This is a genomic window from Neisseria dumasiana, from assembly GCF_022870885.1.
Taxonomy (GTDB): Bacteria; Pseudomonadota; Gammaproteobacteria; order Burkholderiales; family Neisseriaceae; genus Neisseria; species Neisseria dumasiana.
Window position 1 is genome coordinate 2,011,124 of the sequence record NZ_CP091509.1, and the last position, 57,671, is coordinate 2,068,794.

44 protein-coding genes, 2 tRNA genes, 3 rRNA genes and 1 pseudogene (1 of these 50 cut by a window edge) are annotated in these 57,671 nt (G+C 51.3%); 20 read left to right on the forward strand and 30 right to left on the reverse strand.

The genetic code is table 11. The features are described 5' to 3' along the window. Nucleotides 1-67: 67 nt before the first annotated feature. The 8 genes from LVJ88_RS09430 (at nt 68) to acnD (ending at nt 11,036) form a co-directional block, all read left to right on the forward strand. Nucleotides 68-913 carry a DUF817 domain-containing protein gene (locus tag LVJ88_RS09430; RefSeq protein ID WP_085418877.1) on the forward strand — a complete coding sequence of 282 codons (846 nt, stop codon included), beginning with the start codon at nt 68-70 and terminating at the stop codon, nt 911-913. Between the two features lie 204 nt (nt 914-1,117). After that, nucleotides 1,118-3,295 carry a malate synthase G gene (locus LVJ88_RS09435; RefSeq protein WP_085418878.1) on the forward strand — a complete coding sequence of 726 codons (2,178 nt, stop codon included), beginning with the start codon at nt 1,118-1,120 and terminating at the stop codon, nt 3,293-3,295. A gap of 371 nt (nt 3,296-3,666) precedes the next feature. Beyond that, the gene (gene prpB, locus LVJ88_RS09440) at nt 3,667-4,548 is read left to right on the forward strand and encodes a methylisocitrate lyase (protein WP_085417216.1); all 882 of its coding nucleotides are present in this window, start codon (nt 3,667-3,669) and stop codon (nt 4,546-4,548) included. Between the two features lie 83 nt (nt 4,549-4,631). Then, nucleotides 4,632-5,228, forward strand: coding sequence for a DJ-1/PfpI family protein (locus LVJ88_RS09445; protein ID WP_085418879.1), 597 nt, complete (start codon nt 4,632-4,634; stop codon nt 5,226-5,228). A gap of 127 nt (nt 5,229-5,355) precedes the next feature. Beyond that, nucleotides 5,356-6,510: a bifunctional 2-methylcitrate synthase/citrate synthase gene (gene prpC, locus LVJ88_RS09450; protein WP_054600235.1), complete on the forward strand. Its 1,155-nt coding sequence runs from the start codon at nt 5,356-5,358 to the stop codon at nt 6,508-6,510. A 141-nt stretch (nt 6,511-6,651) separates the two neighbouring features. Beyond that, nucleotides 6,652-7,260: an RICIN domain-containing protein gene (locus tag LVJ88_RS09455; RefSeq protein ID WP_085418880.1), complete on the forward strand. Its 609-nt coding sequence runs from the start codon at nt 6,652-6,654 to the stop codon at nt 7,258-7,260. Between the two features lie 142 nt (nt 7,261-7,402). Continuing rightward, the gene (locus LVJ88_RS09460) at nt 7,403-8,284 is read left to right on the forward strand and encodes an EamA family transporter (protein ID WP_085418881.1); all 882 of its coding nucleotides are present in this window, start codon (nt 7,403-7,405) and stop codon (nt 8,282-8,284) included. A 145-nt stretch (nt 8,285-8,429) separates the two neighbouring features. After that, entirely contained in the window at nt 8,430-11,036 is a 2,607-nt protein-coding gene (acnD, locus tag LVJ88_RS09465; protein WP_085418882.1) for a Fe/S-dependent 2-methylisocitrate dehydratase AcnD, read from the forward strand. 82 nt (nt 11,037-11,118) lie between these two features. Here acnD and LVJ88_RS09470 read toward each other — a convergent pair whose 3' ends face one another. Both LVJ88_RS09470 and LVJ88_RS09475 read right to left on the reverse strand, forming a co-directional pair. Then, on the reverse strand, nt 11,119-11,442 hold the full coding sequence (locus LVJ88_RS09470) for a cupin domain-containing protein (protein ID WP_085418883.1): 324 nt from the start codon (nt 11,440-11,442) through the stop codon (nt 11,119-11,121). Between the two features lie 61 nt (nt 11,443-11,503). Beyond that, nucleotides 11,504-12,298 (reverse strand): Cof-type HAD-IIB family hydrolase, encoded by a 795-nt coding sequence (locus LVJ88_RS09475; protein WP_085357024.1) that lies wholly within the window; start codon nt 12,296-12,298, stop codon nt 11,504-11,506. 841 nt (nt 12,299-13,139) lie between these two features. Between LVJ88_RS09475 and adhE the strand changes: the two genes are divergently transcribed. Together adhE and LVJ88_RS09485 are read left to right on the forward strand one after the other, a co-directional pair. Next, nucleotides 13,140-15,755 (forward strand): bifunctional acetaldehyde-CoA/alcohol dehydrogenase, encoded by a 2,616-nt coding sequence (adhE, locus tag LVJ88_RS09480; RefSeq protein ID WP_085418884.1) that lies wholly within the window; start codon nt 13,140-13,142, stop codon nt 15,753-15,755. A 123-nt stretch (nt 15,756-15,878) separates the two neighbouring features. Beyond that, on the forward strand, nt 15,879-16,856 hold the full coding sequence (locus LVJ88_RS09485; protein ID WP_244694145.1) for an IS30 family transposase: 978 nt from the start codon (nt 15,879-15,881) through the stop codon (nt 16,854-16,856). A gap of 70 nt (nt 16,857-16,926) precedes the next feature. On the opposite strand, the gene LVJ88_RS09490 is transcribed toward LVJ88_RS09485, so the two are convergent. From LVJ88_RS09490 to LVJ88_RS09530, 9 genes and pseudogenes are all read right to left on the reverse strand, one after another. Then, the gene (locus LVJ88_RS09490) at nt 16,927-17,616 is read right to left on the reverse strand and encodes an IS3 family transposase (RefSeq protein ID WP_085419048.1); all 690 of its coding nucleotides are present in this window, start codon (nt 17,614-17,616) and stop codon (nt 16,927-16,929) included. Between the two features lie 106 nt (nt 17,617-17,722). Then, complete coding sequence (locus LVJ88_RS09495; RefSeq protein ID WP_085419041.1) at nt 17,723-18,076, reverse strand: helix-turn-helix domain-containing protein; 354 nt, start codon at nt 18,074-18,076, stop codon at nt 17,723-17,725. A 207-nt stretch (nt 18,077-18,283) separates the two neighbouring features. Continuing rightward, nucleotides 18,284-19,292: pseudogene (locus tag LVJ88_RS09500) on the reverse strand (IS5 family transposase). A gap of 200 nt (nt 19,293-19,492) precedes the next feature. Continuing rightward, a complete protein-coding gene (locus LVJ88_RS09505; RefSeq protein ID WP_085419017.1) occupies nt 19,493-19,792 on the reverse strand; it encodes a ComEA family DNA-binding protein in 300 nt (99 codons plus the stop codon). A gap of 324 nt (nt 19,793-20,116) precedes the next feature. Continuing rightward, a 5S ribosomal RNA gene (gene rrf / locus LVJ88_RS09510) occupies nt 20,117-20,229 on the reverse strand. Nucleotides 20,230-20,367: 138 nt separating this feature from the next. After that, nucleotides 20,368-23,254, reverse strand: a 23S ribosomal RNA gene (locus LVJ88_RS09515). Nucleotides 23,255-23,582: 328 nt separating this feature from the next. After that, nucleotides 23,583-23,658 (reverse strand) — tRNA-Ala (locus tag LVJ88_RS09520). Between the two features lie 49 nt (nt 23,659-23,707). Further along, a tRNA-Ile gene (locus LVJ88_RS09525) sits at nt 23,708-23,784 on the reverse strand. Between the two features lie 111 nt (nt 23,785-23,895). Next, a 16S ribosomal RNA gene (locus LVJ88_RS09530) occupies nt 23,896-25,436 on the reverse strand. The 16S, 23S and 5S rRNA genes sit together here with 2 tRNA genes alongside, the layout of an rRNA operon. Nucleotides 25,437-25,907: 471 nt before the next feature. Here LVJ88_RS09530 and hemB point away from each other — a divergent pair. Further along, nucleotides 25,908-26,915: a porphobilinogen synthase gene (gene hemB, locus LVJ88_RS09535; protein WP_085418918.1), complete on the forward strand. Its 1,008-nt coding sequence runs from the start codon at nt 25,908-25,910 to the stop codon at nt 26,913-26,915. Between the two features lie 88 nt (nt 26,916-27,003). Here the strand turns inward: hemB and LVJ88_RS09540 are convergent, their stop codons facing one another. The 7 genes from LVJ88_RS09540 to surE all read right to left on the reverse strand — a co-directional run bounded on the left by LVJ88_RS09540 (nt 27,004) and on the right by surE (nt 34,328). Next, nucleotides 27,004-27,612 carry a sigma-E factor negative regulatory protein gene (locus LVJ88_RS09540; RefSeq protein ID WP_085418919.1) on the reverse strand — a complete coding sequence of 203 codons (609 nt, stop codon included), beginning with the start codon at nt 27,610-27,612 and terminating at the stop codon, nt 27,004-27,006. A 4-nt stretch (nt 27,613-27,616) separates the two neighbouring features. Continuing rightward, nucleotides 27,617-28,216, reverse strand: a complete 600-nt coding sequence (gene rpoE, locus LVJ88_RS09545; protein WP_054600531.1) for an RNA polymerase sigma factor RpoE — start codon at nt 28,214-28,216, stop codon at nt 27,617-27,619. A gap of 68 nt (nt 28,217-28,284) precedes the next feature. After that, the gene (gene tilS / locus LVJ88_RS09550; protein ID WP_085418920.1) at nt 28,285-29,664 is read right to left on the reverse strand and encodes a tRNA lysidine(34) synthetase TilS; all 1,380 of its coding nucleotides are present in this window, start codon (nt 29,662-29,664) and stop codon (nt 28,285-28,287) included. A 210-nt stretch (nt 29,665-29,874) separates the two neighbouring features. Continuing rightward, nucleotides 29,875-31,674, reverse strand: coding sequence for a Na/Pi cotransporter family protein (locus tag LVJ88_RS09555; RefSeq protein WP_416171760.1), 1,800 nt, complete (start codon nt 31,672-31,674; stop codon nt 29,875-29,877). 234 nt (nt 31,675-31,908) lie between these two features. Next, nucleotides 31,909-32,838, reverse strand: coding sequence for a peptidoglycan DD-metalloendopeptidase family protein (locus LVJ88_RS09560; RefSeq protein WP_085357004.1), 930 nt, complete (start codon nt 32,836-32,838; stop codon nt 31,909-31,911). A gap of 78 nt (nt 32,839-32,916) precedes the next feature. Then, nucleotides 32,917-33,576 (reverse strand): protein-L-isoaspartate(D-aspartate) O-methyltransferase, encoded by a 660-nt coding sequence (locus LVJ88_RS09565; protein ID WP_085418921.1) that lies wholly within the window; start codon nt 33,574-33,576, stop codon nt 32,917-32,919. Continuing rightward, nucleotides 33,576-34,328, reverse strand: a complete 753-nt coding sequence (surE, locus tag LVJ88_RS09570) for a 5'/3'-nucleotidase SurE (RefSeq protein WP_054600522.1) — start codon at nt 34,326-34,328, stop codon at nt 33,576-33,578. Before surE ends, LVJ88_RS09565 begins: the two co-directional genes overlap by 1 nt. Before the next feature lie 259 nt (nt 34,329-34,587). Here surE and LVJ88_RS09575 point away from each other — a divergent pair, with 259 nt between their 5' ends. Next, nucleotides 34,588-35,736 carry an FAD-dependent monooxygenase gene (locus LVJ88_RS09575; RefSeq protein WP_085418922.1) on the forward strand — a complete coding sequence of 383 codons (1,149 nt, stop codon included), beginning with the start codon at nt 34,588-34,590 and terminating at the stop codon, nt 35,734-35,736. An 80-nt stretch (nt 35,737-35,816) separates the two neighbouring features. Here LVJ88_RS09575 and LVJ88_RS09580 read toward each other — a convergent pair whose 3' ends face one another. The 8 genes from LVJ88_RS09580 to LVJ88_RS09615 all read right to left on the reverse strand — a co-directional run bounded on the left by LVJ88_RS09580 (nt 35,817) and on the right by LVJ88_RS09615 (nt 40,378). After that, nucleotides 35,817-36,227 (reverse strand): tetratricopeptide repeat protein, encoded by a 411-nt coding sequence (locus LVJ88_RS09580; protein ID WP_085418923.1) that lies wholly within the window; start codon nt 36,225-36,227, stop codon nt 35,817-35,819. A gap of 217 nt (nt 36,228-36,444) precedes the next feature. After that, nucleotides 36,445-38,010 carry a glutamine-hydrolyzing GMP synthase gene (gene guaA, locus LVJ88_RS09585; protein WP_085418926.1) on the reverse strand — a complete coding sequence of 522 codons (1,566 nt, stop codon included), beginning with the start codon at nt 38,008-38,010 and terminating at the stop codon, nt 36,445-36,447. Nucleotides 38,011-38,130: 120 nt separating this feature from the next. Beyond that, nucleotides 38,131-38,469: a hypothetical protein gene (locus tag LVJ88_RS09590; protein WP_054600518.1), complete on the reverse strand. Its 339-nt coding sequence runs from the start codon at nt 38,467-38,469 to the stop codon at nt 38,131-38,133. Between the two features lie 75 nt (nt 38,470-38,544). Continuing rightward, a complete protein-coding gene (locus LVJ88_RS09595) occupies nt 38,545-38,994 on the reverse strand; it encodes a hypothetical protein (protein ID WP_054600517.1) in 450 nt (149 codons plus the stop codon). A gap of 79 nt (nt 38,995-39,073) precedes the next feature. Then, nucleotides 39,074-39,520 (reverse strand): SsrA-binding protein SmpB, encoded by a 447-nt coding sequence (gene smpB / locus LVJ88_RS09600; protein ID WP_085356999.1) that lies wholly within the window; start codon nt 39,518-39,520, stop codon nt 39,074-39,076. A gap of 97 nt (nt 39,521-39,617) precedes the next feature. Next, nucleotides 39,618-39,839 (reverse strand): DUF1653 domain-containing protein, encoded by a 222-nt coding sequence (locus LVJ88_RS09605; protein WP_085418924.1) that lies wholly within the window; start codon nt 39,837-39,839, stop codon nt 39,618-39,620. After that, nucleotides 39,836-40,063, reverse strand: coding sequence for a hypothetical protein (locus tag LVJ88_RS09610; RefSeq protein WP_085418927.1), 228 nt, complete (start codon nt 40,061-40,063; stop codon nt 39,836-39,838). The genes LVJ88_RS09605 and LVJ88_RS09610 overlap by 4 nt, the downstream gene beginning before the upstream one ends. A gap of 111 nt (nt 40,064-40,174) precedes the next feature. Beyond that, nucleotides 40,175-40,378 carry a cold-shock protein gene (locus LVJ88_RS09615; protein ID WP_002217533.1) on the reverse strand — a complete coding sequence of 68 codons (204 nt, stop codon included), beginning with the start codon at nt 40,376-40,378 and terminating at the stop codon, nt 40,175-40,177. Nucleotides 40,379-40,621: 243 nt separating this feature from the next. Here LVJ88_RS09615 and clpS point away from each other — a divergent pair, with 243 nt between their 5' ends. After that, nucleotides 40,622-40,936, forward strand: coding sequence for an ATP-dependent Clp protease adapter ClpS (clpS, locus tag LVJ88_RS09620; RefSeq protein WP_054600514.1), 315 nt, complete (start codon nt 40,622-40,624; stop codon nt 40,934-40,936). Continuing rightward, a complete protein-coding gene (gene clpA / locus LVJ88_RS09625; RefSeq protein WP_085356996.1) occupies nt 40,937-43,216 on the forward strand; it encodes an ATP-dependent Clp protease ATP-binding subunit ClpA in 2,280 nt (759 codons plus the stop codon). It abuts the gene before it with no gap. Nucleotides 43,217-43,443: 227 nt separating this feature from the next. On the opposite strand, the gene LVJ88_RS09630 is transcribed toward clpA, so the two are convergent. Together LVJ88_RS09630 and LVJ88_RS09635 are read right to left on the reverse strand one after the other, a co-directional pair. Continuing rightward, nucleotides 43,444-44,421, reverse strand: a complete 978-nt coding sequence (locus LVJ88_RS09630) for an IS30 family transposase (protein WP_244694145.1) — start codon at nt 44,419-44,421, stop codon at nt 43,444-43,446. Between the two features lie 117 nt (nt 44,422-44,538). Next, nucleotides 44,539-45,666: an aminotransferase class V-fold PLP-dependent enzyme gene (locus tag LVJ88_RS09635; RefSeq protein ID WP_198941588.1), complete on the reverse strand. Its 1,128-nt coding sequence runs from the start codon at nt 45,664-45,666 to the stop codon at nt 44,539-44,541. Nucleotides 45,667-46,024: 358 nt separating this feature from the next. On the opposite strand from LVJ88_RS09635, the gene LVJ88_RS09640 reads away from it, so the two are divergent. From LVJ88_RS09640 to LVJ88_RS09655, 4 genes are all read left to right on the forward strand, one after another. Next, nucleotides 46,025-48,673, forward strand: coding sequence for a type VI secretion system Vgr family protein (locus LVJ88_RS09640; RefSeq protein ID WP_085418872.1), 2,649 nt, complete (start codon nt 46,025-46,027; stop codon nt 48,671-48,673). After that, the gene (locus LVJ88_RS09645) at nt 48,666-50,624 is read left to right on the forward strand and encodes a phospholipase D-like domain-containing protein (RefSeq protein WP_085418871.1); all 1,959 of its coding nucleotides are present in this window, start codon (nt 48,666-48,668) and stop codon (nt 50,622-50,624) included. Before LVJ88_RS09640 ends, LVJ88_RS09645 begins: the two co-directional genes overlap by 8 nt. Before the next feature lie 3 nt (nt 50,625-50,627). After that, nucleotides 50,628-51,869: an SEL1-like repeat protein gene (locus LVJ88_RS09650; protein ID WP_198941587.1), complete on the forward strand. Its 1,242-nt coding sequence runs from the start codon at nt 50,628-50,630 to the stop codon at nt 51,867-51,869. A 155-nt stretch (nt 51,870-52,024) separates the two neighbouring features. Then, a complete protein-coding gene (locus LVJ88_RS09655) occupies nt 52,025-53,263 on the forward strand; it encodes an SEL1-like repeat protein (protein WP_198941586.1) in 1,239 nt (412 codons plus the stop codon). Nucleotides 53,264-53,365: 102 nt separating this feature from the next. On the opposite strand, the gene LVJ88_RS09660 is transcribed toward LVJ88_RS09655, so the two are convergent. After that, the gene (locus LVJ88_RS09660; RefSeq protein ID WP_085418870.1) at nt 53,366-54,265 is read right to left on the reverse strand and encodes a Dyp-type peroxidase; all 900 of its coding nucleotides are present in this window, start codon (nt 54,263-54,265) and stop codon (nt 53,366-53,368) included. 210 nt (nt 54,266-54,475) lie between these two features. Here LVJ88_RS09660 and LVJ88_RS09665 point away from each other — a divergent pair, with 210 nt between their 5' ends. Next, a complete protein-coding gene (locus LVJ88_RS09665; RefSeq protein WP_085418869.1) occupies nt 54,476-55,564 on the forward strand; it encodes a metallophosphoesterase in 1,089 nt (362 codons plus the stop codon). Nucleotides 55,565-55,640: 76 nt separating this feature from the next. Here LVJ88_RS09665 and LVJ88_RS09670 read toward each other — a convergent pair whose 3' ends face one another. Next, the gene (locus LVJ88_RS09670; protein ID WP_085418868.1) at nt 55,641-56,960 is read right to left on the reverse strand and encodes an MFS transporter; all 1,320 of its coding nucleotides are present in this window, start codon (nt 56,958-56,960) and stop codon (nt 55,641-55,643) included. Between the two features lie 324 nt (nt 56,961-57,284). Between LVJ88_RS09670 and recB the strand changes: the two genes are divergently transcribed. Then, nucleotides 57,285-57,671, forward strand: partial view of an exodeoxyribonuclease V subunit beta gene (gene recB / locus LVJ88_RS09675; protein ID WP_244694196.1) — the beginning only. It continues 3,237 nt past the right edge of the window; only the first 387 of its 3,624 coding nucleotides appear in the window; its start codon is at nt 57,285-57,287; its stop codon lies off the right edge, out of view.

Below are 57,671 nucleotides of genomic sequence, written 5' to 3' on the forward strand. Positions count from 1 at the left end.
TTGCGGATACCGTTTCAGACGGCATCGGCAAAGGTCTCAGGCCGTCTGAAACAATAAATTAACCATAATGTTGAGCAAACTTGATGATTGGCTGATCCGCCACCCTTACCGTGCAGATTTAAAAGGTTGGCGGCGGTTCGTAACGGAATTTTGGTTTTTCGGTTTGAAAGAAGCCCGTGCATGTTTGTTTGCAGGGCTGTTTTTTGTAGCGATGTTTGCCATTCCGCGCAGCGGCTGGCTGGGCATCAGCCGTTATGATTTGCTGCTGGTGTTCGCCTTAACGGTGCAGGCGGCGATGGTGTATTTCAAACTGGAAACGTGGGACGAAGTCAAATCCATCACCTTGTTTCACATCGTCGGATTCGCTTTGGAAGTGTTTAAAACCTCGGGCAGCATCCAATCATGGTCGTACCCCGACGACGGCTATACCAAGCTCTTCGGTGTGCCGCTGTTTGCCGGATTTATGTATGCCGCCGTGGGCAGCTACATCATTCAGGCTTGGCGGCTGCTGGATTTGAGAATCACCAGCCACCCGCCTTACTGGCTGGCAACGTTGGCAGCCTCGGCGATTTACATCAATTTCTTCACCCACCACTATATCGGCGACTACCGTTGGTATTTAGCGGCGTTTGTGTTGGGCTTGTATGCCCGCACCACCGTGTATTTCAAACCTTACGACACCTACCGCAAAATGCCTTTGCTGCTGTCGTTCGTATTAATCGGTTTCTTTATCTGGCTGGCGGAAAACATCGGCACGCTGGCGGGCGTTTGGCGTTATCCCAACCAAATCGGCGCCTGGTCGATGGTGCATGTAAGCAAATGGAGCTCTTGGGCATTGCTGGTGATTATGACCTTTACCATCGTAGCCAATTTAAAGCACATCAAACACACGATTGCCGTTTCTAAAGATTGATGCCGTCTGAAAAAGCATCTACCGAACCGGCTTTATGTAGTTCAATGAAACCGATTGTGAATAAAAAGCTTTTTCAGACGGCCTCTTGCCGAAAAAGACAGTTTCGGGCTATGGATTATTCCTGCGATTAGTGGTATTTTCGGTGTGGCTTTGCCGTTCAGCGCAACCAAAGCCCCATCAGAAAAATATCTCAGGAGAACCATCATGGCATACAACTACACCCAAGCCGCCGGTTTGCAGGTGGACAACCATCTCTATCAATTCATCGAAAACGAAGTATTGGCCAAACACCCCAACGTGAAATCCGCCGAATTCTGGCAAGGCTTCACCGAGCTGGTGCAAAAGTTCGCCCCGCGCAACCGCGCGCTGCTTGAAAAGCGCGACGCAATCCAAGCCAAAATCGACGCATGGCACAAGCAGAACGCCGGTGCGGTTAAAGATGAAGCCGCTTATCAGGCGTTTTTGAAAGAGCTGGGTTATTTGGTTGATGTGCCGTCTGAATTCAAAATCTCCACCGAAAACGTCGATCGCGAACTTTCCGAACAAGCCGGCCCGCAATTGGTGGTGCCGATCAACAACGCCCGCTATGCCCTGAACGCCGCCAACGCCCGCTGGGGCAGCCTGTATGATGCGCTTTACGGCACCGATGCCGTTGACCAAAGCGGCGACTTGGCACCCGGCAAAGGCTACAACCCCAAACGCGGCGATGCCGTAATTGCCTTCGCACGCGAATTTCTCGACAACAGCATTCCCCTTGCCAACGGCAGCCATAAAAACGTTACCGCCTACCAAGTGGCCGAAGGCCGTCTGAAAGCCAAATTGAAAGACGGCAGCGAAAGCGGCTTGGTTTCCCCCGAATTATTCGTCGGCTACAACGGCAGCGCCGAAGCCCCGACTTCCCTACTGTTCCTGCACAACGGCCTGCACATCGACATCTTGATTGATAAAAACAGCCCCATCGGCAGCCAAGACCCGGCAGGCGTGAAAGACATCATTTTAGAAGCCGCTCTCAGCACCATTATGGACTGCGAAGACTCCGTAGCCGCCGTCGACGGCGAAGACAAAGCATTGGTATATGCCAACTGGCTCGGTCTGATGACCGGCACGCTCACCGAAGAAGTGGAAAAAGGCGGTAAAACCTTCACCCGCAAACTCAATGCGGACCGCGAATACACCAAACCCGACGGCAGTGGCCAATTCAAACTGCCCGGCCGCTCGCTGCTGTTTATCCGCAACGTCGGCCACTTGATGACCACGCCCGCCGTGCTCGATTCAGACGGCAACGAAATCCCAGAAGGCATTCTCGACGGCGTGATGACCGCCTTAATCGCCCCGTTCGACCTCAACCGCAGCGAAAACAAAAACAGCCGCTCCGGTTCCGTGTATATCGTAAAACCGAAAATGCACGGCCCTGAAGAAGTTGCGTTTGCCAACGAACTGTTCGCCGCATTTGAAGACTTAACCAAACTGCCGCGTAACACCCTCAAAATGGGTATTATGGACGAAGAACGCCGCACTTCCGCCAACCTCGCCGCCTGTATCCAAGCCGCCAAAGACCGCGTCGTGTTCATCAACACCGGCTTCCTCGACCGCACCGGCGATGAAATGCACACCTCCATGCACGGCGGCGCGTTTATCCGCAAGGGCGACATGAAAGCCAGCAAGTGGATCAACGCTTACGAGCTGAACAACGTCCAAACCGGCCTGCAATGCGGCTTGCGCGGCAAAGCCCAAATCGGCAAAGGCATGTGGGCGATGCCCGATCTGATGGCAGAAATGCTCAAGCAGAAAATCGGCCACCCCAAATCAGGTGCTACCACCGCGTGGGTGCCGTCGCCCACCGCCGCCACCCTGCACGCCACGCACTATCATCAAGTGAACGTGTTTGACGTGCAGCAGGGTTTATTGGCGCAAGAGCCGAAAAACTACACCGACGACCTGCTCACCATTCCGTTCGCCGCCGAGCGCAACTGGTCTGCCGCCGACATCCAGCAAGAACTCGACAACAACTGCCAAGGCATTCTCGGCTATGTGGTGCGTTGGGTGGAACAAGGCGTAGGCTGCTCGAAAGTGCCCGACATCCACAACGTCGGCCTGATGGAAGACCGCGCCACCCTGCGTATCTCCAGCCAACACATCGCCAACTGGCTGCTGCACGGCGTAGTCAGCGAAGCGCAAGTGCGCGAAACGCTGGAGCGCATGGCCGGCGTAGTAGATAAACAGAACGAAGGCGATGCGGCATACACGCCGATGGTCGGCCGTTTCGACACCTCTCCCGCCTTCCTCGCCGCCTGCGACTTGGTGTTTAAAGGCACGGAACAGCCGAACGGCTACACCGAACCGCTGCTGCATCACTGGCGTCGTGTAGCAAAAGGTAATTAATTGTTTTTATATCAAATAAAATAAACTCAGGCCGTCTGAAAATATATTCAGACGGCCTTTTGTTTCTCAAACTGTGTTTTAATCGGATTTTTTAATTGTTGATTATGACGATAAAATCCGCAACAGCGATTATCGTTTTGATATATTTGATTGAAACCATGTTGATTTTACACTCTTTTTTATTCAAAAATAAATAAATCAAACATATATTATCAAATTACTGCTTACAGTTAGCCATACGCAGCAAAGGTTTATACTTCAGCCATCAATAATCTTGATGGCATCCATCAAAATTTACAGTTTTACAGTAATTTTAAAAATTACTACATTTGCCTACACAAGAAAAAAACATACAAAAGGAGCATCTAAAAATGAGTATCCACTCTGCCGGCCTGCGGTTCCGCGAGGCTGTTCAAGAATCCAATCCTTTGGCCGTTGTCGGCTGTATCAACGCTTATTTTGCCCGTCTTGCCACCCAAAGCGGCTTTAAAGCCATTTACCTTTCCGGCGGCGGTGTGGCGGCCTGCTCTTGCGGCATCCCCGACTTGGGCATTACCACGATGGAAGACGTGCTGATTGATGCACGGCGCATTACCGATAATGTCGATACCCCGTTGCTGGTCGATATCGATGTAGGCTGGGGCGGCGCATTCAATATCGCCCGTACCATCCGCAATTTCGAGCGTGCAGGCGTAGCCGCCGTGCATATCGAAGACCAAGTGGCACAAAAACGCTGCGGACACCGCCCGAACAAAGCCATTGTGCCGCAAAGCGAAATGGTAGACCGCATCAAAGCGGCGGTAGATGCCCGCGTAGACGAAAACTTCGTCATCATGGCGCGCACCGATGCTTTGGCCGTTGAAGGCTTGGATGCGGCGATTGAGCGTGCCCAAGCGTGCGTAGAGGCCGGCGCCGATATGATTTTCCCCGAAGCGATGACCGAACTGGGTATGTATAAAAAGTTTGCCGAAGCCGTGAAAGTGCCGGTGTTGGCCAACATTACCGAATTCGGTGCCACACCGCTTTATACGCAAAAAGAGCTGGCAGAAAACGGCGTGAAGCTGGTGCTGTATCCGCTTTCCACCTTCCGTGCCGCCAGCAAAGCCGCGCTGAATGTGTACGAAGCAATTATGCGCGACGGGACTCAAGCCAATGTGGTCGACACCATGCAAACCCGTGCCGAGCTTTATGAATATCTCAACTATCACGATTTCGAGCAGAAGCTGGATAAGCTGTTCAGCTCGAACAGTTAAAGCCTGAATGCGGTAACAGGCCGTCTGAAAATGCTCGTCTGAAAACGCCGCAGCAAAACCAACTGCCGGCAGAAAGGTTCGCCGTGGATATTTACTGCCTGTTGTTTGAAGATTACGAAACGCTCGATTTGATGGGGCCGGTTGAGTTTTTATACCGTATTCCCGAAGCGCGGCTGCATTATGTTTCTTTTAGCGGCGGTATGGTAAAGAGCAGGCAGGGCTTTCGGCTTGAAACCCGCCCGCTTTCTGAGCTTGAGCCTTGCAGCCTGCTGCTGGTGCCGGGCGGACAGGGAACGCGGCAGTTGGTTGGAAACAAACCGTTTCTAACCGCTTTAGCAGCATGGTCGGCGCAGGCGCAAACCTGTTTGGCGGTGTGTACCGGCTCTGCGCTGCTGGCGGCGGCGGGGTGTTTAAATGCTCTTCGCGCCACTTCCAATAAAAAGGCGTTTGAGTGGGTGAAAAGCGTATCGCCCGAAGTGGATTGGCAGCCTGTTGCCCGCTGGGTGAAAGACGGCAAGTTTTATACTTCTTCGGGCGTGTCGGCCGGCATGGACATGACTTTGGGCTTTATTGCCGATGCTTACGGCACCGCGCTTGCCGAAGAAACCGCCCTGCATACCGAATATGTGTGGCAGCGCAATCCGGAGGTAGACCTGTTTGCGGCACACTACGGTTACTGATTGTGCGGCAGGCATTTGCAACAAGTATTTATTTAAAAACGCAAGCCCTGTTTTCAGACGGCAGCAGGCTTGAGCGTGCATACAGGCCGTCTGAAAACAACATTTAATCTACACAGGAGAACCCCTAATGACTACCGAAAAAACACCGGCAGCCCCGAAACCCAAAAAATCCGTTGCCCTTTCAGGCGTACCCGCAGGCAACACCGCTTTATGTACCGTAGGCCGCAGCGGCAACGATTTGAGCTACCGCGGCTACGATATTCTCGATTTGGCCAAACACTGCGAATTTGAAGAAGTGGCACACCTGCTGATTCACGGCCATCTGCCCAACAAATTCGAGCTGTCTGCCTATAAGAAAAAACTCAAGTCCCTGCGCGGTTTGCCCATCCGCGTGATTCAAGTGCTGGAAAGCCTGCCCGCGCACACCCACCCGATGGATGTCTTGCGCACCGGCGTTTCTATGCTCGGCTGCGTACATCCCGAACGCGAAAGCCAACCGGCCAGCGAAGCACGCGATATTGCCGACAAACTGATCGCCAGCCTCGGCAGCATGCTGCTTTACTGGTATCAATATTCGCACAACGGCAAGCGCATTAAGGTTGAAAGCAAAGAAGACAGCATCGGCGGCCATTTCCTGCACATGCTGCACGGCAAGCGTCCTACCAAGTCGCAAATCAAAGCCATGCACATTTCGCTGATTCTGTATGCGGAGCATGAATTCAACGCTTCCACCTTCACTTCGCGCGTGATTGCCGGCACAGGCTCCGACATTTATTCCTGCATCACCGGTGCCATCGGCGCATTGAAAGGCCCGAAACACGGCGGTGCCAACGAAGTGGCTTACGACATTCAAAAACGCTACCGCAATGCCGATGAAGCCGAAGCCGACATCCGCGAGCGCATCGGCCGCAAAGAAATCGTTATCGGTTTCGGCCACCCCGTTTATACCGTGTCCGACCCGCGCAACGTCGTGATTAAAGAAGTGGCGCGCGAATTGAGCGAAGAAGCGGGTGATATGCGTTTGTTCGACGTTGCCGAGCGTTTGGAAACCCTGATGTGGAACGAGAAAAAAATGTTCCCGAACTTAGACTGGTTCTCTGCCGTTTCCTATCAAAAACTGGGCGTGCCCACCGCCATGTTCACGCCGCTGTTTGTGATTTCGCGCACCACCGGCTGGTCTGCCCATGTGCTCGAGCAACGTCAAGACGGCAAAATCATCCGCCCGAGCGCGAACTACACCGGCCCCGATGATTTGGCTTTCGTGCCGATGGAAGAACGCTAAACCGAATCAAGGTACGGCCGGCGCAAGCCTACCGTACCTTTTTTGATGGTTCAGACAGGCATAAGGCCGTCTGAAAAACTTTTCCCTAAAAACCCAATATAATGCCGGTACTGCTTGACAAACGAAAGAGTACGACACCGCATGAAAACGATTAAATTCAACAACTGTTTGAACACTTTAGCCGGCGTGACGGCCTGTATTGCCCTAGCCGCCTGCTCCGAAACCGGAAATGCCGCGCCCGGCCAGCCTGCCGCCGCTCCCGGACAAATCGGGCATTTACGGCTGGCCGACAATCTCGACCGCCCGCAAGACGGCTATTGTTTGGACATTTTGGGTTCGGGGCAGCATATCCGCTTCGATATGCCGATGACCGCACACAACTGCAAACCCGGCTTATATGAAGACGAAGCCGTGGTAATGGAAAAAGACGGCAAGATACATTTTCCCGCTTACGGCGTGTGTGCAACCGTGGCCGGCATCAACAATACCGTGCTGGCAGGTGCGGCGGTGATGCCGAGATTATGCGGCGAACGCAGCCCGTTTCTCGAATCGCAGCATTTGCAGCATTTCGTACACCGTTCAGACGGCCGCATCGAGCTGGCCGGATCGGGCTTGTGCCTGACCGTGGGCACGGAATCGGCCTCTACCTTTGATGCCACCCACCGTTGGCGCGCTTTGTTTATGCAGAAGTGTGAAAAAGCACCGCTGCCGTTGTCGAAATGGCGTTTCAGCGTGCCGAAAACGCATTAGCCGCGTGCCTGTATCGCTGCACGGCAAACCGAACCGCCGGCACAATATATATATGGGCATTGTTGTCGCAGCAGATGCGGTTTGCACTCCTCAAAGTGCCGCCGCAATGCCGGCTGACAACACGCCTTAAGAAAGGTTGTTCATGAACCTGAAAGATTATCTGCTGATATTGCTGGTGATTGGTATATGGGGCGTGAATTTCCTGTTTATGAAGTTTGCCCTCAACGAAATACCGCCGATGGTATTGGGTATGCTGCGTTTTTTCTGCGTGGTGTTTCCCGCAGTATTTTTACTCAAACGCCCGCCCGTGCCGTGGCATTTGTTGGCGGCCTACGGTTTAACCATCAGCTTCGGTCAATTCGCCCTGATGTTTACCGCTTTGGATTGGGGGCTGCCTACCGGTTTGGCGGCGTTAATGCTGCAAGTGCAGGTGTTTTTTACCGTGTTGATTGCCGGAATCGTGCTGCGCGAGCCGGTGCTGGCGCATCATTTGCTGGGCATGTTTACCGCCGCCGTCGGGCTGGTTTTTATCGGTATCGGCCATTATCAAGGCCAACTGCCGATTACGGCCATGCTGCCGGTGTTCGGTGCGGCAGCTTCTTGGGCATGCGGCAATATTATTGTGAAACGCATCGGCTCTGTGAACGCTTTGTCGCTGGTTGTGTGGGGCGGCATTCCGGCATTTTGCGCATTTACGCTGGCTTCGCTGATGCTGTACGGCACCGACGGTTTGGCACAACATATCTCCAACCTGACTTGGAAAGGCATCGTCGGCATTCTGTTTTTGGCTTATGTGGCGAGCTTGGTCGGCTATACCGGCTGGGGCGCGTTGCTGGCCAAGCATCCGGCCGGCAGGGTAACGCCATTTGCTTTATTGGTGCCGGTGATTGCTTTGCTGGCAGGCTATCTGGTTTTAAACGAACGCTTGGCAGCATGGCATTGGCTGGGCATTGTTGTGGTGATGGCCGGCCTGACGCTGCATATTTTCGGCGGCAAATGGCGCAGGGCAATGCCTGATATTTAATGATATATGGCCGTCTGAAAAAGCTTTCAGGCAGGCATACCAATATCGAATCAATCGGTTATCAATTATGATTATCGGCTTTCAGACGGCCTGATGCCGTCTGAAAAAACACACTAAAAGAAAAACATTGAAAAAGGACTTAACCATGAAAACCAACCAAATCTACCGCAAACCCCTACCCGATTCCGATTTGGAATACTACGATGCCCGCGCGGCGTGTGAAGATATCCAACCCGGCTCTTACGACACGCTGCCCTACACTTCGCGCATTTTGGCCGAAAACCTGGTTAACCGTGCCGACAAGGTGGACTTGCCCACGCTGCAAAGCTGGTTGCGCCAACTGATTGAGCGCAAGCAGGAAATCGACTTTCCGTGGTTCCCCGCGCGCGTAGTGTGCCACGATATTTTGGGGCAAACCGCGCTGGTGGATTTGGCCGGTTTGCGTGATGCGATTGCCGAAAAAGGCGGCGATCCTTCCAAAGTCAACCCCGTGGTGCAAACCCAGCTGATTGTCGACCACTCGCTTGCCGTGGAATGCGGCGGCTATGATCCCGATGCGTTCGCCAAAAACCGTGCCATCGAAGACCGCCGCAACGAAGACCGCTTCCACTTTATCAACTGGACGAAAACCGCTTTTGAAAATGTGGACGTTATCCCCGCTGGCAACGGCATCATGCACCAAATCAACTTGGAAAAAATGTCGCCCGTAATTCAGGTAAAAGACGGCGTGGCCTTCCCCGACACCTGCGTCGGCACCGACAGCCACACGCCGCATGTGGACGCACTGGGCGTGATTTCCGTAGGCGTGGGCGGATTGGAGGCCGAAACCGTGATGCTCGGCCGCGCTTCGATGATGCGCCTGCCCGATATTGTAGGCGTTAAACTCACCGGCAAACGCCAGCCCGGCATTACCGCCACCGATATCGTGTTGGCCTTAACCGAATTTTTGCGTAAAGAGCGCGTGGTCGGTGCATTTGTCGAATTCTTCGGCGAAGGGGCGGAAAGCCTTTCCATCGGCGACCGCGCAACCATTTCCAACATGACACCCGAGTACGGCGCAACAGCGGCCATGTTCGCTATCGACCAACAAACCATTGATTATTTGAAACTGACCGGCCGCGACGACGAACAGGTCAAACTGGTAGAAAACTATGCCAAAACCGCCGGCTTGTGGGCGGATGCGCTCAAAACAGCGGAATATCCGCGCGTATTAACCTTCGATCTTTCTACCGTTACCCGCAACATGGCCGGCCCGTCCAACCCGCACGCCCGCGTAGCCACCGCCGATTTGGCCAAAAAAGGCATTGCCGCACCCTACGAAGAGCCTTCAGACGGCCTGATGCCCGACGGTGCCGTGATTATCGCGGCGATTACGTCGTGTACCAACACCTCCAACCCGCGCAACGTCGTGGCCGCCGCCCTGCTGGCACGCAAAGCCAACGAATTGGGTTTAACCCGCAAACCGTGGGTGAAATCTTCGTTTGCACCCGGCTCCAAAGTGGCGGAAATCTATCTGAAAGAAGCAGGCTTGCTGCCCGAGCTGGAAAAACTCGGCTTTGGCATCGTAGCCTTTGCCTGCACCACCTGCAACGGCATGTCCGGCGCGCTCGATCCGAAAATCCAGCAGGAAATCATCGACCGCGATTTGTATGCCACTGCCGTATTGTCCGGTAACCGCAACTTCGACGGCCGTATCCACCCCTACGCCAAACAAGCCTTCCTCGCTTCGCCTCCGCTGGTGGTGGCCTACGCCATTGCAGGCAGCATCCGTTTCGACATTGAAAACGACGTATTGGGCGTTTCAGACGGCCGCGAAATCCGCCTGAAAGACATTTGGCCGACCGACGAGGAAATCGACGCCATCGTAGCCGAATATGTGAAACCGCAGCAGTTCCGCGACGTGTACATCCCCATGTTCGACACCGGAGCCGCCGAAAAAGCCGAAAGCCCGCTGTACGACTGGCGCCCCATGTCCACCTATATCCGCCGTCCGCCATACTGGGAAGGCGCGTTGGCAGGCGAGCGCACCTTAAAAGGCATGCGCCCGCTGGCGATTCTGCCCGACAACATCACCACCGACCACTTGTCGCCCTCCAACGCCATTCTGCCGACCAGCGCGGCAGGCGAATACCTCGCCAAAATGGGCCTGCCTGAAGAGGACTTCAACTCTTACGCCACCCACCGCGGCGACCACCTGACCGCCCAACGCGCCACCTTCGCCAACCCCAAGCTCTTCAACGAAATGGTAAAAAACGAAGACGGCACCACCAAACAAGGCTCGCTCGCCCGCGTAGAGCCCGAAGGCCAAGTGATGCGCATGTGGGAAGCGATTGAAACCTATATGAACCGCAAACAGCCGCTGATTATTGTAGCCGGCGCCGACTACGGCCAAGGCTCCAGCCGCGACTGGGCCGCCAAAGGCGTGCGCCTCGCCGGCGTGGAAGCCATTGTGGCCGAAGGCTTCGAGCGCATCCACCGCACCAACCTCATCGGTATGGGCGTACTGCCGTTGCAATTCAAAGAAGGTGTTAACCGCCACACCTTAGAATTGGACGGCACCGAAACCTACGATGTGATCGGTAAACGCGAACCGCGCTGCGACTTAACGCTGGTTATCCACCGTAAAAACGGCGAAACGGTTGAAGTGCCCGTAACCTGCCGTTTGGACACCGCAGAAGAAGTGCTGATCTACGAAGCCGGCGGCGTGCTGCAACGCTTCGCGCAAGACTTCTTAGAAGGTAACGCGGCTTGAGTGTTTGGGTAGTTTGAACGTTTAAGCTAGAAAAATTCAGACGGCCTCGAAAGGATTCGAGGCCGTCTGAATTTTTTATACTTCAATTGCAGTAAAACACCGCCAACCAAACGGTTGCTTTCTCTTGATCCGTCATCACTACCCTATGCCTGCAATGCACCGGAATATGTACATAATCCCCGGCTTTCAGGCTGATTTCTTTGCCGTTTTCAAAACCCAACACCGCGCTGCCCTGCAATAAAATCACCCATTCGGCTTCGGCTTGGTCGTACCAACCTTCTTCGGGCGAAGATTGTCCGTGGGAAACGATGCGCTCGATGCGGATATTCGGTGTGCGCAGGATGTCTTCAAAAATTTCGCTATCGCTACATTGGGGCAACGGGCGGAAAATATTGTGTTTCTGCATGGCGGCTTCCTGTTTTCAGACGGCCTCTAATGCCTATATAACAGAGATTGATGAGCAAGCCTTATTCAATCACGCCTAATGCTTTCAACCCGTTATACACACCGTCTTCCTCTACTGTCGGGCAAACATAGTCGGCAACGGCTTTTAAGTCCGGATGGCCGTTACCCATCGCAACGCCGAAACCCACGGCTTTCATCATTTCGATGTCGTTCAAACCGTCGCCGAATGCCATTACGTCTTTCATCTCAATGCCCAGCTTGGCAACAGCTTTGCCGATGCCGCGGGCTTTCGAGCCTCCTGCGTTCAAAATATCGACGGCTTGTTCGTGCCAGCGAACGGTTTTGTAGCCGTAGCCGGCGGCTATATCGGCCATTTCCTGTTCGCGGGCAGCATCATAAAATGCCAGCATTTGAAAAATTTCATGTTTGCGAAAAAAGAACGGATCAACTACCGGTGCGGCAAATATATGCTTCATGGTCTCTTCCACCACAGGAGTCAGAGCAGATACCGCTATGTTATCGTTGGCCACAAAAGCATAAGCAATGCCGTGCCGGTCAAAATATCGGCAAAGCTGCTCGACAATATCGGTATCCAGAGGACATTTATCGATAACTTCGCCACGGTAGCGTATAAACTGGCCATTAATGGTCAGCAATAAATCCATTCCGGCATCTTCGGCAAGCCGGCGAACCTTAGCCGGAATCGCAGCATAAGGGCGGCCTGTTGCAATAGCCGTTAAAATACCGCGTTTTTTCAATGCAATAACGGCTTCCCGCACGGAAACTCTAAGGGTATCGGTGTATTTACGGTATAGGGTGTCATCTATATCAAAAAATACGATTTTAGGCTGATTCATCATTATTTAAGCTTTCAATTGCTGTTACCACACTATAGTTTATTTGAATATCGGCATGCGCATTTTGGGAAACCGCTACGTTTCACTTCATTTCGGCAGTCCGATACAATCTCTAGTCAATCAACTCAATTTTAATACAAGGCAGCAAGCCGCAGACGGTACAGGTATTACGAAGCCGATTCTGTCGCCGCTTAAGCGGCTTACACAATCGTTCTCTTTGAGCTAAGGTGCAGGAGCACCGTAGTAAAAGTTAAGTGGATTAACTATATACCATCATACTTTGGCACCATCTCAATCTCTTCTTAAATTATCGAAGTTTCAGACGGCCCAAATCAAAATCTGCGCGACAAATTTATTATCTTTTAACTTGCTCACTATCAACAACAATGGCTTTTACAGCAAGTATAAATTGAATCCAACTGCCCCATAAATGTAATTTAGTTTCTTTAAATTTCACCAAACAATCTGAAAGTCATTTCAATTTCAAGAAAATATAATTGATTTAAATAAATATTTATTAAAAATACAAACAATTTTCGCATCAGCTTTTTTATGTAATTTTACAAACATAAATACACACCAATCGAACACGTTCTTTTTAAAAATCTCTTTCACAGTTAACCGGAATCAATTTAGCAACCAATAAAAATCAATGGCTTTGATAAAAACACAAATATATATTAATGAGTATTTTTAATACGTTATATCTAACGGAATGTGATTTTTAGAGCAACATATCCAACGAAATAGTTTCTTTATGACTTGGGTCAAAAATTAATGTAATAAAACTACCTATAATCAACTCATAGAAAATTTATTACTTGTCTGTCTGGAGAAGCACATGAACGTATCTGCCGAGAACAATGTCAGCCCTGCTGTTGCCGAGGTAAACAGCCTGGTTGAAAAAGGATTGGTTGCATTAGATGCATTTCGTGCATTAAATCAAGAACAAATCGATTATATCGTTGCCAAAGCATCGATTGCGGCGTTGGCCAAACACGGCGAGCTTGCCAGGCATGCGGTGGAAGAAACCGGCCGCGGAATATTTGAAGACAAAGCCACTAAAAACCTGTTTGCCTGCGAAAACGTAGTGCGCCGCCTGCGCGATTTGAAAACCGTGGGAGTCATCAGCGAAGACGATGTAACGGGTATTACCGAAATCGCCGATCCGGTTGGTGTGGTGTGCGGTATCGTGCCGACGACCAATCCTACTTCCACCACTATTTTCAAAGCCTTGATTGCGTTGAAAACCCGCAATCCGGTCGTATTCTCTTTCCACCCTTCCGCCCAACAATGTTCCGCACATGCGGCGCAAATCGTGCGTGATGCGGCGGTGGCGGCGGGCGCGCCTGAAAACTGTATCCAATGGATTGAAAAACCGTCGATGGAAGGCACCAGCGCCTTGATGAAGCACCCCGGTATCGCCACCATTTTGGCCACCGGCGGCAATGCGATGGTGGAAGCGGCTTATTCGTGCGGCAAACCCGCACTCGGCGTGGGGGCGGGCAATGTGCCGGCTTATGTGGAAAAATCCGCCGATATCAAGCAGGCGGCGCACGATATCGTGATGTCGAAAGCGTTTGATCACGGCATGATTTGTGCCAGCGAACAGGCGGTAATCGCAGATAAGGAAATTTACGACGAGCTGGTTGCCGAGATGAAGTCTTACGGCGTTTATGTTGTCAACAAAAAAGAAAAAGCGCTGTTGGAAGACTTTATTTTCGGTGTGAAAGCCGACAGTAAAAATTGCAGCTTGGCCAAATTGAACTCCGCCGTGGTAGGCAAATCCGCCGCATGGATTGCCGAGCAAGCCGGTTTCAGCGTGCCTGAAAAAACCAATATCCTGATGGCGGAATGCCGCGAAGTGGGCCCCAAAGAACCGCTCACCCGCGAAAAACTTTCTCCCGTGCTGGCTCTTTTGAAAGCAACCAGTAGCGAAGAAGGCTTGAAACTTTCCGAACAAATGGTGGAATTCGACGGTTTGGGCCACTCCGCCGCCATTCACACGGCCGACAGGGATTTGGTTAAAGAATTCGGCGCGCGCGTGAAAGCCATCCGCGTTATTTGGAATTCTCCTTCGACTTTCGGTGGCATCGGCGACGTGTACAACGCTTTCCTGCCCTCTCTGACGCTCGGTTGCGGCTCTTACGGCAAAAACTCGGTCGGCAACAACGTCAGCGCCGTCAATCTGTTGAACATCAAAAAAATAGGCCGTCGGAGAAACAACATGCAATGGTTTAAAGTGCCCGCCAAAATTTATTTTGAACGCGACTCCATCCAATATCTGCAAGATATGAAAGAGTGCGAAAAAGTGATGATTGTTACCGACCGCTCTATGGTGGATTTGGGTTTTGTCGATAAAGTAACCCATCAATTGCACTTACGTAAAAATAAAGTAACCGTACAGTTGTTTACCGATGTCGAGCCGGATCCCAGCGTACAAACCGTATACAAAGGCACCGATCTGATGCGCAGTTTCCAGCCCGATACCATTATCGCGCTGGGCGGCGGTTCGGCTATGGACGCGGCCAAAGCCATGTGGCTCTTTTACGAGCAACCCCAAGTCGAATTTGAAGATTTGGTGCAAAAATTCATGGACATCCGCAAACGCGCCTTCCGCTTCCCCGAATTGGGCCGTAAAGCCAAGTTTATCGGTATTCCGACAACTTCGGGCACCGGTTCGGAAGTTACTCCGTTTACCGTAATCAGCGACGGCGACAAAAAATACCCGATTGCCGACTACTCGCTCACTCCGACCATTGCCATCGTAGACCCCGCGTTTACCATGACCGTGCCCGCGCACGTTACTGCCGACACCGGTTTGGACGTATTGACCCACGCCGTAGAAGCCTATGTTTCCGTGTTGGCTAACGACTTTACCGACGGTTTGGCATTGCAAGCCATCAAGCTGGTGTTCGAATTCTTGGAGCGTTCCTACAAATACGGTGCCAAAGACCCCGAAGCCCGCGAGCGCATGCACAATGCCTCGACCATTGCGGGTATGGCTTTTGCCAACGCGTTCTTGGGTATGAACCACTCATTGGCACACAAAATCGGCGGCAAATTCCACACGCCGCACGGCCGTACCAACGCGATTCTGATGCCGCATGTGATCCGTTACAACGGTACGCGTCCGCAAAAAACCGCCACTTGGCCGAAATACAACCACTATAAAGCCGACGTGAAATACCAAGAAATCGCCCGTACCCTCGGCTTTCCTTGCAGCACTCCGGCCGAAGGCGTGGAATCTTTCGCCAAAGCCTGCGATGAGTTGGCACGCAAAGTGGGCATCAATATGTCGTTTAAAGAACAAGGTATTGATGAGAAAGCCTTTATGGCTGCCCGCAAAGAGTTGGCGATGATGGCTTACGAAGACCAATGTTCTCCGGCCAATCCGCGCCTGCCGATGGTGGCCGATATGGAAGAAATCTTGACTAAGGCTTATTACGGGGAATAGTCAGAACAATATTGATACATGTTAAACAGAAGCCAGCGGATTCAAATTTGAAGTGCAACTTTCCACAACAGAAAAAGGCCAGTATGCGGTAGCATACGGCCTTTCCTGCAAGAAAGATTGCATATGAGCTACACACAACTGACCCAAGACGAACGATACCACATCCAATACCTGTCCCGCCACCACAGCATCAGCGAAATCGCCAAACGGCTTAACCGCCATAAAAGCACCATCAGCCGCGAAATCAAACGGCACTGCCCGCAAGGGCAGCAATACAGTGCCAAAAAAGCCCAACAGCAAAGCCGGCTTACCAAGCAGCGCAAAAGAAAGCCCTATAAGCTCCATTCGCAGCTGATCCAACACATCGCTACCCTCATCCGCCGCAAACTCAGCCCCGAGCAAGTGTGCGCCTATTTGCACAAACACCACCAAATCACACTCCACCACAGCACCGTCTATAACTATCTGCGCGACGACAAAAGCAACGGCGGCACTTTGTGGCAGCATCTCAGAATATGCAGCAAATCCTACCGTAAACGCTACGGCAGCACATGGAGCAGAGGCAAAGTACCCGACCGCATAGGCATTGAAAACCGACCCGCCATCGTCGACGAAAAATCCCGTATAGGCGACTGGGAAGCCGACACCATCGTCGGCAAAGATCAGAAAAGCGCATTATTGACACTGGTCGAACGGGTTACCCGCTACACCATTATCTGCAAATTGAAGAACTTCAAAGCCCAAGATACGGCCAATGCCGTCATTCGGGCGCTGAGGGCGCATAAAGACAGGGTGCACACCATCACCATGGATAACGGCAAGGAATTCTACCGCCACACCCGGATAGCCAAAGCATTGGCAGCGGAAACTTATTTCTGCCGCCCTTACCGTTCTTGGGAAAAGGCGCTGAATGAAAACACCAACGGACTCATCCGCCAATACTTCCCCAAACAAACGGATTTCCGCAACATTAGTGAGCGGGAAATACGCAGGGTTCAGGATGAGCTGAACCACCGGCCAAGAAAAACACTTGGCTATGAAACGCCAAGTGTTTTATTCTTGAATCTGTTCCAACCACTACTACCTGAGTGTTGCACTTGAAATTAGAATCTAAGGCCGTCTGAAAAAAAGTGAACTGTCCCCCAATCCTTGGACAAGTTAAGAATGTTTCTCAAACAGCCTCTTCAAGCTGAGTTCTGTAGGCCACAGGGCTCAGCTTTTTTAAGTTTAAACTAATACGTTCATGATTGTAGTAATGGATGTAATCATTGATCACCGTTGTCAGCTCTGCCACCGATAGCCCACCTTCTTCATAGAAGCTTTCCGTTTTCAATGTGCCGAAGAAACTCTCCATCGGCGCATTGTCCCGGCAGTTGCCTTTGCGCGACATGCTTTGCACAATCCCGTTCTCAGCCAATTTCGCCCGATAAGCACCGGTGCGATACAGTACGCCTTGGTCGGAATGCGGCAGCGGTGTTGCCCCTTTCAGACGGCCGAATGCGTTATCCAGCATTTGCGTTACCATGTCACCGTTTGCTCTGCGGCTTAAAGAATGGGCCACAATCTCGCGATTGAACACATCCAATATCGGCGATAAGTACAGTTTGCCGTCTGTGCATTTAAACTCGGTCACATCGGTCAACCACTTATCTCGCGATTTGACGGCACTGAATTCACGATTGAGAATGTTTGCCGCAGCCTCCCCTATGGCCTGCGGGCGGCAGGTTCTTTTGCTGCGGACTTTGGCTTTCAACCCCAATAAACCCATAATGCGCCCGGCTTTCTTTTTGTTCCACGACAATACGGCGGCAATCCGCCGTTGGCCGTAGCGGCCTTTGTGTTGACGGTATACTTCGCTCACTGCGGTTTTGGCCGCAGCATCGGGGTCGGGTTTGCCGATATGGTAATGGAACTGCTTTTGGGGATGCCGGCACTGTGCAGTAGATATTTCAGCGGGTGTTTCGCCCTCAATTTTTGAACGGTTTCGCAGCTTTGGCGGCGTTCTCTTCCTTTTCGTTGAAGGCTTTCATGTGCTTTAGGTAGTCGTTCTCCGCACGCATATAGCGCAGTTCTTCAATCAGCTCTGCCTGGGTTTTTTCATGGTCGGGCTTGTCGACGATAAACGGGTTTTTGCGTTTGGTTTTCATGGAGTGCGCCTGAGGGTGTTGCAGTGCGGCGATGCCGCCTTGCCGATAGGCGGCTATCCAACGGCGCAGGTGTGTGCGCGAGACGTTGAGGTGCTCTGCGGTGCGCTGTTGGCTGCGCACTTGGTGATAATGGAGTACGGCTCGGTATTTGAAGTCTGGTGTATATTTGGACATAAGAAAACTGCACCTTTTTAAGTTGGAGGGGTGTCCAACTTTTGGAGTGCAGTTCAATATCAGACGGCCTGAGACCTTTGCAAAACCCCACGCCAACAAACAGCCGGAACATTCTTCATCATGTTCCGGCTGTTTTTGCGTAAAAAGCAGGCAAACCACTCCTAAAGTCCCCTTAAAGTGCCTCATTATGAGGCACTGCCTGCCTGTTCAGGCAGCAACAGGCACACCTATCCTGTTGGCCGCCTTCAACAGGTTCACACACATCGCCTTCAGGTGGCTTTGCGCCCTCACTTTGCCCAACCCAAAATTAGGCTGCCCGGCCATAGCGGAATTTGCGGTGCAACGTACCAAAGCTTTGTTCCACCACATAGCGCACTTTCGCCAGCCGGCCGTTGCGGATTTTCTGCTCTTGACTTAACGGGCAGCCACGGTGTGCTTTTTGCATGATGCCGTCTTTCAAGCCGCACGCTGCCAAATGTTGTCGGTTCTCCCGGCTGTCGTAGCCTTTATCCGCATAGACGGTGCTGCCTTCTGCGATGTCCGCCGGTAATGGCAGCAGGTGTTTGCACTCATGAGCATTGGCCGGGGTGATGTGCAGTTTCTCGATATAGCCGTCCGCATCGGTGCGGGTGTGTTGTTTGTAGCCCGGATGGAAGCGGCCGTATTTTTTGATCCACCCAGCATCCGGGTCTTTGCCGGGAGTGGTTTCGCCACAGACAACGCCTTCGTCATCCACTTCTATGGCCTGACGCTGTTTGCCGCCGGCCGTCTGAATAATGGTGGCGTCAACGATGGCGGCGGATGCTTTCTCTACTTTTAAGCCCTTGTCAGTCAGTTGGCGGTTAATCAGATCCAGTAGTTCGGCCAAGGTGTTGTCTTGTGCCAGCCGGTTGCGGAAACGGCAAAGGGTGCTGTGGTCGGGAATGCGGAAGTCGTCGAAGCGGCAGAAGAGTTGGAAATCGATGCGGGTGATGAGGCTGTATTCGAGTTCGGGGTCGGAGAGGCTGTGCCATTGGCCGAGCAGGACGGCTTTGAACATAGATAACAGGGGATAAGCGGGACGGCCGCCGTTGTCGCGCACGTAGCGGGTTTTGCGGCCGGCGAGGTATTGTTCAATGGGTGTCCGGTCAAGAATACGGTCGAGTTTGATGAGTGGGAAGCGGTCGAGATGTTTTTCGATGTGGTGGAGGGCGTCGGTGTGTAAAAAGCTGCTCATGAACAAAATCCTCTAAATTCCCGGAGTTTGATGTGAGTGGGAATTTAAAGGATTTTTGAGGGTTTTGCAAAGGTCTCAGGGTGCACACCATCACCATATTCCCCAAACAAAAGGATTTCCGCTACCGTCTTCATCCGCAAGACCGCCCTATCGTCCGTTTGGGTGAAGACGGGTTTTCAGAGCTTCACCGTCCCCGGTGCTTATTTACCCTTAATTGCCGGAACGGCTTTGTCGGTTTTCTTCTTGGCTCCACCGTTCACCGTCGCCTCATCGCGCAGCTTCGCTAAAACACCCTCGCCGATACCCTTCACGTTCTTCAAATCGTCCACACTCTTGAACTGGCCATTATGCTGACGGTAGGCCACAATCGCCGCCGCCTTCGACGGGCCGATACCCGGCAAAGCCTTCAACTCCTCCTCCGTTGCCGTATTGATATTCACCGCCGCCAGCGACAGCGCCGACAACAACATAGCCGATACCCCTGCGTAAAATCGTTTCATATATGTTTTCACAATAATGCTCCTTATTCCGAATGTGTTTGAAACGCCCCGTCCGTTGCCGCAGATTTTGCAGCACCTTTGTGGGCGGCCAACCATCATAAACAGATTAGCCCGACCCTTCAAATACTAATAACCAAAGTAACAATACAGATGCCGGATATTGTCGCAACCGGGCAACATCCCCTTTCATCACGAGACGGAACACTACCGCAAATAAACCTTTTTTTGCCCTATGCCTGTAAAACCATATGTGCGGCAAACAAGCCTTCCCCCGAGCCAGCAAAAAACCCCTGATATATGCAATATCAGGGGTTCGGAATAAGTGTCTGGCAGTGACCTACTTTCACATGGGTATCCACACTATCATCGGCGCTGAGTCGTTTCACGGTCCTGTTCGGGATGGGAAGGCGTGGGACCAACTCGCTATGGCCGCCAGACGTAAACTGTACAAATCGGGAAAGCCGTTAGGGAAGAACTCTTCCGCTTATTATTCAATCAACTGTGATGTGTATCGTCTTCAAGACTGATGTAAGCTTTATTTTTGAGAACACGTCTTTCAAAGTTCTTCAAATGATAGAGTCAAGCCTCACGAGCAATTAGTATCGGTTAGCTTCACGCATTGCTGCGCTTCCACACCCGACCTATCAACGTCCTGGTCTCGAACGACTCTTTAGTGCGGTTAAACCGCAAGGGAAGTCTCATCTTCAGGCGAGTTTCGCGCTTAGATGCTTTCAGCGCTTATCTCTTCCGAACTTAGCTACCCGGCGATGCGACTGGCGTCACAACCGGTACACCAGAGGTTCGTCCACTCCGGTCCTCTCGTACTAGGAGCAGCCCCCGTCAAACTTCCAACGCCCACTGCAGATAGGGACCAAACTGTCTCACGACGTTTTAAACCCAGCTCACGTACCACTTTAAATGGCGAACAGCCATACCCTTGGGACCGACTACAGCCCCAGGATGTGATGAGCCGACATCGAGGTGCCAAACTCCGCCGTCGATATGAACTCTTGGGCGGAATCAGCCTGTTATCCCCGGAGTACCTTTTATCCGTTGAGCGATGGCCCTTCCATACAGAACCACCGGATCACTATGTCCTGCTTTCGCACCTGCTCGACTTGTCGGTCTCGCAGTTAAGCTACCTTTTGCCATTGCACTATCAGTCCGATTTCCGACCGGACCTAGGTAACCTTCGAACTCCTCCGTTACTCTTTGGGAGGAGACCGCCCCAGTCAAACTGCCTACCATGCACGGTCCCCGATCCGGATAACGGACCTGGGTTAGAACCTCAAAGCCACCAGGGTGGTATTTCAAGGACGGCTCCACAGAAACTGGCGTCTCTGCTTCTAAGCCTCCCACCTATCCTACACAAGTGACTTCAAAGTCCAATGCAAAGCTACAGTAAAGGTTCACGGGGTCTTTCCGTCTAGCAGCGGGGAGATTGCATCTTCACAACCATTTCAACTTCGCTGAGTCTCGGGAGGAGACAGTGTGGCCATCGTTACGCCATTCGTGCGGGTCGGAACTTACCCGACAAGGAATTTCGCTACCTTAGGACCGTTATAGTTACGGCCGCCGTTTACTGGGGCTTCGATCCGATGCTTGCACATCTTCAATTAACCTTCCAGCACCGGGCAGGCGTCACACCCTATACGTCCACTTTCGTGTTAGCAGAGTGCTGTGTTTTTAATAAACAGTCGCAGCCACCGATTCTCTGCGACCCTCCAATGCTTACAGAGCAAGTCTTTCACATCAAAGGGCATACCTTCTCCCGAAGTTACGGTATCAATTTGCCGAGTTCCTTCTCCCGAGTTCTCTCAAGCGCCTTAGAATTCTCATCCTGCCCACCTGTGTCGGTTTGCGGTACGGTTCGATTCAAACTGAAGCTTAGTGGCTTTTCCTGGAAGCGTGGTATCGGTTACTTCTTGTCCGTAGACAATCGTCATCACTTCTCGGTGTTAAAAAAGACCCGGATTTGCCTAAGTCTTCCACCTACCGGCTTAAACAAGCTATTCCAACAGCTTGCTAACCTAACCTTCTCCGTCCCCACATCGCATTTGAATCAAGTACGGGAATATTAACCCGTTTCCCATCGACTACGCATTTCTGCCTCGCCTTAGGGGCCGACTCACCCTACGCCGATGAACGTTGCGTAGGAAACCTTGGGCTTTCGGCGAGCGGGCTTTTCACCCGCTTTATCGCTACTCATGTCAACATTCGCACTTCTGATACCTCCAGCAACCTTCTCAAGTCACCTTCATCGGCCTACAGAACGCTCCCCTACCATGCACTAAGTGCATCCGCAGCTTCGGTTACAGATTTGAGCCCCGTTACATCTTCCGCGCAGGACGACTCGACCAGTGAGCTATTACGCTTTCTTTAAATGATGGCTGCTTCTAAGCCAACATCCTGGCTGTCTGGGCCTTCCCACTTCGTTTACCACTTAATCTGTCATTTGGGACCTTAGCTGGCGGTCTGGGTTGTTTCCCTCTCGACAACGGACGTTAGCACCCGCTGTCTGTCTCCCATGATTGCACTTTCCGGTATTCTTAGTTTGCCATGGGTTGGTAAGTCGCAATGACCCCCTAGCCATAACAGTGCTTTACCCCCGGAAGTGATACATGAGGCACTACCTAAATAGTTTTCGGGGAGAACCAGCTATCTCCGAGTTTGTTTAGCCTTTCACCCCTATCCACAGCTCATCCCCGCATTTTGCAACATGCGTGGGTTCGGACCTCCAGTACCTGTTACGGCACCTTCATCCTGGCCATGGATAGATCACTCGGTTTCGGGTCTACACCCAGCAACTCATCGCCCTATTAAGACTCGGTTTCCCTACGCCTCCCCTATCCGGTTAAGCTCGCTACTGAATGTAAGTCGTTGACCCATTATACAAAAGGTACGCAGTCACCCAATTAATAGGCTCCCACTGTTTGTATGCATCAGGTTTCAGGTTCTATTTCACTCCCCTCCCGGGGTTCTTTTCGCCTTTCCCTCACGGTACTGGTTCACTATCGGTCGATGATGAGTATTTAGCCTTGGAGGATGGTCCCCCCATATTCAGACAGGATTCCACGTGTCCCGCCCTACTTGTCGTATACCTAGTACCACTGATGAAATTTCGAATACGGGGCTGTCACCCACTATGGCCAAGCTTCCCAGCTTGTTCTTCTATCTCAACAGCTATCATATACAGGCTCCTCCGCGTTCGCTCGCCACTACTTACGGAATCTCGGTTGATTTCTTTTCCTCCGGGTACTTAGATGGTTCAGTTCTCCGGGTTCGCTTCTCTAAACCTATGTATTCAGTTTAGGATACCGTATTAATACGGTGGGTTTCCCCATTCGGACATCACCGGATCATAGCTTTATTGCCAGCTCCCCGATGCTTTTCGCAGGCTTACACGTCCTTCGTCGCCTATCATCGCCAAGGCATCCACCTGATGCACTTATTCACTTGACTCTATCATTTCAAGAACCTCTCTGACTTCGTTGTTTCGGCGTTGACTACCTACGCAACTTGAAGACTCTACTCTGACAAAGCTTACTGCTTGTTGTGTACCGAACTGTGCCTTTTGTGTTTCACAGTCCGGTCGATACAATCATCACCCAAATACTGTGGCTTACCTGTTACGGTAAGCCGACATTGTCTTTGTTTGTTGATTTCGGCTTTCCAATTTGTTAAAGATCAATGCGTCTGTTTATCCGCTTACGGTTAAACTTTGCAAATTAAAACGAGCTGCGCATTCTAGCAGCTTACTTTAATTTGTAAAGTCCTTTTGGCGTAGTTTTGGTGGAGGCAAACGGGATCGAACCGATGACCCCCTGCTTGCAAAGCAGGTGCTCTACCAACTGAGCTATGCCCCCATACTCTTAACCAAGTATCGATACCGATTACTTTCGCTTTGAGAATGTCTGGTGGGTCTGGGAGGACTTGAACCTCCGACCCCACGCTTATCAAGCGTGTGCTCTAACCAGCTGAGCTACAAACCCAAGGCCTCTTGTCTTTGCACACCCAAACTTCAAGCATGCAAAAATTCTAACGCATCTTTAATTTCACAGTTTACCGATAAGTGTGAGTGCCCGCGACCTCTTCTTCTCTAGAAAGGAGGTGATCCAGCCGCAGGTTCCCCTACGGCTACCTTGTTACGACTTCACCCCAGTCATGAAGCATACCGTGGTAAGCGGGCTCCTTGCGGTTACCCTACCTACTTCTGGTATCCCCCACTCCCATGGTGTGACGGGCGGTGTGTACAAGACCCGGGAACGTATTCACCGCAGTATGCTGACCTGCGATTACTAGCGATTCCGACTTCATGCACTCGAGTTGCAGAGTGCAATCCGGACTACGATCGGTTTTGTGGGATTGGCTCCACCTCGCGGCTTGGCTACCCTCTGTACCGACCATTGTATGACGTGTGAAGCCCTGGTCATAAGGGCCATGAGGACTTGACGTCATCCCCACCTTCCTCCGGCTTGTCACCGGCAGTCTCATTAGAGTGCCCAACTTAATGATGGCAACTAATGACAAGGGTTGCGCTCGTTGCGGGACTTAACCCAACATCTCACGACACGAGCTGACGACAGCCATGCAGCACCTGTGTTACGGCTCCCGAAGGCACTCCTCCGTCTCTGGAGGATTCCGTACATGTCAAGACCAGGTAAGGTTCTTCGCGTTGCATCGAATTAATCCACATCATCCACCGCTTGTGCGGGTCCCCGTCAATTCCTTTGAGTTTTAATCTTGCGACCGTACTCCCCAGGCGGTCAATTTCACGCGTTAGCTACGCTACTAAGGCATCAAGTGCCCCAACAGCTAATTGACATCGTTTAGGGCGTGGACTACCAGGGTATCTAATCCTGTTTGCTACCCACGCTTTCGGGCATGAACGTCAGTATTATCCCAGGGGGCTGCCTTCGCCATCGGTATTCCTCCACATCTCTACGCATTTCACTGCTACACGTGGAATTCTACCCCCCTCTGACATACTCTAGCTACCCAGTTTCAAACGCAGTTCCCAGGTTGAGCCCGGGGATTTCACATCTGACTTAAGTAACCGTCTGCGCCCGCTTTACGCCCAGTAATTCCGATTAACGCTCGCACCCTACGTATTACCGCGGCTGCTGGCACGTAGTTAGCCGGTGCTTATTCTTCAGGTACCGTCATCACTCAAGGGTATTAGCCTCAAGCTTTTCTTCCCTGACAAAAGTCCTTTACAACCCGAAGGCCTTCTTCAGACACGCGGCATGGCTGGATCAGGCTTGCGCCCATTGTCCAAAATTCCCCACTGCTGCCTCCCGTAGGAGTCTGGGCCGTGTCTCAGTCCCAGTGTGGCGGATCATCCTCTCAGACCCGCTACTGATCGTCGCCTTGGTAGGCCTTTACCCCACCAACTAGCTAATCAGACATCGGCCGCTCGAATAGCGCGAGGTCCGAAGATCCCCCGCTTTCCTTCTCAAAGCGTATGCGGTATTAGCCATCCTTTCGGACAGTTATCCCCCACTACTCGGTACGTTCCGATGCGTTACTCACCCGTTCGCCACTCGCCACCCAAGAAGCAAGCTTCTCTGTGCTGCCGTCCGACTTGCATGTGTAAAGCATGCCGCCAGCGTTCAATCTGAGCCAGGATCAAACTCTTATGTTCAATCTCTAACTTTTAACTTCTGGTCTGCTTCAAAGAAACCGACTGACAATGATATAATCTTGTCTCGTCTGTTTTTGTCGCAGTGTGAGGCCTAAGACACTCACACTTATCGGTAATCTGTGTTGTTAAAGAACTTAAATCCGCCGTCTCAGCAGCGAAGAAACCGAACTATACACACCCCAAACCCAACCCGTCAACACCAAAAATGCAATTATTCGCACCAAATCACCCATCCCGATGTTTCTTATCGGTTTTTATTTTGTAATTTATACAAAGTTTGTTACCTGAATTAATAACCAACCAGAAATATTCGATTTCATATTTATAAAAAATCTTTACCTGACCATCATTTCCGTTTACTAACTATTGTTCCTATAATTTTGAGTAATTTAATATTGACGATCAGCCGTTCGTTCATTCATCTATTTCTCAATTAAAATAAAGTATCAAATAAATCAAAGGTATAAAATTATGAATTTTTCCAACAGAACTACTCCTTCTATTAGAATGCGACGTATGCGCAAAGACGAATTCTCGCGAAAACTGATGCGGGAACACTCTTTAACTGCCCATGATTTAATTTATCCGGTTTTTATTTTAGAAGGGGTGAACCAAGAGGAAAATGTTGTATCAATGCCGGGCGTAAGAAGGCAAAGCATAGATAAACTGCTATATACAGCGGAAGAGGCTGTTCGGCTGGACATCCCCATGCTCGCACTTTTCCCGGTTGTAACGAACAATAAAACAGAAACAGCTGAAGAGGCCTACAACCCGGAAGGTTTAGTACCCACCGCCGTCAGAAAACTACGCGAAACTTTTCCCGAATTAGGCATCATGACCGATGTAGCGCTTGATCCTTACACCATTCACGGTCAAGACGGATTAATTGACAAAGAAGGTTATGTGCTTAACGATGAAACGATAGAAGTGTTGATTAAACAGGCGCTTTGCCATGCCGATGCAGGGGCTCAAGTTGTGGCTCCTTCGGACATGATGGACGGCCGCATTGGTGCGATCCGCGAAGCTTTGGAAGATGCCGGTCATATACATACACGCATTATGACCTATTCGGCCAAATATGCTTCTGCGTTCTATGGCCCTTTTCGGGATGCCGTCGGCAGTTCTGCCAACTTAGGAAAAGCCGACAAGTCAACTTATCAAATGGATCCGGCAAATTCTAACGAGGCATTGCATGAAGTTTTTTTGGATATTGAAGAAGGTGCCGATATGGTTATGGTAAAACCCGGTCTTCCTTATCTGGATATCATCAGAAGGGTTAAGGATGAATTTGGCGTGCCTACTTTCGCGTATCAAGTTTCCGGGGAATATGCCATGCTGCAAGCGGCTATTCAAAATGGCTGGCTTGACGGCAACAAAGTTATTTTAGAAAGTTTGCTGGCTTTCAAACGTGCCGGTGCCGACGGCATCTTGACTTATTATGCAATTGAAGCGGCCAAACAGCTACATTCAAACAAATAAGCTGAGATCAATACAAAGGCCGTCTGATTTTTTCAGACGGCCTCTTCTTTAATATAAAGAAAAAATCTAACTTGAGAATATTGCAAGTTTACTTCACTTCGCTGGCTGTATGCTCCTGTTGGATTTTTTCTACTCTTACCGCCTTACTTTCAACGGCTTCAATTTGGTTAGAGCGGGCTGCATTCGGAACCACGGCACCCTGCGCTTCTGCATTGGCAACCGCATCGGTGTTGGATTGTTTCACATTCCCGCCAACCGAAACGATATCAGCCTGCTCCGGCTTGGGAGCCACTTGCTCGGTAGCCATACCTGAGCCTTCTTCATTTCCCGAAGGAAAGAACTGCCATACTCCCACGGCTACGGCCAGCACACTCGCCGCTACTGCAAAGCCACCAAACATACAGTTTGCCGCTCTGCGGCGTTCCTGACTGCCTGTAATCTGTACGGTAGTTTGAGCTTGTGTTTGTTGTTTTGCAGCAGCCAATTGTTTGATTGCCGCAGAACATTCCTCTTTAATGAATTGTGCATCTGTCTCCAAGCTTGGCTGGGCACGTTGCATGCAGTCGCGAATGATGTGAAATTCACGCCACTTTTGCCGTGCTTCGTCATCTGACAGCAGTTTGTCAAGCATTTCATCTGACAAACTGTCATCATCCATGGCGGCAGAGACAAATTCATAGTCTTTGTTTTGGTTCATTTTATTACCACCTTTGGTCCTCAGACGTATCCAACAACGGCCTTAAATCTTTAGCGATTACCTCGCGTGCTCTGAATATCCGCGAGCGAACGGTACCGATGGGACAGTCCATAATCTGAGCAATTTCCTCGTAAGACAAGCCGTCCATTTCTCTGAGAGAAATGGCTCTCCGTAAATCGTCCGGCAACTTGGTAATTGCTGCTTCTACAGTTTCTAATATTTCCCGATTCATCATCTCGGCTTCAGGTGTGTGATCATCAGCGAGCTGATTGGCTAAATCGAGAACATCCCCTTCATCATTGGCAACATCCGTGCTGACGAAAGGCCGCTTTCCGGAAGTTGCCAAAAAGTTTTTGGCTGTATTGATGCCGATGCGGTAAAGCCATGTATAAAATGCACTTTCTCCGCGAAAGTTCGGCAATGCCCTGTAGGCTTTTATGAGGGCTTCTTGTGCAACGTCGTTGACTTCGTGCTCGTCTTTGATGAAACGTGAGAGCAGTCTGTTCAAACGGCGTTGGTATTTAGACACCAGCAGCTCAAACGCCCGGTGTTCGCCTTTTTGCGCCCGCTCTACCAGTGCCTGATCGATTTTCCGATCATTCATACTTAAACCCTTATAATCAAATAACCAACACAGAAAAGGCAAAGCGTGCATTGCAATACTGTGACACTTTACCTTTGCTTTGGTTCCAAAACGAACTGATTAAATTTGCTAAAGACGACCATAGAGCCGTTTCGGCAGCCATAATGAACGCTTACCAGAATATTGGCAATAGCTATGCAACGGTTTTGACTGTCGGTAACAATCGGCCAATACCTTCTTACAAATGGCGGCACTTTGTATTCTTGTAAAATTTTCCAAACATTTTTACGACCAACGGCAAGCTCGATAACATCATCGGTATTTGCAGCGCGAATCACACAACTCTCTTCCAACATTTCTTCACATATTCCAAACAAACGGCTATCAAGAGTAAAACCGTTTTTTAAGAGAATATCTTTCAGATGGCCTTTATCGGATTCTTCGTTTCTCAGCCAAGGAAACGCTTGCTCCCACCCGTTTGGGCAGGCAAACAAGCGTTGCCGGTAGGCATACATTTTTCCTTTAGGTAACGACCACTCGCCTACGGGATTTTCTGCGGCTTCCAATATACGGGAGAAGTTTTCTACACTTTCCGAACGCGGAATCCCCAAATCATTGAGCTTTGCATGGTGAAGCAGTTGCTGGAAACGCCGCGGCTTGCTCAACAGTTTCCAGCGTTCGATATCAAACAAGCCGTTCTCGCAAACAGCGGCATAATCTTGTTCTACAATTTCGTTTAATACTGCCAATTCGTTCTGCAAAGATTGAATGCTGCCGATGATATGCCTGTCGATATTCGGTATTCTCTGCCGCCACACAGGTAAAGCTTCATTCCGCAGCCAGTTTCTCAAAAACGCAGAATCTTCATTGCTGCCGTCTTCTATATGGTTCAAGCCGTTTTCTAAAGCATATTGTTCTAATGCGGCACGCGGGATAGCCAACAAAGGCCGCCAGATGTGCACATCGGCACTTAACGCCCGCAAAGCAGGCATTGCCGATAACGCCCGCAAACCGCCCCCGCGCAAGGCCGCCAGCATGAAGGTTTCCACTTGGTCGTTTTGATGATGAGCCAATGCCACCACTTTATTGAGGCCGTCTGAAAACACGCGGTAACGCTGTTTACGCGCTTCGCCTTCAATCCCTAAACGGCTGTTGGGTTTGACTGTTACATGCTCCACTCGAAGCGGCACGCCTAAAGAGATGCAGTATGTGCGGCAGAAATCTGCCCACTCGTCGGCTTGTTCGTTTAAGCCGTGGTGAACATGAACGGCTTTCAAAACAATGCCCCGTTGTTCGCGCAAGGCATTCAAAACATGCAGCAGCACTACGGAATCTACGCCGCCGCTCAAAGCCACTTCGATAATTGTTCCTGCTTTGAAAGATTCGGGCCAAACCGCATTGACATGCTGCACCAGCTTATTTGACGGTGCAGCCGCTTGCGAAGAAAAAGCAAAATCAGAAAAATCCATAGGAATCTATATTTTCAGACGGCCTTTATGCTAAGCCGTATTGTCGGCTAGCCCGCAAAGGGATTATTTGCAAGCTATAAAGCCAAACCACTTATTTGGATAACGGTTTCGTCATACTCAGGTCAAGCCCGAGTATGACAAGCGTACTATTTTTAAGTTGACCGGCTATACATGAAAACGCGCGGCTCGTCCTACCCATCGGCAACGGCGTTAAGCCGCCGCTCGTGCGGTTGCTTTATGAGAGAAATCCAAGTCTGCGGTATTGATGATTTCCTGAACGCCCCAACCGATGCGCCGTGCATAATTGATATCGTTCATAAGGGAAGAGGCTTCCCAACCGCTGATCTGTTTGTTGCGCAGTTTAACCAATGTTCTTCCCCTGAATGTTTCGAGCGAATCGATATGTTTGGCCAACGACGCCACTTGTTCGAACCATTTTTCACTCTGCACGGGTAAGGCGGTAATTTGGCGGAACAGAACCAAAGTTTTGAACACATGTTTTCGCAAGCGCACATAGTCTCGGGCTGCGGCAGAATCCGGCTCTTGCAGATAACGCTGCATATTTTTTTGCAGGTGCTTGCTTTCTTTAACGATTTCTACCATTTGAAACGCTGCCATATGCGCGGTAGCCAACTCTTGGTTTTGCTCTTCGCCCTCGATGTCGATTTTACTGGTGAAATCCAGCAATTCGCTGTAAAGCGGTTTGATTTGGGATTCGTAATAAGCTTGAGCATCCAAATGAAGGGGTCCGCGGGGAATGGCAAGGTCTTGCTCGGCATCCCAATCTTCTTCATACAATTTGCTTACCGGCACAAATAAAGCATGGCAGATAACCTCCAAGCTCACCGCATTCAGATGGCCTATTTCTTTAAATACCGCACGCAATGCCGTATCGCCCGAGCGCAGCATGTTGTGGCCCAAATAAAGCGCACGCACCGGCGTACGGTTATCTTCCGGTAAGAAATAAGACGAAGTTTCGGCTTTTTCCGGCAGCCATTTCATCAATTGGTCTGCCAAACGGTTTTGCACCTTCCAAAATACCGCCAAGCCTAAGCCGTTAAACAATGTATGAAACAAAGCCAATTGAAGCAGGCTGCCCATGCCTGTCCATTCTGCCAGCAAGGTAACGAATTTGGTTAGCGGCAGCCACAGCAACAACGACAACACCGCCGTTACCACGTTAAACAACAAATGCGCCAATGCCAGCCGCTGACCGCTGCGGTCGCTGCCGAGCATACCCACAAAAGCAGTAGAAACGCTGCTGCCCACATTAGAACCGATGGCAATGGCGAAACCTTGTGCCACTGTGATTTGACCTGCCGACAATGCCGCCAAAGTAAGAATCAGCGTTGCATGGGAAGACTGCAACACAATGGTCAACAACAAACCGATGGCACTGAATACCGCGATTTCCATCACTCCGCCGGCTTTGATGGCCGACAAATCAACTTGCCCCCCCAATGCGTTAAAGCCGTCTTTAATGGCATCGATACCCAAAAATATCAACGCAATGCCCACCAAAACCCGACCGATGGTTTTGGTTTTTGCATTTAAAAACCCTGCGAGAATACCGAATACCAGCATAGGCACAGCAACCGGACTCAAACTGATACTCTGCCCTGCCAAAGCCAACAGCCAGATACCGCTCGTTGCCCCCAAGTTGGTACCCAAAATAACGGCTATACCGCCCGTCAAGGTAATCAAACCCGTGCTTAAAAACGCAATCGTCAGCAACGACACCAGCGTGCTCGACTGAAGAATAAAGGTGGCACCGATACCGAAAAACAAACCCTTAGCCGGAGTGGAAGTGCTTTTAGCCATCAGCTTTTCCAACGTTCCTCCTGCCGCATTGCGCAAGCCTTCTTCAATACACTGCATACCGAAAAGAAAGAGAGCCAACCCGTAACACAATTTCAGCCACGGCCCGCTATACCAAAAACTGTATGCCAAAACCAAAACCACTAAAACGGCCAGCACCGGCTTCCACAGGCTGCGGATATTGTGAGGCATCTTTAGATGTTTGTTGATATTTTTGATATTTGCTATATCCATGTTGCTTCTCTGCTCTCTTTTATGTTTTTCTGTTTTTTGCGTTTTTTCCCCACGGATACGGTTGGGGTTGGTTCAGTATTATAGTGATTATTTTAAAAATACCGGAAAAATATAGCGGCACAGACAATATAGGCAAAGGCCGTCTGAAAATGTTCAGACGGCCTTGAATGTCAAATCTGACTCAGCTCAACCTTAAAACGCCACAAACTGAGTAGGATTCACAGGCTTGCCGTTTTGACGGACTTCAAAATGCAGCTTGGTGCGGTCTGCATCGCTGCTACCCATACGGGCAATGGTTTGACCGCGTTTGACGGTTTGTCCTTCTTTAACCAGCAGGTTTTGGTTGTGGCCGTAAGCCGTCAAGAAAGTCTGATTGTGCTGAACGATAACCAAGTTACCGTAACCGCGCAAACCCGAGCCGGCATAAACCACTTTACCGTCGGCGGCAGATACCACCGCCTGCCCCGCAGAACCTGCGATGTCCACACCTTTGCTGCTGCCGCCGAACTGGGTGATGATGTTTCCGGCGGTCGGACGCTGCCATGTAACGCCTGATACAGTGCGGATGCTGCCGGTGGAAACGGTGGGCGTTCTGGCCGGCTCTGAAATTTGCGGACGCGGAGAAGAGGTGCTGGATACAACGGGAGCGGGTGTTTGAGGTTTGGCCGATGCCGTTGCCGCCGGAGCCGTGTAGCCTGCCGGTTTAACACGCAAAACTTGGCCTACGCTGATGGTGTTGTCGGCCAAATTGTTCCATGCACGCAGATTGTCTTGGGTGATTTGGTAACGCTTGGAGATATTGTAAACCGTATCCCCGCGCACAACCGTGTGGGTGGCGGCGTTAATATCAACAGGCGCATTGGAAGGTATGTATGCACCGCCGCCCGCAGCTTGGGTTTGTACTGCTGCGGGCGGTGTGTAAGGAGCGGGAGCTGCGCCCGTTCCTGCCGCATTCGGGTCGTAAGGTGTTGCACCGTATGGATTGGTCTGCCCTGCTCCGGCGGAAGCGGAACCCGCAGTACCCGATACTACGGGTGCTGCGGGCTGTTGGAGCCATGAACAAGCACCCAACATTAAAATTAAAGCTGCCGAACCGGTGCGGAATGCGGTTTTTTTCAACATATCTTCTACCTTCTGTCTGTATTTTGAATCGCGGCATATCATAAAACAAATTATGCCCTGCTCTCAAGTCTTTACGATTTAAGTATCCATACCGCTGACCAGCGGTACAAAGTTGGCTTCTTGTACGCAGGTTTCACGGTATCCCTGCGGCGTTTTTTCAATCAGCCACAAATACTGCACGCCGCCCTCGTCGAGCGGCAATACCATACGCCCGCCGACGGCAAGCTGCTGCAAAAGCGCCAGCGGGATTTCTGCGGGCGCGGCCGTAACCAATATGCCGTCGAACGGGGCGACTTCGGGCAAACCCAAGTAACCGTCGCCGCACACTGTACGGGCTTTGGCCAACAATCCGGCCGCGCGCAAATGCTGCTTGGCACGTTCGTGCAAGGGGCGGAGACGCTCCACCGAATAGATTTCCGGCAGGTCTAACGCCAGCAAAACAGCCGTCTGATAGCCGCACCCCGTGCCGATTTCGAGTACGCGCCGCATATTTTGCGATGAACCGCCCAACAGCAGCTCCGTCATCTTGGCCACGGTATAAGGCTGGGAAATGGTCTGCCCCAAACCTAAGGGCAGCGACATTTCATCATAAGCGCGGGTTTGCAGGGCTTCTTCAACAAAAAGATGGCGCGGCACACTATCCATTGCCTGTAAAACCCGCGTGCCTATGCCCATTCTCGCCAAACGCTCTATCATACGGCGGCGGCGGTTTTCAAAGCCTGTCCAGTTTCCCTGCATTACGGCATCACTCCCTGCCAGAAATCTGCCACTTGGTCCATTTTTTCGTAATCGGTCAAATCAATCTGCAACGGCGTAACGGTAATGTAGCCGGCTTCGCTTTCGGCAAAATCGGTGCCTCCGTTGCGGTCGGAAATGTCGCCTATCGGGCCGATCCAGTAAACCGATTCTCCGCGAGGGTTGCGTGCCGGCACGATGCTTTGCACATGATGCCGCTTGCCCAAACGGGTGATTTTGCAGCCTTGGATATCTTCGGGTGCAACGGCAGGAATGTTCACATTCCATAAAATCGGCTGTTTGGGCGGATTTTTCAGCAAGTGTTCCAACATAATCCAAGCGGCTCTTTCGGCGGTTTCCCAATAGCGTCCGCTGAAATCGTTTAAAGAAAATGCAACCGCAGGAATACCCAACAAATAAGCCTCGGTTGCTGCGGCCACCGTGCCGGAATATAACGTGTCGTCGCCCATGTTGGCTCCGTTGTTGATGCCGGAAAGCACCAAATCGGGCTGAAACTCAGGCAAAGCATGCAAAGCCAGATGAATGCAGTCGGTCGGCGTGCCGCTCACATAATAAAAGCCGTTGTCGGCCTCTCGGATACGCAAGGGGCGGTCGAGCGTAAGCGAATTGCTGACCCCGCTGCGGTCGCGCTCCGGCGCAACCACGCGCACGTTGGCAAATTCTGCGGCCACACGCGCAAGTATGGCGATGCCCGGAGAAAGATAGCCGTCGTCATTACAAATCAGAATATTCATGGTTTCCCTTATTTTCAGACGGCATCAATTCTACCGACTGCGGTTATCGGTGTCTATTTAGTCCTGCCGGAGTAAAAAGCAGTTTGATGCAACCCGCGTGAATCATAACCCAAAATGTTATGCCGTTCGCCAAATCCGGCTGTCTTTCCGGCTGCATATAGACCAAGCCCTGTGCAATAAGTTTTCAGACGGCCTCAAATATAAAAGGCCGTCTGAAACAGGTATAATCCCGCCAAACCCTAACGGAACTGCTTTAAAGATGAACCACGAAATCCTGATTATCGGCGGCGGGCTGGTCGGTGCCGCCGCCGCAGTCGCCCTCAAACAGCAAGGGCGGGATGTTGCCCTGCTGGAAATCCGCCCTCCCCAAACCGATTTCGCCAAACTCGAAAACGGCTGGGATGCCCGCATCTACGCCATCAGCCCCGCCAACCAAAAACTACTCCAATCGCTCAACGCTTGGCCGTCTAAAAACCGTATCCAGCCCGTTTCACGTATGGACGTACGCGGCGACAACGGCGGCCGCATCGAGTTCAAAGCCTCCGACATCGACGCACCGCACCTCACCTGCATCGCCGAAAACCGCTGGCTGCTCGCCGGCCTGTGGCAGCAAATCCGCACCTTAGAAATACCCGTGATTACCGAAGCCGCCGAAAAGCTTGAAACCGATATTCAGACGGCCTCACTCACCCTCGCAAACGGAGAAACGCTCCAAGCCAAACTGATTATCGGTGCAGACGGCGCCAACTCGTGGGTACGCCGACAAGCAGGCATCACCGTTAAAGAAGACCCCTACCGCCAGCACGGCGTAGTTGCCAACTTCCACACCGAACAAGACCACCACAGCACCGCCTTCCAATGGTTCAAAAACGGCGACGTCCTTGCCTACCTGCCGCTCCCCGACAAAAAAATCTCCATCGTTTGGAGCACACACGAGCCGGAAAAACTCACCGGCCTCAACCCCGAAGACCTAGCCGCCGCCGTTACCGCGCAAGGCGAAAACGTACTCGGCCAACTCTCACCGCTCTCCCCCGCCTTCGCTTTCGATTTAATCCTGCGCCGCCCCGAATCCACCGTAGCCCAACGCGTCCTACTCATGGGCGACGCCGCGCACACCATCCATCCCCTCGCCGGGCAGGGCGTGAACCTCGGCTTCGGCGACGTAATCGAATTTGCCCGCCTCAGCCGCAACGCACCCGATGTCGGCGCACACCAGCTTTTGAAACAATACGCCCGCAACCGTTTGGAACCCGTCCGCACCATGCAGCTCGGCTGCGACGGCCTGTTTCATCTGTTCAACGAACAACACCTCCCCGCCCTGCCCTGGCTGCGCAACACCGGCCTGAATCTGGTCAACGCCGTGCCTGCCGTTAAAAACCGCTTGATCAAGCATGCGATGGGGCTGTGAATTAAAAGCCGTCAACTTTTATTAAGGCGGCAATGAATAAGGCCGTCTGAAAAAAGCTTTTCAGACGGCAACCTTAAACATCACTTCATTCCCAACGCCAATTGAGCTTTTGTATAACCTTGTTCCGCAGCCCGCTTATACCACTCCACCGCTTTGCTATTACTTTGTTCAACGCCAAATAAACCTTTGGCGTAAAACACACCTAAATTAAACTGGGCACAAGCATTACCCTGCTCTGCAGACTTTTCAAACCATTCCACCGCTTTACTGTCGCTTTGCCCAATACCCAAACCATCGGCATAGCTCATTCCCAATAGCAGTTGAGCATCTGCATGACCTTGCTCCGCAGCCCGTTCACACCACTCTACCGCTTTGCTATCACTTTGCTCAACACCCAAACCTTGTCTATAACAAAATCCCAACATAAACTGCGCTTCCGCATAACCCTGCTCCGCCAGCCGCCGAACTGCATTGATTTCATTTTCATTCATAGCCGATACCCTCCTTCATTAAAAGTATGTTTCAAAACAAAACTATAACATAATGTGCTGGAACATCTCGATTTAAGTTTTTTAGAAATATTGAGAGGATCGGGAAAGCCCGACATAACAAAATATTATTGTTTCGGCCGCTTATGCAACATGCCAAGCAGACACGAAAAAGCCCCGAACACTCAGGGCTTTTTCTTTTGTGAAACGGTTTAAACCGTTATTCCCACTCAATCGTGGCAGGCGGTTTGCCGCTTACGTCGTACACCACGCGGTTGATGCCGCGTACTTCGTTGATGATGCGGTTGGACACTTTGCCGAGCAGCGAATAAGGCAGTTCGGCCCAATGTGCGGTCATGAAGTCGCTGGTAACAACGGCACGCAGCGCCACCACATATTCGTAAGTGCGGCCGTCGCCCATCACGCCGACGGATTTTACCGGCAGGAACACGGCGAAGGCTTGGCTGGTGAGGTCGTACCATGAAGTGCCGTTTTCATCGAAGGTATTGCGCAGCTCTTGGATGAAAATATCGTCGGCACGGCGCAGGAGGTCGGCGTATTCTTTTTTCACTTCGCCGAGAATGCGCACGCCCAAGCCGGGGCCGGGGAAGGGATGGCGGTACACCATTTCGCGCGGCAGGCCGAGGGCTACGCCGAGTTCGCGCACTTCATCTTTAAACAGGTCGCGCAGCGGTTCGAGCAGCCTCAGGTTGAGGGTTTCGGGCAGGCCGCCGACGTTGTGGTGGCTCTTGATGGCATGGGCTTTTTTGGTTTTGGCACCGGCGCTTTCGATCACGTCGGGGTAAATCGTGCCTTGTGCCAGCCATTTGGCGTTTTGACGTTTGCCGGCTTCGGTTTGGAACACTTCTACGAATTCGGCACCGATGATTTTGCGTTTTTGTTCGGGGTCGGGAACACCGGCGAGTTTGCCCATAAAATCGTCGGTGGCATCAACGTGAATCACGTTTACGCCTAAATTGCGGGCGAACATGTCCATTACCATTTGGCCTTCGTTCAGGCGCAAGAGGCCGTGATCAACGAATACGCAGGTGAGTTGGTCGCCGATGGCGCGGTGGATCAACGCGGCGGCTACGGAAGAATCCACGCCGCCGGACAAGCCGAGAATCACTTCGTCGCTGCCGACTTGCTCGCGGATTTTGGCCACGGCTTCGTCGATGTAGTTGGGCATCGTCCAGCTAGGTTGTGCGCGGCAGATGTCGAGCACGAAGCGGTTGAGCAAGGCACGGCCTTGTTTGGTGTGGGTTACTTCGGGATGGAATTGGATGCCGTAGAATTGTTTTTCGGCGTGCTCCATCATAGCAACGGGGCAGCTCGGTGTATCGCCGATGATGCAGAAGCCTTCGGGCAGCTTGGATACTTTGTCGCCGTGGCTCATCCATACGTCGAGTGTGTTAGGCTGGCCGTCTGAAAGGCCGCGGGTCAGTTCGCTGTCGATGGTTTTCACTTGGGCGTAACCGAATTCGCGTTGGTCGCCGGGCGACACTTCTCCGCCGAGATGGTGCGCCATAAACTGCATGCCGTAGCAGATGCCGAGCACGGGAATGCCTAAATCGAACAAACTGGTATCGGCCTGATAATCGGAGTTGTAAACGGAATTGGGGCCGCCTGAAAGAATAATGCCTTTGGGATTGAAGGCTTTAATGTCTTCCAAAGGCATGTCGTAGGAATGCAGTTCGCAGTAAACGTGGGCTTCGCGCACGCGGCGGGCGATGAGCTGGGTAACTTGGGAGCCGAAATCGAGTATGAGGATTTTGTCTTGGTTCATGGCAATTTCTTCGGATAGGGTTTTGCGGTGCAAACTATAACAAGCAGGCCGTCTGAAAAAGGCGTTATTGTACCATTTTTTCAGACGGCCTGACGGGTGTTTTGCAGTAAGCGGGCAGGCTTAACGCTCGGGCAATTTGGGGTGCTTGTAAGGTACGATACTGCTGCGGGAAAGCAGAAGCAGGCAGCCGAGAACCATCATGCCCAGAGCAATCAGCGGCGAGTAGCCGAGCAGGTATTGGCTTTTCAGATACACTGCGGCACCGATATAGACCAACAGCGGCCCGGATACGACGGATTGTTTGTTTATGCCGTCTATCAGCAAAACGGCAATACCGCCTATGCACAAACCGGCGGCAATCAAGGTGGCGGTCGGCGGCAGGATGCCGGTGGTTTTGAGAAACCAAACCGCGCCCGCAATAATCAGAAACAAAGGCAAAGCAAGTGACGAATGGCGCATGTTTACGCTCCGAATGTGTTCAGACGGCCTGCATTATTGTTCCGTGCAGGCCGTCTGAAAAGGGGCTGGCAGAAATTATTGCGCTTTTTTACCCAGCAAGCGCGCAACAATCCCATCGGTCTGTTTTTGCAAATCGGGCGAACGCAGGTATGCCTGCTCGCTGTTGACGTTGTAGCCGAGCGAAGCAACGCTGTAATCGGGCGTGCGCAGAATCATGGTAATTTTCTTAATGGTTTGCGGGCTGCCGGCAGAAATATAGCGCAGGTTGTAACGGCATTCCGGCTGGTAAAGACGCTGGCGGTTATTGGCCATATCCACAATTTCCGATGCAATGCCCTGTTTTTGCAACGAACGGGCAATCACTTTTTCCAAGCCGTAAGGCGTGCGTTTGGCATTCGGAATAATGCAGATGCGTTTGATGTTCTTCAATTCGTCCGCCCGATTTTCGGCAACGCTGACTTTGGTCGTACCGCACGCGCTCAACGCCAAAGCCACCAGAGTGAAAGATAAAGTTTTGTGTTTCATCGTATTTCCTTTGCAATGTAAATCAAGTGTTCAAAAATTCTCGGCTCAGGCTTGAAACCTGAGCATGTGCAAACGGCCCTTAGCCTGCGTGTTTCATCAAGCGTTGTTTCTCGCGTTTCCAATCAGCTTCTTTCATGCTTTGGCGTTTGTCATGCTGTTTTTTACCTTTTGCCAAGCCGATGTCCATTTTGATTTTACCGCGGTGGTAATGCATGTTTAACGGCACAATGGTATAACCAGCGCGCTCGGTTTTGCCGATTAATTTGTTGATTTCGGATTGTTTCAGCAACAGTTTGCGCTGGCGCACAGGATCGGGTTTAACATGGGTAGAAGCCGTGGGCAGCGCGGTGATATGGCAACCCACCAGATAAAAAGCATCTTTTTTCCAATGGATATAGCTTTCTTTCAACTGCACCCGTCCGGCACGGATAGCCTTCACTTCCCAGCCTTCCAGCACCAAGCCCGCTTCGATTTGGTCTTCGATAAAATAGTCGTGAAACGCTTTTTTATTGTTGGCGATACTCATAATGATGTTTCAATGAATGATTTTCAGACGGCCTATTCTAGCAGAAGGCCGTCTGAAAAAAGAAATGGTTATGTATTTGGCGCAAATTCAGGGTAGCTCAAAAAACCCGAACACACGAAAACCGCTCTACGGTTCGGCCTTCATGCACCACCGTTTGGGCAAACATTTCGGCAGAACGCACCCATAAGCCGTAATCACCGTAGAGCGCGCGGTACACCACCAACTCTTCTTCCGTTTCGGAATGCCGCGCCAAACCGACCACTTCATAAAGATTGCCTTTATAGTGGCGGTAAATGCCCGGCCGGATACGCATACTCATGATTGCCCGCCCGATTCGATATACTGTTGGTAATAACGCCCTATTTCGAGCATAGCCGCCCGATGCTGCGGCCTGAGATCGGTTTTCCAATCGGCAAGACGTATCAGAACCGCATCTTCCTCTTCCGCCAACGCACATGCCGGCGATTGATGGCTGCGCAGATAAGCAATTAACTCATCGATTTGCCGCAAAGCAGTTTGATATTCTTCGTAGGCGTTCGGCATAACAGGGGCCCGTATTGCAAAGATAAAATTAAAATAAAAAAAGAAATGGCAGGTTTTGCAACCCGCCATTAAGATAGTGATCAGTTACCGGGTTTTCCGGCAATATCTGAATTAAGCAGCCTGAATATTAGCAGCTTGTTTGCCTTTAGGGCCGGTGGTAACGTCGAAAGAAACGCGTTGGCCTTCTTTCAAGGTTTTGAAACCTTCCATGTTGATCGCAGAGAAATGAGCGAACAGATCTTCGCCGCCTTCATCCGGAGTGATGAAACCAAAACCTTTAGCGTCGTTAAACCATTTAACAATACCGGTTGCCATTGAACTTCCTATACTAAAAAAATTAACAAAAAACAGCAAATTCAGGCAACGCTGAAAACCTAAAAGTTTCGAGTTTCTCCCAAACTATTATGCTTTATATTGGATGCCAAGCTCTGCCTAAGAAGGCTTTTTACCTATGTTAAGGTGTGTAGTCAAGTAGTGTTTGGGAAAAAAGTCAAAATTTATTAAAATAAAGCAAAAAACAACATAAACCGCCTCCAAAAAATTCTTTAAAGATTTAATATGACCAACTACGACACCCGGCACAATACAGACACGGAAACACTGAACCGCAGCCGCATATCGCCACCCAAACGCTACGGCGTGTATCTTCTCAACGACGATTACACGACTATGGATTTTGTTGTTAAAGTATTAACAGAAATATTTATGATGTCCGAAGAACGGGCAGTGGCCGTGATGCTGCTGGTTCACCACGAAGGCAAAGGATTGTGCGGCGTTTACCCGCGCGATATCGCCGAAACAAAACAACAGCAGGTCATGCGGCTGGCACGCGAAGAAGGCCACCCGCTGCAATGTACCGTTGAGGAGGTTTAAATGATTTCAGCCGAGCTTGAACAGATTTTACAAACAATCTACACCGATGCACGCAGGCAAAAATATGAATTTATCAGCCTTGAGCATCTTTTGCTAGCATTGATAGAGCAAAACGACGAAGTGCACGACGTATTGAGCAAATGCGGCGCCGACTGCGGCGTGCTTTCGGAACAGCTGATCAGCAGCATGGTCGATAACACGCCCGTGCTGCCCGAGCACTTGTTCGACAAAACCGAAACCCAGCCTACCTTGGGCTTCCAACGCGTGTTGCAGCGGGCGATGGTTCATGCCCAATCGGCCGGAAAACAAAGCGTGAAACCTTTAGACGTTTTAGTGGCGCTGATGAGCGAAACCGACAGCCATGCAGTGTATTTTTTACAATTGCAGTCTGTTACCCGCTACGACATTCTGCGCTGTTTGGCGCACGGCGTGCCGTCTGAAGGAGCATCCGACAGCGAGCAGCAAGACGACGAAAGCAATGCGGCCGAGCGTGAAAGCAGCGACGCATTGGCATCCTACACCGTCAACCTGAATGCGGAAGTGCTGGCCGGACGCATAGACCCGCTCATCGGCCGCCGCGCCGAAATGGAAAGACTGATACAGATTTTATGCCGCCGCCGGAAAAACAACCCCATTTTGGTCGGTGAGGCAGGCGTGGGCAAAACCGCGCTGGCCGAAGGCTTGGCGCATCTGATCGTCAAAGGCAGCGTACCCGAAACATTGCACAATGCCGTAGTGTTTTCGCTGGATATGGGCGCATTACTCGCCGGCACCAAATACCGCGGCGATTTCGAAGCCCGGATAAAGGCCGTCTTAAAACAACTGGCCAAGATACCCGGAGCCATTCTGTTTGTAGACGAAATCCACACCATCATCGGCGCAGGCAGCACATCCGGCGGCACCATGGATGCTTCCAACCTGCTGAAACCCGCTTTGGCTAAAGGGCAGTTACGCTGCATAGGTGCCACCACTTACGACGAATACCGCACGATTTTCGACAAAGACCACGCCCTAAGCCGACGTTTCCAAAAAATCGACGTCATCGAACCCAGCATTGCCGAAACCGTGCAGATTCTGCGCGGCTTAAAACCGATGTTTGAAGATTTCCACCAAGTGCGCTACACCTCCGGCGCGCTCGAAGCTGCCGCCGAACTGTCGGCACGCTATATCAACGAGCGTTTTCTGCCCGACAAAGCCATCGATGTGATGGACGAAGCAGGCGCGGCGCAAAAGATTCTGCCGAAATCGAAACAGAAAAAAGTAATCGGCAAAGCGCAAATCGAAGCGGTGATTGCCAAAGTGGCACGCATTCCCGAAAAAACCGTTTCCCACGACGACAAACAGGTATTACAATATCTGGCGCGCGACTTGAAAAACATGGTATTCGGCCAAGACAACGCCATTGAAGCGCTGGTGGCCGCCGTGAAAATGGCGCGTTCCGGCTTGGGGCAACCCGACAAACCCATCGGCAGCTTTCTGTTTTCCGGCCCCACCGGCGTGGGCAAAACCGAAGTTGCCAAACAGCTTGCCTATTCATTGGGCGTGCCGCTGCAACGCTTTGATATGTCGGAATATATGGAACGCCACGCCGTATCGCGTTTAATCGGCGCTCCTCCGGGCTATGTCGGTTTCGAGCAGGGCGGCCTGCTCACGGAAGCAGTAAACAAACAGCCTTTCTGCGTGCTGCTGCTCGATGAAATCGAAAAAGCCCATCCCGATATTTTCAACGTGCTGCTGCAAGTGATGGACTACGGCAAGCTGACCGACAACAACGGCAAGAGCGCCGATTTCCGCAATGTTATCCTCATCATGACCACCAACGCAGGTGCGGATAGCTTGAGCAAACCGGCTATCGGCTTTGCAGGAAAACGCCAGCGCGGCGACGAAATGGAAGCCATCAACAAACAGTTTACGCCGGAATTCCGCAACCGTTTGGATGCCATCATTCCCTTCGCGCCCCTTGATACGCAAGTTATCGCCAAAGTGGTGGATAAATTCCTGCTGCAACTCGAACAGCAACTGCTGGATAAAAAAGTGGAAGCCGAGTTCACTCCGGCATTGCGCCGCTACTTGGCAGAAGCAGGCTTCGACCCGCAAATGGGTGCCCGCCCAATGGGTCGCTTGATTCAAGAAAAAATCCGCAAGGCACTGGCCGACGAGCTTCTCTTCGGCAAACTTGCAGACGGCGGTTTTGTGCGCATAGATTGGGATAATAAAAAATCCGAAGCGGTGTTGAAATTCAAGAAAAGCCCTTCCCCCAAAGAAGAAGCCGCACTGTAAAACCGCATCGAACTTATTGCCGGAAACTTTGACAAAGTCAGTAACGATTGCAGACTTTCGTCTTTAAAGTTCAATGGTCAGAGCCGGATGGCTGTTTGGGAAAGGCCGGAGCGAACCCCGCAAAACCCGTTTTCAGACGGCCTTTGGCTTTTCAGGCCGACTCTCGGGTTGGCTGTCTGAGTTTTGCAAGGTTCTGTCGGTATCCATCAGGCCCTTAGATTCTAATTTCAAGTGCAACACTCAGGCAGTAGTGGTTGGAACAGATTCAAGAATAGAACACTTGGCGTTTCATAGCCAAGTGTTTTTCTTGGCCGGTGGTTCAGCTCATCCTGAACCCTACGTATTTCCCGCTCACTAATGTTGCGGAAATCCGTTTGTTTGGGGAAGTATTGGCGGATGAGTCCGTTGGTGTTTTCATTCAGCGCCTTTTCCCAAGAACGGTAAGGACGGCAGAAATAGGTTTCAGCCGCCAATGCTTTGGCTATTCGGGTGTGGCGGTAGAATTCCTTGCCGTTATCCATGGTGATGGTGTGCACCCTGTCTTTATGCGCCCTCAGCGCCCGAATGACGGCATTGGCCGTATCTTGGGCTTTGAAGTTCTTCAATTTGCAGATAATGGTGTAGCGGGTAACCCGTTCGACCAGTGTCAATAATGCGCTTTTCTGATCTTTGCCGACGATGGTGTCGGCTTCCCAGTCGCCTATACGGGATTTTTCGTCGACGATGGCGGGTCGGTTTTCAATGCCTATGCGGTCGGGTACTTTGCCTCTGCTCCATGTGCTGCCGTAGCGTTTACGGTAGGATTTGCTGCATATTCTGAGATGCTGCCACAAAGTGCCGCCGTTGCTTTTGTCGTCGCGCAGATAGTTATAGACGGTGCTGTGGTGGAGTGTGATTTGGTGGTGTTTGTGCAAATAGGCGCACACTTGCTCGGGGCTGAGTTTGCGGCGGATGAGGGTAGCGATGTGTTGGATCAGCTGCGAATGGAGCTTATAGGGCTTTCTTTTGCGCTGCTTGGTAAGCCGGCTTTGCTGTTGGGCTTTTTTGGCACTGTATTGCTGCCCTTGCGGGCAGTGCCGTTTGATTTCGCGGCTGATGGTGCTTTTATGGCGGTTAAGCCGTTTGGCGATTTCGCTGATGCTGTGGTGGCGGGACAGGTATTGGATGTGGTATCGTTCGTCTTGGGTCAGTTGTGTGTAGCTCATATGCAATCTTTCTTGCAGGAAAGGCCGTATGCTACCGCATACTGGCCTTTTTCTGTTGTGGAAAGTTGCACTTCAAATTTGAATCCGCTGCCGTCTGAAAAATATTTTCAGACGGCATCATATTGTTTTCAAAACCTCTTCAAAAGTTTGAACCGTGCGTTCGATGTTCTGCAATTTATCCAAGCCGAACAGCCCTAAACGGAATGTTTGGAAATCACCCCTTTCGCTGCATTGCAACGGCACGCCCGAAGCAATCTGCATACCGCGCGTAATAAAGGCTTTGCCGCTTTGAATATCGGTATCGGTGGTGTAGCTGACCACCACGCCGGGAGCTTCAAACCCTTCGGCGGCTACACTGGGGTAGCCGTGTTCGGCAAGTAACGCCCGTATTTTGCCGCCCAATTCGGTTTGCGCGGCTTTCAGCTTATCGAAACCGACGGCTTCCGCTTCTTTCATCACATCGTGCAATTTGAGCAAGGCATCGGTAGGCGGAGTGGCATGATAGGCATGACCGCCGTTTTCAAAAGCCTCCATGATTTGCAACCATTTTTTCAAATCCAGCGTAAAACTGTCAGACTCGGTGGCCTGCACTTTGGCATAAGCAGCTTCGTTCAACATCACCAAACCGCAGCACGGAGAACCGCTCCACCCTTTTTGCGGGGCGGAAATCAACACGTCAATGCCGAGTTTTTCCATGTCGAGCCAAATACAGCCCGAAGCAATACAGTCGATAACCAGCAAACCGCCAACCGCATGGGCGGCCTCGGCCAGCTTCTGAATATAGCTGTCGGGCAACATGATGCCCGAAGCCGTTTCTACATGCGGCGCGAACACAACCGCAGGCTTGTATGCGGCAATTTCCGCACACACTTCCTCAATCGGTGCAGGTGCAAACGGCGCTTGGGTTTCATCAGCAGGCTGCTTGGCCGTCAACACCTTAGTATCGGCGGCGATGCGGCCTTTTTCGAGAATCTGTGTCCAACGGAAGCTGAAAAAACCGTTACGCACAATCAAACATTTTTCGTCGCGGGCAAGCTGGCGGGCAACCGCTTCCATGCCCGACGATCCGCTACCGGGAATCACGGCGACATGTTCGGCGTTATAGACCTTTTTCAACGTGGCGGAAATATAGCGTAAGGCCGTCTGAAACTTTTGCGACATGTGGTTTAAGGCACGGTCGGTATAAACCACCGAATATTCGAGCAAACCGTTTTCATCAATGTCGGAATGCGGCAAAGTCATCATGTTTTCTCCTTTTTTAATTAATCGGATGAAATCAGCATGCGGCAACAAATATAGCAAATAACCTTATTTTTGATACAGGCAGCAAGGCAAAGCAACGACGTAGCAGAAATAAAGTTTATTTGTTATAGAAAATAAACCCGCTCTGCATGAACTTATCCGATTAAATGTTTATTATATAGATACAGACCTTACCGATGGTAGCATCATCAAAACACGATGTACAAGGCCGTCTGAAACGCTCATTGTTTCAGACGGCCTTTTGTCATACCCATATTGGGCAAAAATATTCATTCTGATATATTTCCAAAACATACATCTTCAATCCCGATACTTTGAATACAGCTTTGGAACGCCCGCGATGACCCAAACCCAATCCTACCGTCTCAGCTTCTCCCGCTTCACTCCCTCCCTCTCCGTCGTCTCCTTCACTGCCACCGAAGCCCTCAATACAGCCTACCGTCTCGACATCGAACTCACCTCAGTCGATGCCGACTTACCGCTGTCGTCCTACATCAACCAAGCGGCCAAGTTTACGGTAACGCCGGTGAGTAGCGATGCATTGGGACTGATCGAAGGAATGATCGCCCCCCAAGCGCTGAAGGAATGGAGCGGCATCATCACTTCGTGCGAGAAGCTGTCGGTATCGGCCGACGAGACCCGTTACCGCATGGTATTGGAACCGCGCATCGCCGCATTAAAGCATCATCGCACTTCGCGGCTGTTTCAAAACCAAAACGTTCCCGACATTATTTCATCGCTGCTGAAACACCACGGCTTCTCCGGCGTCGATTTCCGTTTCAATACCTCACGCGAATACGGTGTGCGCGAGTATGTGACCCAGTATCAGGAATCGGATTTCGCCTTTATCAACCGGCTGTGCGAAGAAGAAGGGATTTGGTACGCCTTCGAGCAGAATGCCCAATATGGCGATGTGGCGGTATTCGGCGACGATACCGCCCATTATTTTCGTAACCACACCTCCCCCTATCCCTACCGCCCCCACGGCGGATTGGAGAGCGTCGGCAAGGAAGCGGTGTTCGCCTTACAAGTAAAACACAACCCGATTCTCGAATCCATCCGCGTCGGCGACTACAACTACCGCGATGCCGATACCGACTTATCGTCCGCAGTAACGGCGAAGGGTACGGAAACCGACAGCAGCGTCTTACTCGGCAGCGACAGCCATTGGGGTTTGCATCAAAAAACACCCGAAGAAGCCCAACTTCAGACGGCCTTACTGCAACAGCTCGACCACAGCCGCCGTATCGTCGCATCCGGCAGCGGCAACATCACCGCCCTTAGTCCCGGCCAAGTGTTTCAGACGGCCCCAAGCTTCAGCGAAGCCCTCAACGGCTGGTTGGTCGTGTCGCTCACCCACAGCGGCAGCCGCGACCAAGCATACAGCCATACTTTCACCGCCATCCCCGCCGACAGCATCTTCCGCCCCGAACGCATCACCCCGTTACCCAAGATCCAGGGCAGCCTTCCCGCCAGAGTCACCAGCCCCGGCAACTACACCTACGCCTATATCGACAGCATGGGCCGTTACCGCGTCAAACTGCCGTTCGACCTCGACGAATGGAGCCCCGGCGGAGAAAGCCGCCCCATCCGCCTGGCCAAACCCTATGCCGGCTCCGACTACGGCCAACACTTCCCCTTACACGAAGACACCGAAGTGATGCTGTCGTTCGTACAGGGTAATCCCGACAGACCCTACATCAGCGGCGTGATGCACGACAGTTCCCACCCCGACCATGTTCCCGCCGACTGGAATACCCGCAACGTCATCCGTACTTGGGCGAACAACAAACTGCGGATGGAAGACAAACAGGGTCAGGAACACATCAAACTGGCGACCGAATACGGCAAAACCCAACTCAACCTCGGCCATATCGTCGACAGCCAAAGGCAAAAACGCGGCGAGAACGGCGAAGGCTTTGAATTGCGTACCGACAGCTGGGGTGCGGTTAGGGCAGGGAAAGGCTTGTTTATCTCTTCAGACGGCCAAAGCGGTGCACAAGGAACGGTATTGAACCGCGACGAAGCCATTGCCAATTTGGAACAGGCATTGTCATTAGCGAAGAGCCTGAATAAGGCAGCCAATGTAGCCAAAGCGGAAGGAACCTTAACCGAAGAGCAGGAAGGCCGTCTGAAAAACTGTATTAAAGACTTATACCGACAAGTGATTTTACTGTCCGCCCCCGACGGCATCGCCACCGCTACCCCGCAAAGCCAACTGCACACCGCCGGCCAACACATCCACCACATCAGCGGCGGCGACGCCGACATCAGTGCCGGCAGCAATTTCACCGCCCATGCGGTCGGAAGCGTCAACCTGTTTGCACAGAGCAGCGGCGCAAAGTTACAGGCCAATCAGGGCAAAGTGGAGATTCAGGCACAGAACGACGAGATGCAGATCAATGCCCTGAAAGATGCCACTGTTACCAGCAGCGCCGGCAAAGTGACCGTAGCGGCAAAAGACGAAATCCTGCTCACCAGCGGCGGAGCGTACATCAAGATTAAAGACGGAAACATCGAACTGGGCTGTCCGAAAATGGTGTGGGTGAAATGCGCGGGGTTTCAGGTGATGGGGCCGAATAATATCAGTATCACCCACCCGGAATGGCCTAAAACCTTACCTAAGCGTCCGATGCGTATTAGTTTACGCCAATCTCCACATTCGAATAATTTCTATATAGGTATGCCATATACACTTTACGCTGACGGTGCAGAAATCCAAAAAGGCGTAACAGACAGGACAGGTTATATCAATATTGAACATGAAATACCGACAAGCAGGTACAAAATTGTTTTTGCGAACGGAACAGAATTCGTAATACCGATTGCAGACGAATTTAAAAAAAATACCTCAAGAGACGAGATAACCAATCAGGGTTTCCATGCCTTGAAATATAACGGCTTAAAACTTTCTCCGTTACAACAGGCAAAAAAATACTTTGAAATTATTAATGGCAAACAAGATTCCGAGGAGTCTGAAAATGAGTAAATGCACGACAGCAACAGCCACAAAAACAAAATTGGGCACCAATGTTTCCATGAGCTGGTTTTTAGACAAAACAGGAGATTGTTCTCCTCCTGTAGCAGCAACGTTCAAACCATTGATTAATGGAAAAGAAGCATTTACAACACTTCACGAAAAAATTGAAAAAGCCAGCTCATCGATTGATATTGCCATATGGGGGTTTCAACCCTCCATGCATTTCAAGAGAGACGGTAAAAGCAAATGCATTGGCGATTTACTGATTGAAAAAGCAAATGCGGGTGTAGAGGTTCGCGTGCTGGTTTGGAGCATGCCTGCCAAGCTGCAAACTTTTCAAGAAGCCAATATGGGAAATGCACCAAGCGTCTATAAAAGCGGTGTACCAGGTGTTACACAAAATCAACGGGATTATGATGCAAAGTGGTATCTGGCAATTGAAGGAAAGCTGCATACAATGTATCAAAGCCCTAAAGGAGCAGACAATGATACGGTTAAAATCAACATGCAAAAACAATACAACTTGCAGCATAAATATCCTTTACTAATCGAATTTTCCAAATCACAAGCAAGAAAAAACCTGCAATTTCGTACTCGTAGTGTTGCGAATCAAAAAAATAACTACTTAGATAAAGAACTACCGGAAAATGCCAAATTTATATTGAATAAATTTCCTTCTCACCATCAAAAAACCGTTTCGATTGATATCGGCAAACCTTCTCAGGCGATAGGTTTTGTGCTTGAGCATAATATGGTTGACAATTATTGGGATGATAATAGCCATTTTTACGGCAGAACATCATCCCCCGATAAAGGTAAAAATGTAGAAGTACCTTTACAAGATGTATCCAGCATTGTCAGCGGTGAAGTTTTGTGGTTTATCAACCGCAACTTCTGCCAAGCATGGGATCGCGTCAGCAATGAAAAACTGGAAGAAAAAAGAAAAAAACTAACTCTCGACCAATACCCGTTAAATAAATCTTTAGGCACACCGCTTATGGCGCAAATTCTGCGCACATACGACAAGCCCGACATTGAAGACATAAAAAAGATTTACTTACAAAATATTAAAAAAATCTCCAGCTATATCTATACCGAAAACCAGTATTTCAGATGGCCGGTATTGGCAGAAGCATTTATCCAACACTGGCAGAATCTGCGCAAACAGGGAAGGCCTGCCAGTATGCCTATTCATTGGTTTGCCATAACCAACAGTTCAGACGACGGGTTGGGCAAAGGTACATTTACTACCAACAAGATGTTGGAAAAATTAGGGCGGCAGGATGTGATGCCGAATGTTGGGGTTACAGAAAGAAAAAGCGAAGTCAAAAACTTGAGCTTGGCACTGTCTGCATCATCGACCCATCCAAGCCGTCGTCTTGATACCAAGCAAGAAGCCGAATTTCAGAAACGTAGGGAAGAGCTGTTAAACCAAGGCGCAGAATACTCGGGAGAAAAATATCAGCCTTACACCAAAGAAGCCGAAGAAATTCGTGAATCTGATATGGTAAAACGGCTGAAAAAAGAACTGGGGGTAAAAATACATGTTTGCACCTTAACAGCATCCAATGCTTGGAAAGAGGTTTATGTCCATTCCAAAGTAACCGTTATCGACGACGTATTTACCGTAATCAGCTCAGCCAATCTAAACACCCGCAGTATGCAGGTGGATACCGAATTGGGTATTTTTACCGAAAGCAAAGCGGTTGCCCAAAAGCTGCGCAAAGATTTGTGGAAACTGCATACCCGAGATTTGCACCGAGCCGACAGCGATCCGTTAAAATACAGCGCGAAAGCCAACCCCAACGGTATGCATGATCCGGCAAAGGCGGGAATTGCCTTTAAAGAATGGGGGGAATTAATGAAAAGAAACAAAGACCAAATCAAAGCTGGAAAGCCCCCTATGCACCCCTTGTGCGAATTTCTACGGCTGGATCCCAAAATCACTACGCTGGATTAACACATGAAACGTTCCACAAAAATCACATTGTCCGTTATCGCCCTTATCGGCTTGGCCCTCTATATGGCCTACCGATGGATTGCCTGCATCGATATGGGCGGCACCGGGCAATACAAACCGGATTTCTGCTACAACAAACCCAACTGGTTTGAGCGGCTGCAAGCAAAAAGGGAAACCATGAACAACATTGAAGAAATCAAACAAAACCTCGAATTTACCTGCGTACGCGAACAGCGGCCGCCTTTATCCGAAGAAACCCAGCAGCTCTATAATTATGCGCTGCACCGCGATTTGAACCATATGTGGCCGGGCGAACGCGGCGACGGTTTTTGGGACAACCTACTGCCCTATTACCGTATCGCCGCCGCCAACGGCGACTATAAAGCCAATGTGCGCCTGCAATTCATTCTCAGCGACGGCTGGACACAAGTACCTGAGATAGAAGCGGAAATCGAAGTGCATCAGCTCAATAAACTCCTGCAAAAACAACTCCCCGCCACCGCCTATTACCTGCTCAAAGGCTATATCGAAGACGGCTACGGCGTTTCCGCACCGCCGGACAGCGAACTGGCTTTTTTACGCAAAGCCGCCGATATGGGCAGTAGAGACGCACAATTCGTATTGGCTGAAAAGGTGGCTTGGATTGACCATGAAGAAACACGTGAATTCCGGTTGGAATTGATGCGTAAGCTCTACCGCTGTGCTTCCGAACAAGGCCAGGGAGATGCGTCAGAATGGTTAGGGATCAACTTATCGGGGCTTGGACGGTACCAAGAAGCAGTAGCAGCCTATTACCAAGGCGTAAAAAACGGCAATAGCCAAGCAGCTTTCAGCCTTGCTAAAGGTTTTGAATATAAAGAATATTTAAATATGACTCCGGATGCCGAACGCGCCCGCCGCTACAACATCATCAGTGATTATCTTTCCAATTACGACTTTATGTCCCCCAAAGTCCCTGATTTGGATGAAATAGTGCCATTACCGCCGGCACCATTGCCGGAATGGGACGGTAAGATTGCCTTCCAACGCTGGGTAGAGGGAAAAGAACCGCCCAAGCCCTCCGACGCACTGATGAAAAAACTGGCCGATCAAGCCAAGCTGGATGTGAAAACAGGCCTTCCTATTGCCTCTTCAACCCAACCGGAAGCAGCCAAGGCATATTCTGCCCACCCTGTTTCCTCGACCCCGCCGCAGAAACCGCAAACCCTGTCTTGGCGGCAAAAGTTTAAAAACCTGTTGTCTTAACATATCGGAGGCCGTCTGAAACCTTTTCAGACGGCCTGGATGAATCCTTACTGCTTGCCATCAACGTCGGCAGACTGGTTAACGGCATGCCCCCTATGCACCCCTTGTGCGAATTTCTACGGCTGGATCCCAAAATCACCACTTTGGATTAACACATGAAACGTTCCACAAAAATCACATTGTCCGTGATCGCCCTTATCGGCTTGGCCCTCTATATGGCCTACCGATGGATTGCCTGTATCGATATGGGCGGCACCGGGCAATACAAACCGGATTTCTGCTACAACAAACCCAACTGGTTTGAGCGGCTGCAAGCAAAAAGGGAAACCATGAACAACATCGAAGAAATCAAACGAAACCTCGAATTCACCTGCGTACGCGAACAGCGCCCGCCTTTATCCGAAGAAACACAGCAGCTCTATAATTATGCGCTGCACCGCGATTTGAACCATATGTGGCCGGGCGAACGCGGCGACGGTTTTTGGGACAACCTGCTACCCTATTACCGCATCGCCGCCGCCAACGGCGACTATAAAGCCAATGTGCGCCTGCAATTCATTCTCAGCGACGGCTGGACACAAGTGCCTGAGATAGAAGCGGAAATCGAAGTGCATCAGCTCAATAAACAGCTGCAAAAACAACTCCCCGCCACCGCCTATTACCTGCTCAAAGGCTATATCGAAGACGGCTACGGCGTTTCCGCCCCTCCAGACAGCGAACTGGCCTTTCTACGTAAAGCTGCCGATATGGGCAGTAGGGATGCACAATTCGTTTTGGGTAAAACACTTATGGGAATCGATGATAAGGAATCACTTCCATTTCGCTTGGAACTGAAACGCAAACTCTACCGCTGTGCTTCCGAACAAGGCCAAGGAGATGCCTCTAAATGGCTGGGGATTGATTTACAAAATATCAAACAATACCCGGAAGCGGTAGCAGCTTTTTATCAAGGCGTAAAAAACGGCAACAGCCAAGCAGCCTTATGGCTTGCAGACGGCTTTCAAGGCTTGGAGTTAAACCTTACTCCGGATGCCGAGCGAGCACGCCGCTACGAAGCCATCAGAGACTATCTTTCCACTTACGACTTTATGTCGCCTAAAGTCCCTGATTTGGATGAAATAGTGCCATTACCGCCGGCACCATTGCCGGAATGGGACGGTAAGATTGCCTTCCAACGCTGGGTAGAGGGGAAAGAACCGCCCAAGCCTTCCGACGAACTGATGAAAAAACTGGCCGGTCAAGCCAAGCTGGATGTGAAAACAGGCCTTCCCATTACCGAACCGCCCCAACCGGAAGCAGCCAAGGCATATTCTGCCCACCCTGTTTCCTCCAACCCGCCGCAGAAACCGCAAACCCTGTCTTGGCGGCAAAAGTTTAAAAACCTGTTGTCTTAAACATATCGGAGGCCGTCTGAAATATTGAACTGTTCCCCAAATCCTTGGATGGTTCAATATTTCAGACGGCCTCTCGATTTGCATCTCTTATTCACCAAACCATTACAGATTCTGCAACCGCTCCAGTGATGGTGCGTAGTAATAGGCACCGGTTACGGCGGTGGTAACGTGTTTGAGCAGCAGGTCGGTTTTGCCGTCGGTATGGCCGAACATGCTCAGCAATTGTGCTTCGATATTGTGCAGTGTGCCGCAGTAGGCGATAAATACCAAGCCGTGTTCGCCCGATGCGGTGCCGTAGGGCAGGCTGCGGCGGACGATTTCGAGGCTTACGCCGTTTTCTTTGAGATTGACGCGGCCTAAGTGGGAATCGGGCAGGCGCACGTCTTTGCTGAATTCTTCGTTGGTTTCTTTGGTGCGGCCGACGGCGGCTTCTTGCTCGGCCAGCGGCACTTTGTTCCATTTTTTGAGATCGTGGCGGTATTTTTGCAGCAACACATAGCTGCCGCCTGCATCGGGCTTGCCTTCTGGCACGGTGCCGACGATGCGGATGTTGTCGCCGGTGGGGTTTTCGGTGCCGTCTACAAAACCGTCCAACCCGCGCTCTTCGATCCAGCGGAAGCCGTGGGTTTCGTCTTTTACGTCGATGCTGTCGCCGAATGCTTCCAATAAGGCCATAGCCAGCGAAAAGTTAACATCGGGGCGCAACGATTGGATGTGGAACATGATGTCGTGCTGCGTGGCGGGAGCCAAGCCGTTGCCCAGCGGGGTAAACGGTTTGATTTCGCTGCCTTCGCCGTTGTGGTTCAGGCTTTGCCAGAATGCGCTGCCGAAAGCGATGGTTAGGCCGAGCAGTGCGTCGGGAAATTTTTGCTGCAATTGGTCGAGGGCTTCAAGGCTTTGGAGGGCGGCGAGCTGAATCTGCTCGCGGCTGCCTGTGATGTCGGCTTCGATAAATACGGCGGCTTTGCTGCCTGCGGGAATAATGGCGGTTTGCGGGTTCATGTTTTTCCTTCGGATGATGCGGATGGATTTGTGTTTGACAGGTTTTAATTATAGCCCATGCCGGATAGTATTTTAAGGCCGTCTGAAAAGAATCGGCGGGACGGAACCCAAACAAACTGCATTACTGCTTTGCCGCGCCTGCAAACGCACGGGCACAGGCGGGTAATCGCGCTGTGGTAGAATCTGCATCTGTTTTTTACGGGAAGCATTATGCGTATTGTTTTGTTTATATTGGTACTGTTACTGCTGCAGGTGTTTACCTTCGGCTTGGGCCGGTCGCTGCAATGGCTGTTCGCCCCTTATATTGCCGCACGGGGCAGACGCTGGCTGATGGGCATTGCTTTTTTGATTACCAATGCGCTGATTGCGGGTTTGCTGTTGCAGCTGGGGCATGCGGTGTTCCGCTGGATGGCGTTTTGGATGGTGTTGCTGCTGTTTGTGATGTATGCGGCCTTGGCGACGTTTGTGCTCTATCTGCTGCTGTGCCGGTTTATGGAACAAAAACCCATGTCGCGCAGCCTGCGGCTGTTTGCTCCGCTGTTTGTGGCGGGGTTGCTGGGGCTGGCGGTTTATAACGCTTACACGCCCGTGGTGCATCATGCCGAAATCAACATCGAAAAACCGCTTGAGAAACCGCTGCGTATCGGCATGGCCAGCGATACGCATTTGGGCGTGCTGTTCGGCGCGCGCCAACTGGATAAACTCGCCGACATCATGAACCGCGAAAAAGTCGATATTATTCTGCTGCCCGGCGATTTGATGGACGACAACGTAAACGCCTACCGCGCCGAAAACATGCAGCCGCATTTGGAAAAACTGCGCGCACCGCTGGGCGTGTATGCCACTTTGGGCAACCACGATTTGTTCGGCCACGAGCGCGAGATTTATGAAGAGCTGACCAAAGCGGGCATTAAAGTGCTCGCCAATGAGAGCACGGTGGTGGACGGCCGCTTGCTGGTAGTAGGCCGCAATGATGATTTGGACAAAACGCGCCCGAGCACGGAAACGCTGTTGCGCAATCAAAACACCGCCCTGCCCGTGCTGCTGATGGATCACCGCCCTACCGATATCGAAGCTCACAGCAAACTGCCGATAGACGTTCAGGTGTCCGGCCATGTGCACAACGGCCAAGTGGCGCCGGCCAATTTAATCGTCCGCTTTCTCAACCGCCTGCACTACGGCTACGAGCAAATCGGCAACGGCCACTTTTTCGTTACTTCGGGTTACGGCTTCTGGGGTGTGCCGCTGCGTTTGGGTTCGCAATCGGAAGTGTGGATCATTGATGTGAAAGGCAAATAGCCTCACCTGCTGATAACACGACAAAGGCCGTCTGAACAATCGTTTTCAGACGGCCTAATCGTGAGAAACACGCAGCTTAACCGCTGATGTCTTCCAAACTGCGCCCCTTGGTTTCCTCGCCCAGCACCACAATCACGGCAACTACTGCCATCAGCACCGCCGTAAACATCACGAAAATCCGCCCGAAACCGCCGTCGCCGCCGATCATGGCCGCCACCGCCATCGGCGCGACAATACCGCCGATACGGCCGACGGCACCGGCCCAGCCCGAACCGAAGGCGCGGAAGCGCACGGGATAAAGCTCCGGCGTATAAGTGTAAAGCACGCCCCACGCGCCCAAGTTGAAAAACGACATCCAACAGCCCCAAAACATAATCATCGCCGCCGAATCGCTGCGGCCGAAGAAATAGGCACACACCGCACAGGCAAACAGAAAACCGGCCAGCGTGGCCTTGCGGCCGATTTTTTCCACCAGCACCGCCGCCGCAAAATAGCCCGGCAGCTGCGCCAAAATCATCACCAGCACATATTCGAACGTTTTCACCACCGTATAGCCCTGCTCCACCAGCAGCTTCGGCAGCCAAGTGAAAATGCCGTAATACGAAAACACGATGCCGAACCAAATCAGCCACAACATCAAAGTACGCTTGGCAAAAGGCGGTTGCCACAGCTGTGCGAAACGCGGGTTTTCCTGCGGCGCACGCTCGGCTACCGAGGCCGTCTGAACCGCCTCTATGCCTGCCTGCTTTTCCAGCCCGACGACGATTTCATGCGCTTCGCCAACGCGCCCTTTGCTGATCAGATAAGGCACCGACTCGGGCAGATGCTTCCACACGAAAAAGGCGTAAAACACCGGCAGTGCGCCAATCAAAAACGCGCTTTGCCAACCGTATTGCGGAATAAAAAAATACGACACCAGCGCGGCGGCCAACCAACCCAGCCCCCAAAAACTTTCCAGCAGCACGATAAAACGCCCACGCACTTTCGGCGGCGCATACTCGCTCACCAGCGACACCGCCACCGGCAGCTGTCCGCCCAAGCCGAAGCCGGCCCAAAAGCGGAAAAACAGCAGGCTTTCGAGATTCCAAGCGAAAGCACACAAACCCGTGGCAATGCTGTACAGCACCATCGTGGCCACAAACACATTCTTACGTCCGATGCGGTCGGCCATCCTTCCGCTCAACACCGCCCCCAACGCCATGCCGATAAAGCCGACGCTGACAATCCAGCCCAATTCAGACGGCGTCAGATTCCATTCTTTGCCCAACGTAGCCAACACAAACGACACCATGCCGGTATCCATTGCATCAAACAGCCAACCCAAGCCGATCAATATCAACAACTTGTAATGAAACTTGCCCACAGGCAGGTTATGTAAACGGGTGATGATATCCATTGTCCGATTCCTTAACACCGGTGATTTAAATACGGAAATTGTTAACAATCAGCGGGATTGTGGCCTTTTTACAGCGAAAGGGCAAGCAAGAATATGAAAACCGACCCGATTCGCGCCAAAGATACACAGCGGCAACGGCGGTGCTGGCTGTTTTACTGCAAACCCTTTACACTTCGGCCTATGCTTGCACCGCCATCGTATATATATATATGTAAGTAAAGGCCGTCTGAAACCGATATGCAGACAGCCCGCCCAAGCACCGTCATCTCCCTGTTTACCCTTAGCCGGATATTTTTCAGACGGCCTCACACCACCTGCAACGCCATGCCAGCACAACCGTTTAACCCGCTCACCATTCCCATTTCGGGCACGTCCCTTATCGAAGCCTCTGCCGGCACAGGCAAAACCTACGGCATTGCTGCTTTGTTTACCCGTTTGATCGTGCTGGAAAAAATGCCCGTAGAAAGCGTGTTGGTCGTTACCTTTACCAAAGCTGCCACCGCCGAACTGAAAACCCGCCTGCGGGCGCGTTTGGACGATGTGTTATCGGTATTGGAAAACGTGCCGGATGCCGCACACCATTCAGACGGCCTCGCCGCGTATTGCGCGCAACACCACGAAGGCGACGTATTTTTACCCAACCTGCTCGAAGCCGCCTTGCAGCAAGAAAGCCAAGAGCGCCTGATTGTGCGCCTCAAAGCAGCCATCAGC

Bases quoted from the DNA above. Each gene is read 5' to 3' on its own strand.
- LVJ88_RS09430 (WP_085418877.1), top strand. From the start codon at position 68: ATGTTGAGCAAACTTGATGATTGGCTGATCCGCCACCCTTACCGTGCA.
- LVJ88_RS09435 (WP_085418878.1), top strand. From the start codon at position 1,118: ATGGCATACAACTACACCCAAGCCGCCGGTTTGCAGGTGGACAACCAT.
- prpB (WP_085417216.1), top strand. From the start codon at position 3,667: ATGAGTATCCACTCTGCCGGCCTGCGGTTCCGCGAGGCTGTTCAAGAA.
- prpC (WP_054600235.1), top strand. From the start codon at position 5,356: ATGACTACCGAAAAAACACCGGCAGCCCCGAAACCCAAAAAATCCGTT.
- LVJ88_RS09455 (WP_085418880.1), top strand. From the start codon at position 6,652: ATGAAAACGATTAAATTCAACAACTGTTTGAACACTTTAGCCGGCGTG.
- LVJ88_RS09460 (WP_085418881.1), top strand. From the start codon at position 7,403: ATGAACCTGAAAGATTATCTGCTGATATTGCTGGTGATTGGTATATGG.
- acnD (WP_085418882.1), top strand. From the start codon at position 8,430: ATGAAAACCAACCAAATCTACCGCAAACCCCTACCCGATTCCGATTTG.
- LVJ88_RS09470 (WP_085418883.1), bottom strand. From the start codon at position 11,442: ATGCAGAAACACAATATTTTCCGCCCGTTGCCCCAATGTAGCGATAGC.
- LVJ88_RS09475 (WP_085357024.1), bottom strand. From the start codon at position 12,298: ATGAATCAGCCTAAAATCGTATTTTTTGATATAGATGACACCCTATAC.
- adhE (WP_085418884.1), top strand. From the start codon at position 13,140: ATGAACGTATCTGCCGAGAACAATGTCAGCCCTGCTGTTGCCGAGGTA.
- LVJ88_RS09485 (WP_244694145.1), top strand. From the start codon at position 15,879: ATGAGCTACACACAACTGACCCAAGACGAACGATACCACATCCAATAC.
- LVJ88_RS09495 (WP_085419041.1), bottom strand. From the start codon at position 18,076: ATGTCCAAATATACACCAGACTTCAAATACCGAGCCGTACTCCATTAT.
- LVJ88_RS09505 (WP_085419017.1), bottom strand. From the start codon at position 19,792: ATGAAACGATTTTACGCAGGGGTATCGGCTATGTTGTTGTCGGCGCTG.
- hemB (WP_085418918.1), top strand. From the start codon at position 25,908: ATGAATTTTTCCAACAGAACTACTCCTTCTATTAGAATGCGACGTATG.
- LVJ88_RS09540 (WP_085418919.1), bottom strand. From the start codon at position 27,612: ATGAACCAAAACAAAGACTATGAATTTGTCTCTGCCGCCATGGATGAT.
- rpoE (WP_054600531.1), bottom strand. From the start codon at position 28,216: ATGAATGATCGGAAAATCGATCAGGCACTGGTAGAGCGGGCGCAAAAA.
- tilS (WP_085418920.1), bottom strand. From the start codon at position 29,664: ATGGATTTTTCTGATTTTGCTTTTTCTTCGCAAGCGGCTGCACCGTCA.
- LVJ88_RS09555 (WP_416171760.1), bottom strand. From the start codon at position 31,674: ATGCCTCACAATATCCGCAGCCTGTGGAAGCCGGTGCTGGCCGTTTTA.
- LVJ88_RS09560 (WP_085357004.1), bottom strand. From the start codon at position 32,838: ATGTTGAAAAAAACCGCATTCCGCACCGGTTCGGCAGCTTTAATTTTA.
- LVJ88_RS09565 (WP_085418921.1), bottom strand. From the start codon at position 33,576: ATGCAGGGAAACTGGACAGGCTTTGAAAACCGCCGCCGCCGTATGATA.
- surE (WP_054600522.1), bottom strand. From the start codon at position 34,328: ATGAATATTCTGATTTGTAATGACGACGGCTATCTTTCTCCGGGCATC.
- LVJ88_RS09575 (WP_085418922.1), top strand. From the start codon at position 34,588: ATGAACCACGAAATCCTGATTATCGGCGGCGGGCTGGTCGGTGCCGCC.
- LVJ88_RS09580 (WP_085418923.1), bottom strand. From the start codon at position 36,227: ATGAATGAAAATGAAATCAATGCAGTTCGGCGGCTGGCGGAGCAGGGT.
- guaA (WP_085418926.1), bottom strand. From the start codon at position 38,010: ATGAACCAAGACAAAATCCTCATACTCGATTTCGGCTCCCAAGTTACC.
- LVJ88_RS09590 (WP_054600518.1), bottom strand. From the start codon at position 38,469: ATGCGCCATTCGTCACTTGCTTTGCCTTTGTTTCTGATTATTGCGGGC.
- LVJ88_RS09595 (WP_054600517.1), bottom strand. From the start codon at position 38,994: ATGAAACACAAAACTTTATCTTTCACTCTGGTGGCTTTGGCGTTGAGC.
- smpB (WP_085356999.1), bottom strand. From the start codon at position 39,520: ATGAGTATCGCCAACAATAAAAAAGCGTTTCACGACTATTTTATCGAA.
- LVJ88_RS09605 (WP_085418924.1), bottom strand. From the start codon at position 39,839: ATGAGTATGCGTATCCGGCCGGGCATTTACCGCCACTATAAAGGCAAT.
- LVJ88_RS09610 (WP_085418927.1), bottom strand. From the start codon at position 40,063: ATGCCGAACGCCTACGAAGAATATCAAACTGCTTTGCGGCAAATCGAT.
- LVJ88_RS09615 (WP_002217533.1), bottom strand. From the start codon at position 40,378: ATGGCAACCGGTATTGTTAAATGGTTTAACGACGCTAAAGGTTTTGGT.
- clpS (WP_054600514.1), top strand. From the start codon at position 40,622: ATGACCAACTACGACACCCGGCACAATACAGACACGGAAACACTGAAC.
- clpA (WP_085356996.1), top strand. From the start codon at position 40,937: ATGATTTCAGCCGAGCTTGAACAGATTTTACAAACAATCTACACCGAT.
- LVJ88_RS09630 (WP_244694145.1), bottom strand. From the start codon at position 44,421: ATGAGCTACACACAACTGACCCAAGACGAACGATACCACATCCAATAC.
- LVJ88_RS09635 (WP_198941588.1), bottom strand. From the start codon at position 45,666: ATGATGACTTTGCCGCATTCCGACATTGATGAAAACGGTTTGCTCGAA.
- LVJ88_RS09640 (WP_085418872.1), top strand. From the start codon at position 46,025: ATGACCCAAACCCAATCCTACCGTCTCAGCTTCTCCCGCTTCACTCCC.
- LVJ88_RS09645 (WP_085418871.1), top strand. From the start codon at position 48,666: ATGAGTAAATGCACGACAGCAACAGCCACAAAAACAAAATTGGGCACC.
- LVJ88_RS09650 (WP_198941587.1), top strand. From the start codon at position 50,628: ATGAAACGTTCCACAAAAATCACATTGTCCGTTATCGCCCTTATCGGC.
- LVJ88_RS09655 (WP_198941586.1), top strand. From the start codon at position 52,025: ATGAAACGTTCCACAAAAATCACATTGTCCGTGATCGCCCTTATCGGC.
- LVJ88_RS09660 (WP_085418870.1), bottom strand. From the start codon at position 54,265: ATGAACCCGCAAACCGCCATTATTCCCGCAGGCAGCAAAGCCGCCGTA.
- LVJ88_RS09665 (WP_085418869.1), top strand. From the start codon at position 54,476: ATGCGTATTGTTTTGTTTATATTGGTACTGTTACTGCTGCAGGTGTTT.
- LVJ88_RS09670 (WP_085418868.1), bottom strand. From the start codon at position 56,960: ATGGATATCATCACCCGTTTACATAACCTGCCTGTGGGCAAGTTTCAT.